Source organism: Rheinheimera mangrovi, from assembly GCF_003990335.1.
Taxonomy (GTDB): domain Bacteria; phylum Pseudomonadota; class Gammaproteobacteria; order Enterobacterales; family Alteromonadaceae; genus Pararheinheimera; species Pararheinheimera mangrovi.
Genome location: NZ_CP034683.1, coordinates 1,473,325 through 1,530,995, shown reverse-complemented (window position 1 = coordinate 1,530,995; position 57,671 = coordinate 1,473,325). Strand labels below are relative to the sequence as shown.

Sequence of the window (57,671 nt, the reverse complement as noted above, 5' to 3'; positions counted from 1 at the left end):
AATATTGTGTGATGCTTCCGATCAGCGCAACGCAGTATTAGACTACGCCTCGCATTTAAAATCTATAAGCAGTCAAATAGAAGCTCTATTTCGTGAGTACTCTTCTGAGGGAAATATTTATCTGTTCGGCTTAACGCCTTTTGCTGCACAAGCGATCATTAGTTACGTCAACCAAGACCGTAGCATAAAAGGCATCTTTGATACCAAATATTCACTTGAATCATTTTCTGGAATTCCGGTATTTAAAGATCCGTTGTTCTATCAATTTCCAGACAATGAAGTTCCAATATTTATTTGCGGTTCGACTTTTTTCGCCGTTCAGCAAGTGATGAGAGAAAGATTAAAAAATATATCTCCCCATTATGACCTGAAAACCGTAACTATCAGTGAAAAATGATAAGACGATGTCGATGAAGTAGAAAATGGCTTTACTCACGCCTCGCCCTGTTAACATAAATCACAGATTAACAGGGCAAAACATAAAAACTTAAGTGCCAAATATAGAAAACTCTGTGAAGACAGGTTGTACCCTATAACTTGGTAGATAAACTATCGCACCAGCTCCGCATTCTTAGATGTTGTTTGCATAAACAGCATGGTAATCATCCCTTAAATTAACTGACGCTAAAAGTAGAATTTTCTCGTAATATAAACGCAGGAGATTCTGCATGAAAACATCAAAATTTAGTGACAGCCAAATCCTGGCAATTTTAAAACAAGCGGAAGCTGGAGCTCCGGTTCCCGAACTCTGCCGTGAGCACGGTATGAGTTCGGCCACCTTTTACAAATGGCGCGCCAAATTTGGCGGCATGGATGCATCCATGATGGCCCGGCTTAAAGAGCTGGAGGCGGAAAATGCCCGGCTGAAAAAGATGTACGCCGAAGAACGGCTCAAAGCCGAAATCCTCAAAGAGGCCATCGAAAAAAAGTGGTAAAGCCGTCGCGCCGACGGGAATTGGCGCAAAAGGCGGTGCGCGAGAAATCCATTTCTGTCACATTGGCCTGTGCGGTGTTTAGCATCAGTGAAACCTGCTACCGCTATCAGGCCCGTCTGAGGGATGAGAACGCGGAAATTGCGGACTGGCTGCTGCGCTTAACCTCCACTTACCGGAGTTGGGGCTTTGGCATGTGTTTCTATTACCTGCGTAATGTGAAACGCTTTGGCTGGAACCATAAACGTGTGCTGCGGATTTACCGCGAGCTGGAGCTGAACTTAAGGATAAAACCCAAGAAACGGCTCACCCGTGAAAAGCCTGAACCGCTGGCGGTGCCAGAGATGAAGAACCAATGCTGGTCGATGGATTTTATGCATGACCAGCTCGAGGATGGCCGCAGTTTCCGGCTGCTGAATATCATTGATGATTTTAACCGGGAAGGCTTAGCCATTGAGGTCGACTTCTCGCTACCGGCAGAACGGGTAGTCAGAGTGCTCAATCAAGTCATTGAGTGGCGAGGCAAACCCAAGGAAATCCGTAGCGACAACGGCCCTGAATACATTGGTTCTGTCCTCAAAAACTGGGCAGAATCAAACGGAGTGGCCCTGAAGTATATTCAGCCAGGCAATCCGCAGCAAAATGCCTATGTGGAGCGATATAACCGTACAGTTCGCTACGACTGGCTAAACCAATATTTATTCAGCAGTATTGCCGAAGTTCAGGACTATGCGACAGAATGGCTGTGGTTTTATAACAATGAACGGCCAAACAAAGCTTTGGGTGGCATACCACCGAAGTACAAGGACAACTTAGTAACACAGGCTTCTACTTCAAGCGTCCATTAAAAATGGGATGATTACCGCATAACCGGTATACACGTCACCGCTCACAAGCTCTCTTTAACACTCTATTTTCAATGATTTGCTGGACTGGTCTTTGCGATACGATAGAAAAGGCTGGTATGTTTTCCCTGATGATACAGCCGGCATCGATAAGGCTGTATTTTTCAATTGTTATTTTTGGAAACAGGGCAACCCTGGTACCTAAATACACAGTTTCACCCAAAATACAGTTGCCATTGACCACTGAGTAAGGCGACATAACAGAGTGTGCTCCCACCTTCGATCCATGACCTACAGCGCTGTATACGTTGAGTAGGACATTGGCTTCAAGTACAGCGTTGGCGCTGATTACACAGTGTGGGGCAATATAACAACCGTCTGCAATTACTGCAGTGGATGAAATGATTGCGCTGGGGTGAATATAACTAAAAAGTGGCAATTGTAGGCGCGAAAGCACGCCCGCAATGCGCGCACGGTCACTTGCTCCACCAAGCATAATGATTGCTTTATCATTTGGACCTGAAACGTAGTCTTCAATAAGTCCCAAATAAGGCAATTCAGGATACTGTGCCAACAGCTCGCAATTTGCGTACGCATTCAGTACACCTTTGACTGTCAGTCCATTTACATTGAAAAAGTCCTGGTCCAGCATAAAGGTGTAAACTTCAAGAGCTAAACCACCACCACCAACAAATACCAAATTAGTCTTTGTTTCATTCATTATCGGCAACCTTTTGCAGTAGCGAGACAAATCTTGCTTTTAACGAGGCTGCGTCAAGCTGATTTGTGCGTAGCAAATAAGAATAATCCCCGGGTACTGTAAAGACATTGGGTACCCCTATACAATGTAAAAAAGGCCGGTTCGGGCTAAATTGAGTCGCCAGAAACTCGGCAACTGCTGAGCCTAATCCCCCTTGGATAAAATGCTCTTCGACAGTGATCCAAAGTCTGGATGTCATAGCATCCTGCAGGCAATGTTGGTCCAAAGGCGATATGGTGTGCATATCGACTACTTGCACACTGTAACCACACTCTTCCAGCTCAGTTGCCACTTCAACAACTTGCTTTGTTATAGCTCCGCAACAGAATACAGTGGCATCCTTGCCTTCTTTCAATTGGATCGCTTTTCCTATCTCAAATGCATATTCTTGCGTGTACAAAGGAGCTAAACCAGGTACGCCTGTACATCTTATATAGACCGGACAATCCATAGTCAGAGCCTGCTGCAATGCTTTCATCGCCTGACCGGGGTCTGAGGGAGAAATAACCACCATGCCAGGAACGGAGCGTAACAAGGTCATATCTTCGAGCGCGTAGTGGGTATTGCCAAAAAATGTCAAAGCAAAGCCAGCTGAGACTCCAACGTACACTATCGGAAATTTCATATAACCACTGTATTGCCGGATTTGCTCGTAGCTTCGCATAGATAAAAAACACGCCTGAGCTGAAGCTATGACTTTAAAACCCTCATTGGCAAAACCAGCGGCCATACCTACCAGGTTTTGTTCAGCAATACCTACATTAAAAAACCTGTCAGGGTGCAAACCGGAAAACTTGAGCAATCCGGCAGGCTTTGCCATATCTGCTGACAGCACTACAATGTCATCCCTTTGTTTAGCTAATTCAACTAATGCAACTCCAAATGCAGCTCCTGCTTGTCCTAGCTTTGCATACACTCTGGAAGTAGAGGCTGTTAATAGTTCCACAGACTTATCCTTTCAGTTCGCTTAAAGCCAGTTCGTAGGACGACTGGTTCAGCGAGCCATGATGCCAATCAGCGTTGGCTTGCATAAAACTGATGCCGCAGCCTTTAATTGTGTCTGCAACAATAGCTTTAGGCCTGTCAGCTCTTTTCTGCAATCCGGTCATTAGTTCTGGGCAGCTATGGCCATTCACTTGCGTGACGTCAAAACCAAAGGATAAGAGTTTGCTGCAAATATCTTGATGTCCCATGATGAAACGCTTGTCACCGTCAGATTGCATCATATTCCTGTCCACTATTAAGGTGAAATTTGACAGTTTATAGTGAGCTGCCGACATCAGAGCCTCCCACACTATGCCCTCATCGCACTCGCCGTCACCAGCGAGTACAATAATATCCTGCTGATCCCCTTTAAGCCGGCTTGCCAATGCAACGCCAACAGCCAAAGACACACCTAATCCCAAACTGCCGCCTGAGTATTCAATACCAGAATTCAGATCTTTATGGGCGTGAGCAAAAAAATTGGAACCATTCACTTCAAACAGCGAGCTTTGTTCACTGGTCAATAAACCAAAAGACTCAAGGACGGCAAAATAACCTAAGGCGCCATGCCCTTTACTTAAAAAAAATCGCCCCTTAGGGCCTGAGCCTGCAACAGGCTGGGTTTGATCATTCAATATGTAGTGATATACCGCGACCAGAATTTCCACCAGTGACAAACTACTACCAAAGTGAGCGCCATTTTTACCCGTCGCATATCCAAGCTCAATAATACGTCGACGTACAGTGTTACACTGCTGTTCAACCCAAGCTGAAGTCATGGTTTACATTCCTCCATCCACTCTGAGCACTTGACCGGTTATGTAAGCTGAATGATCGGAAATCAGATAGCCCGCAACTGATGCTATCTCTTGTGGAGTGCCACAACGTCGCAGAGCTGTTGATGCAGCGGCTTCGGCTATGACTTCGTCAGACATACTACTGAGCATATCGGTTTGAGTGATGCCTGGAGCTACTGTATTCGCTCGAATATTCATTTGCCCGACTTCACGTGACAATGCTTTAGTTGCGCACAACAAAGCTGCTTTGCTGCTGCCATAAGCCGAACGCCCCGGGTTTGCGTCTATTGCCGCAGTTGAAGCAATACTCACAATAGAGCCACCACCATGTCGACTCATCAATTTGATGATGTATTGTGTCATCAAATAATGCGACACAAAATTAACCTGCAGATTTTGCTCAATATTATGTTCGTTCGTCATTTGAAAAATTGCGTTGTAGGTAATACCGGCATTGTTAATCAGGCCATTGATGGGAAACGGTGAGGCCTTAATTAACTTCACAGCGACCAGCATCTGATCTTTGTCGCGTAAATCAAAATAAAGCGGCGTTATAGTAACCTGATGCTGCTCAGCCACATGCTGGCAAAACTGTGCAAAGTCGTCACTGGCAGAGCGAGCGTGCGCCCATATATTGGCGCCTTGTTTTGCACAAAACTCAACTGTTGCTTTGCCTATACCCCGATTAGAACCCGTGATCAGAATATTTTTACCTTCCAATAATTTAATCACGCCATTCCCCCATCAATCCTAATGATTTGTCCGCTCATGTAAGACGACAAATCAGAAAGTAAAAAACACATTAAATCGGCAACTTCTGTAGGTTTACCTATTCGGCCCAAGCTAGTGGAACTAATACGCTCGTTCAGTATATCCGCAGGTACATTTAGGTTCATGTCCGTATCAATGACCCCTGGTGCTATAGAGTTTACCCTGATTCCATAGCTGCCAAGTTCTCTTGCCAGGGTGCGTGTCGCGCCGTTTAATGCGGCTTTGCTGCTGGCATAAGCCAATTGACCAGCGATACCATCTGTCGCGGCGATCGAAGATACATTAACGATAGAGCCCGCTTTTTGTCGCATCATATTTTTTGAGATCAGCTGTGTCAGTACCAAAGTAGATACAACATTCACCTGATAAATCTGCAACAGATCCGTCGCTGTTGTCATGTGAAATACAGCGTCCTTGGTCATGCCCGCTATATTCACAAGACCATCAATGGGCACTTTTGCAGCAAGAATTTGTTTTGCCATTAATTTTACAGATTCAACATCAGTAAAATCAGAACAGAGCGGTTCAACACGGACCTGATGCTTTTTACTTAGCTCAGAACAAAACGACACAAATTCCGGAGTCAGGAAATTGGCACAAGCCCACAAATGTGCACCCTGTTCGGCAAAACGTTCGACTGCTACTTTACCTATACCTTTCAACGCACCTGTTACTACAATATTTTTACTGAAAATCATTTTAGATCCCTTAGAGACTAGTGCAGAACAGACTGCGACAACTTTGAACTAGGATAATTTTTGATAATCTTTTTTCCCATTGTCTGTATGGGGCAAGTCAGTTAATTGATGCAACGCAACAAAGCGCGCATTGATTTTAAACATGTCAAAAAGTAATGCATGAATGTCTGCAGGCTTAGTCGCAGAAACAAAAAACACATCGAGCTTTTCGTCAACACCAGTCACCATAAACTCATGATCGAATTCCGCTTCAAGACAGGACTCAATTTCATCCAGACCAAGACGCAAACCGGCCAATTTAATAAATCTTTTCTTCCGCCCGACAATATAGAAAAAACCATCAGCATCTACGCTAGCAATATCACCTGTGAATAATTTTGCCTGTTTCGGCAAAGATCTTTGTAAATCGGCAAGTGAGGCCGCATAACCTAACATTACATTGGGTCCTTGATAAACCAGCTCGCCGTCCTCAGCCAGACTTAATTCGCCATTTGGGATTGCTATGCCGATTGAGCCAACTTTATCCACTAACCTCAATGGTGGGACGTAACTAATGCGGGCCGTTGCTTCTGTTTGACCATACATCACAAAAAAACGGATCTGACGCTCCGAAGCATACTGATAAGTTTTACGGATCAGCTCTTCAGACATCCTGCCGCCAGCCTGGGTCAGAGTTTTTAAAGACGGAAATTCCTTGTTAAAAAAACCTGTTCGATGCAGCATCTGATAGAAAAAAGGCACACCTGATAACGATGTGATCTCATAGTCCAGAAGGTCTTGGTAAAACGCTTTATCTAAAGGGCCTTTATTAGCTAGCACTAGGGTAGCGCCAGAGCTCAGATAAGAGTTGAGGATAGATAGGCCATAGGAATAACTCAGCGGCAAATTACAATAGGTTTTATCTCTAGCTGTTATATGCAGGTATTGCACTATTGAACTGGCATTCTCTGCAATATTTGACGTAGATAATTTCACCAGTTTAGCGCTACCAGTTGATCCTGATGTACTAAGCAGCAAGGCCAATTCAGGATCAATACACTGACTGGCTAACTGCCTATCCACAACAACTTCTTTGTCGGAGATAAATTGGAGTGCTGGTCGGTAAGTCTCTAGAAGCGCATTGTATAGCGTCTGATCCATACCTACCGGAAGTAATAGCGGCACAACTCTGGTCCGTAAACAGGCTAAGTAACGAACAACTGATGTCAGGCTATGTTCCATCACTAAAAAAGCAATAGCGGGATTCAATTCAAGCGAATTAAGCCAGTCACAGCAACTGCTGATTTCTGCATTCAAGGCTTGATAGGAAAGCTCTCTGTCAGCGTCAATAAGCGCAATCCCCTGGTACCGCGCTAAAGCCTGTTCGGTCCAAAATTCAGCAGCCATCACTAACCAGCCAGATATTTGGCTACGATCTCTTTGGCTTTCTTAAAACTGCTCATATCAATCACATCATCTGTATCAATCATAATGTCGAACTCATCTTCCAGAGCAACAATAAGACTCATATGGGCAACTGAATCCCATTGTGGAATTTCACTGTATTTTAATTCGTCGTTAATAACGTCTTCATCAATATTAAATGTCGTCATAAAGACAGATTTTACTTTCGCTTCCAATGTATATCTCCTGCTTATCTAAAATTTATAAACTATCCCGATACAAACGAGCACCACTAATATTCTTATAGTCAATCACTCGCGCTGGGCTTGCCTGGATCTGCAAATGGTAGTCATAGGTTAAAGCAAACATTCTTGCAAACTGAGAAAAACAGTCATCTTGCTCACCAGCTTTGCGGATCAGGCTATTTTTGGCATCTATCGCTACAACTTGGTCATGGACATATTCATACTCAGCTTGGTTGTTGACAATCTGAACACATTTTTCTATATATGCTTGCACACTATCAACAACCGTACAATGCTCCAAACCTACAGTCCTTAATATTGCTTTATCTGTTAAACCTGCAATTTCCGCACTACTCATGGACACAACTGGCATATGTAACATCAATGCATCAATAGTGCTGTTGGTGTTTCCAAAAGGAAATGGCACTATCGACATGTCACATTTAGAGAGCGCTTCAAGAAAGCGGCTATACCCTGAACTTTGATGAACAACAGAACCTGGCAACTCATTTTCAATAAGTCTTGTGAAACTATCGTAAGCGTTACCTGTTAAAGCCGGGAAAAAATGATACTCAACTTTCTTCTTTGCAGATCCGGAAATTGACTTGCAAGCCTCTATAAAATCGCCATTTATTTTCATTGATGTCGCGTTGATGGCAATTTTAAACTTATTGCCTTGGGGGTACTCGCGGGATATCGTACTGAGTTTTAATTTTGGATGAGGCTCTTGCTTAAAAACTATATTATCCACTGTGACTATTTTCTCGCTAACCAGTTTACTGGTAAGTTCTTCTAAAAAGAAAAGAAATATATAATCAATGCAGGATGAAAAAGATGTAGCAGGATGTCCTCCGGCCATAATTTGAACAGGCGCCAACCTTAAATTTGCAAGACATATAGTGTAATGCGACATGCCCAGACTAGGATAAAAAATAATATCAGCGTTCTCTGCTTTTATTATCTTTGTAATGTCTGTGAGGCTCTGTTCATTAGTATCCAGCACTATAGTTTTCTGGGCCATAGAATATGAAGCATCAATGTGCTCCTTTTCACCTATAAATACAAGGTCAAAATATTCTGCAAGTTGCTCTATATAGGGAGCGTAACATCTATGCATCGCGTGACCGGGCTTAAACCGCTCATGGACCACCACCATTTTGGGGCGAGCATTTAATTGATATTGTGTACCATTGTCACTCATCCCTTCAGCGATAAGAAAGTTTCTTACCATTTGATTCAAATATTTTTTCAGTGTGTGTTTCGCAGGAAAAACAGCGTAGCTACACAACATCCAGGCATTAATAAAACACTGGATCATTTGATAATCAGGTGTCACTTTCGTTAAAAAATCAGCGTGGCGAATCACTGTTTCTCGGTTTTTTTCCCCCTGAGCCGTAAAGGTACTGACCTGATTTAACCAGCCCATGAAGAGTGGAACTTTCACTTCATCAGATAGGCTTATTGCAACCTGCAGCATTTCTTCAGTGATTTGATCCAAATTTAACAATGCCAACGAAAGGATTAAACCGCCGTTTGCAAAAGATTTTTCACCATCAACAATATCTGATGCCAGCATTGCCATTAAATGTTCATTACCGGAAAAACCACTGAGCAAAAGTATTTCCTGAATATTATTTTTTTGCATCGCGAGGCATAGCAACAGCTCTATGGTTACTTTGTTTCGTTGCTCAGCCAGCCATGAGGATAAAAAAGACGCGACCCGGGTATATACTTGAACGATATTTCGGTGCAAATGCTTATTTTTTGCAATGCTTAAATCTTTAAAAGCCGCTGCACAATTTTGGCTTAATGTCTCAATTTCTTTAATTGTTACACTATGAAGCCCTCGGTTTTCCAAGAGTGAAATTTTGTCTGATAGCTTATTCAGCTCTGTTATTTTATCTGTCTTATTTAACTTCATTCTTTTATTACCTGCTCGCCAGCATTTGCAACAATTCGCCGTTGGTATTGGTGGAATAACACTGAATGCCTGCCTGCGCTATGTTTGTGCACAGTCTTTTCGCCTCAGCCTTGGTGCTGAAACCTGCCAGCTTCAGCCTGTGATACAACTTACCATTCACTGTAACTTTCTCTATTAAAGGTAAATAATTCGCCAATTGCTGCTGCTTTAAAATATAGCGAGACCAAGTGTTCACCGCTGCAGTATGACTAGTTAACGACGCTAGTTGCAAAGCAAAACCCAGGTCTTTTGCTGCCATAGTCTTTTCATTAATTGCGGTATCAGCCAACACTTCAGACCCAATCGCTGCACCATCGGTTGTTGCTGTAATAGCGGGGTCGGTCAGATCCGTGGTCGTGACCGGAGCAACTGCTTGCGCTACTTCAACAGGTTTGGACGGTACAGGAGTTATAGGAACATTTGAAGTAACCTCATCAACAACTTCTGAAGCATTAGTTGTATTCACTAGCTTTTCATCAAAGTCTTGTTTAGTGATGGTGTCAACTTCAACGTTTTCGGCTGGTAGCGTGGCTTGCTCTGTCTCCTTTAAAGCTGCGAGCTCACCTATTAACAATTTTAAGTCACCTTCCAATGCCACCAGCCTTTTTAATGACGGTTTAAGTTGCTGCCATTCCTGATCTTCAGGGGCTATACGTTTTTCTGGCTCAGGCACAGAACTACAACCACTGAGCACTAACAGGCAGATACCAACAAGTTTCGTTTTCATGCCAATCTCCATTTATAAATCCAAACCTAAAGGCTTCACAGAACAGCTGAGCTTTCTTGCGACAAATCGAGTACAGATACGCTCAGCCTTTTCCTGTTGCTGGACAAAATGACCATACAAGACATAACGGCCAGTCTCCTCATCAACCAGGTAAAATGGTGCCAATAATGAAACGTCCAGTTTTGGTCTGATAACACCCCAGTACGTTTTCAGTAATTCAATGCTGCTGAAGCTGCCGAGAACAACTGAAAAGCCCTCAGTGAACTCCATTTTCTCCAGAATAAAGGAACGACCATCTATTAACTCCCCACCGCCTCTTACTTTGGTAAGTAATGGTGTTGCATTCCGAAGCTTTTTACGATTGGTATATTTCTTGTTTAGCGCTATCTTATACCGACCTGGTAGAACATCAGCAAAGGCATAATAACCATCGAACTCTGTTACAGTTTCTGTAACTTTATTACCTTTATTATCCAATAAAATAACCAGAATATTTGATGCAGGTACTTCTTCTCCCAACGCATCCTTACTAAAAATGTTGCCTTCAATTTCACCTGTGGTCGATAGCGGTATTTCATGATGCATTACTAATCCACGACGAGGTAACACTGAGATTCCAGTAGTAGTTGGAACCATAGTAGGATCTTCCAAGGAACTTCGATCAACAATTATATCGGTCGCATACCCCGTCGACAGACCTTTCAACACAGCGACACCTCGCTCATCTGTGACTTCATCACGGTACTGCTGAACCGCTTTTACTTTCGCGTTTGGAACGACAGGTTCATATTTGTCGTGTATTTTATTGTTGTTTAGATCTTCATAGACCTTAACGGCCATAGCACCACCGAAGGCCAAAGGCTGGGCTCCACCAAAAACTGTTTTTGTTTCTGGTTCGTACCCAAAGCTAAACTGAGCAGATAAACCGATACTGTATGAGTCCTTATTATTGTAATTAAAGTAAGAACTAATAGTAGCCAACTTATGACGCCAGTTTAAACCCAGACTTCCGCCTAACTGATCATTAAAACGAGAGTAGTTTAAACCAAGAGTTGAACCAAAATCTGGCGTATGCTGGTAAGAAACGTTGGCAGAAACTGCTTCCAACTGTTTTTTTGGCTGCAAAGAATAGGTAGAACCTATGCCCAGAAAAACACCTTTGAGTGCAGTGTTAAAGTTGAATTGACCGGCCACTGTGCCTACAGAAATTTTGTTTGCGGTAGTTAGAGGGTCAGTATTTCCTATGCTCAGCAATTGTCGGTCTGCGTCTGTGAGCAAAGGCGAATCGCTATCCAGTATTCTCTCTCTGTCATTTTTCTGAATTACGTTGTTAAAAACGCCAATAGGTGTGCGCAACGCCAATCGATTTGACAGGCTCGAATTTTCATTCCCCAAGCCATCCTTGGTGACGGACCAGGACTGAGAAAAGGATAAAGGAATAGAAGAACCAAAGCCGCCGGATGCAGTGAAACCATAATTGGATGGTTTTCCATCTAAAGTACTTTGTTGCTCTCTCACTGCGACGATATCAGCTTCGGAGTAATTAGCCTCCATTGAAATACCTAATACCGAGGTACCTAATGCATAACCATCTGTGCGGTTTTTTAATTCATCTTGTAGCAAGTTATAACTAAATAGCGCTTTATTGAATAAATTAAAAGAATTACCAAGGCTGTAAGAATTAAGCTTTGTTTGATCAGATAACTTGGGCTTAAAAGACTCTACCCCTACAGAAGTAGTCCAGAAGTCTGTCAGACCATAGCGGAAGATGGCATTGGTTAGATAACCTTGCTCTTCTTCGGCCAAACCTTGTTTATCGAATAAACTGCGTGAGTTGTCTACGAAAGATAGCAAATAGCTGGTATCGTTTTTCTTTAGACTGTTTTCAGTAAAATTATACTGCTCAGTTTTTGTCTCAATTTGCCCCTGTGGTCCATAGAACACCAAATCAAAATTATTTTGTCCATAAAATAACTGCACGTCATTAAAGTCGTAACGTCCATCCTGTGCGTTCAGTTTTCTATCTATTAAGATATTGTTACGGTATAACTCGACATCCCAACCATTTTGAATCACGCCGCTAAAATTGACTTTACTGTCATTACCCGTTTGGGTAGCGGACAAACTCGACAGACGAAAACCTAGTCCCTGTGCGCTACTGCCTCCAGGGAGAGAATTGACTGAGGTAACATCACCAAGGTCGATAGTTGTTAAACCAAGCGGTCCTAACAAGTCACTTTTATTGGAATATTTAGAGAGCGTTAGACGCGGATTATTCAGTAACTGCTCTTTAGCACCGCTGAAGTAAAACAAACTGCTAAAATAGGGAACATCCAGCGCACCGACTGCCGAGTAGTTAAATGGAATGTAATTATTGCTGCCACTGACGCTCACACCTGAAGTTAAGTTTAAATCCAGCATTGGGGTCATGAAGGTTTTATAACCAGATTCTTTTAATGGCAACACTGCCGACTGGCTGACAGTATTCTGCAGTTTATTCCTCTGTCGTTGCTGTTGTAACTGCAGTGGAAGTGGTTTTTGAGTGGTTAAAAACAATTTTAAGTCGTTTTCGCGAACATTAAATTTAAAGCCTAACCATTGTTCAAGCAGCAACAAATCAATATATGAAATATCATCGACCAACACGTACTGAGTTGATGTTAATTCGTATCGCCTATTGCTAATAAATACTTCGGTTATATCATCAGTCTTTTTTGGCAATTGAATTGAAAAGTTGTTTTGTTCGTCATAAATCCAGCCTTTGACAATAGAGCTTTGCTGCTGATAATCAAAATAGATATTCAACACTTCAAGTAGCATAACCAGGTCAATCGCATAACCAGTTTCGGTTTTTAGTAGTGTCAAATCATTGACGGGTATATCAGCTAACTGCAGACTAAAGATCAACTCCTCACCTACCTCATAACGACTAAAAGACTCGTCGTTTTCCGAGCCTTCAGCAACCATAAGAGTAGGAGCAGCAATTGATAGATCAGGTGCGGAACCCGTTGTAACCAAACGGGCTGCCACCTCTTGATTCAAAGCTTGGGGTGTCTGTTCAAACTTTTGATACTTGTTCTGAATTTTATTGATTAACGCAAAAACTTTTTGCTTTTGCGTTAAAGGCTCCGAAGCCTGAACCGAAAATATTGGGACCGCAACAGATGCGCCAAGGATCACTGAAACACAAAAAGCGCAATATTGAACTCTGTACTTCGTTTCAGCCATTTGTGCCCCATTTTAGTTGAGAGGGCGAACATTCCCTCCTGCTACTTGATATTCCTTAGTAGCAAAAGTTGTGCCACTCCATTCCTGAGTGCCGCTGTATACCAATTTCAAGATGCCATTCAATGAAGTTGGCATTTCTCCAGTATTAATGAGCGTGAGTTGTGACTGTTTTACTTCTGGGTAGATGCTGAAATCATTGTATTTAGCAATCTCAAGCTGATTGTTGCTACCTGAGGCTTTATAAAAAACCTGCACATTTCCTATCACCGAACTTGTTCCTGAGCGATTAAGGTTAAGCTTTAATTGAGGTTTGCCGTTTAAAGTAGCCATGGACACTTGCTCAAGACTAACTTGCGCCTGTTTTGGCCCCTGCTTCACAATAACCGGAATAGCGTAACTCATGATGGCGTATACATTAATGCCAGCTTCTGGAGACAGTGTTTTTGGAATAGCTCGAAAACGCAGATGACTGCGGTATTCACCAGCAGGAAGGTTGTTTGGTTTACGCAAAACCAGTTTAATCGTCTGGCTTTCGCCAGGTTTTAAAGTGACTTGACGTGGGCTGTAGCGCAGAAACTTACTTGCTGAAGGAAAAGCCGCTGCCTCAGCTGCCGTTAATGGGCGGTAGCCGCCTTGGGGTAAAGCCATCTGTTCAACCCACTCCAGTCGATAGCTATTCACCTCTTCACCATTGTTGACCAGTATTATTTCGTCACTACGTTTGTTATCAAAAAATGACGCCCGCAAAGGTGTAATCATCAAACTAGCCGAACAGGTCATGCTCGTCAACATAAGCAGTACGACTGCACTTTGAATAAGCTTTATCATTTTCTATCCTTTTGATTAATAATTTACCACTATATCTATACTACCCGTATAACTGGCATCGGGATATGGCCGTCCATCACCAGTAGTTTTGATTGTAGCGCCAATAATAAGCTGCGATTCTCCATTACCATCGGTAAAAATGGACAAAGGTATATCCAGACTTTCCACTATAAATGGTGGTAACAAAGGATCGGCGCTGGCTCGCAATTCTGTTGGTACGACCGGCGTTAAATGCAGTTCTGTATATGCAGGAAAAAACTGTAGAGTTAATTCGGACGGGTAAGCATCCTCAACAATTTGCAACTGATGAGTACTGTAAGGCTTGCCTGACCGTGGCACCACTATCCTGCTTACGATAGTGTTACCTGTAGTAATAATAGTTCCAAAATAAAGTGGCCGCTGTATTATTTGGCTCTGTGCTGAACATACAACAAGCAGTGCAAATAACACCAACGGCCATCTTGGTTTCAGTTTCATTACTATTGACCTCAAAGATTTGACAAAGAGGTACAATACCATCTTCAGCTATTAGTAAGAAACAGTGATGGCAAACTGACCTGTGTATTCAACTTCATTATTCTGATCGTAGTTCTGAGCTTTGGTATTATCAAGATCTGTACTTAACTGTGCGCCTACAGAGAAGCTAGCAGCACCTGTACCATCTGTTGTGATCTGGCCTAAACCATTGGCATCACCAATATCAAATGTAGAGTTCAATACCAGGTCACGTGCAGTCCACGAGCTGCCAATGATTACAAAACCTGGAGCAGCGGTGTTAGCCGTAGTTAAAGCTACATTGGCGCCAGCTGTAGTTGTAGCTGCATCAGTGATCAAGATATTTACTGCAGTGAAAGGCGCTGCGCCTGTAACAGTATACTTAGCTGAGCTGCCACGAACTAAGCTGTTCATTGAAAAGCCGTTCGTACCAGGTGTTGCCGTCATCGTTGCTGCGTCATCAGCAGGCAGAGTAACTCGAGCAGCAGAAACAGAGGCGTTGGCAGCCTGAGCTGTGTTGTAGTTTGCACGCACAGTTCCGAAATTCAGAGGAGCAGTTTCAGCAAAAGTGATAGCATTTTTGACTTTCACTGATGCTTGGGTGTTGATAGCCATAGATTGCAGTGGAGTCAAAGCCGTCATACCAGCTAAGGCTAAACCGATACCAGAGACCAGTTTTTGTTGATTACTCTTTTTCATATATCATTTCCTATATTGATCAAATAGTTACAATGAACCCGCTCAGGTAACTTGTTTGAAATTCACCACAAGCGTATCTATGTATCGACCATGGATTGAAAAACTTAATACAAATTTTAATTTTTTTTGTATTTTTTTCATTTGATGGTTTTGTTTGAATACAAGAGGTATATCACCAAAATGACCATCGCCTAATTAACAGAATATACGGATAAACACCTGATCAATCAATAGAAACGAGTACAGCGATGAGGATGAATCTAACGACACCTGTAAAATCAGACATTTGAACAAAACACAAAAATTGATAAATTTAATTCATCACACTATCTATGGCGACACAAAACCTCAGATTGTTTATTTAAGCAATATATTCATAATATATGTACTTACAGATGAATCCATATATAACAAAGTGTACAAAACTCAATTTATGCAGTGTAGACACTGCTTTAAAGTTGCCCTAACAAAATCGCAGGTATCAAAGTAGTTGCAGATGCAATCACTAAATTATTTCTAGTAGAAACAACCCGGCTATTTATTTGCAAGCCTCGATTGGTTGGAACCATAGTGCCCGTCAGCACATAATCCATTCCTTGTAAATCACGCAGTTTCTCGACATTGCGCGAAAGGGATAAATCACCTGCAGGACTCACGGTAATCTCGCGTGTAAGTTTGTATTCTACAACTAAAGCGCCATATTCAGGCAATACTGTGCTGAGCTGCTCGGCCAATTGATTACCAACAGAACTTGTTTGCTCAAGCTGTTCATCGAAAAATACAAAACTCGCAACCCCAACTTTATTTCCAACTAATTGCTGATTACCTGCTAATTTAAAGGCAAGCTGAGACACATAATCACTTAGAGATTTCCGACTCTGTTTAAACTGCGGCGCAGAAATGTATGGCTTCATATCAATACCTGCGGCAGCCATCTCTGAAGGCAGATTTTTGCGCTTGAATCGCTTCACATTTAATCCGGGAATAGGGGCTCCTGCTAAGACCTCTGCAGAATCCAGTTGCGAAACCATTGTTTTCGATCCGGCAGGCTCTGCTTCAGCTAATGGCTCTGTTATACCAAACCATTCTGTACTTTTTCTTTTTGTGTCAGCGCTTTGACTAGTAGACACATTTGTTTCTGTCGAGTCACAAGCACAATTTGATTGAGCTTGTACCGCACCACTAGGTACAGTCTGATTGAAAGAAGATTTGTTAGCACTACCGGGGTCCACTGACATTCCATCAGTGGCAGGGCTCGCAAATGTTGCATTGTCTGAGTTAATTTCAGTAGCTGCAGACAAATTATTAAATTGCGGCGTTGATCGAGAAGCCTTCGTCTGCTCAATTATTTCAGAAAGACCTTTGATAACAGCAAGTAGTTGATCCTGATTATCAACAACACTTTGCAATGTCTGCAATGCGTCCGCTTGCTCTGGCGTTTTTTCAACTTTTCCAAGATACGCCGCCCTGGAAGGCGAATCATCAAGTTCCGACATCTCACTTAATGTTTTTATCAAAAACTGTAAATCTTCTTCACTACTCATTAAACGACCAAGTGCTGGCTTCTGTTTTTCCCAGTCCGCCTGCATAATTTTCATTTGTTCCTGCAACATCGCCAACTGTTCTTCAGGAGATTGAGTTGGTATTTGGGCCTCTTCTGTTTCATCGCCTATTTCAACTGAACTGCTTTCTAGCATTGCACAGGATGACAGAAGGCTTAGCATCAAGGCAGCACAAATTGCAGAGTAAATGTTGCTGCTTACACCTAACCTATTGTTTGATAATTGACCAAAAGCACTGATTCTAAACATCATTAGTCCATCCTGTAAATACTGTAATAGCTATGGCTGACTCGCTTTTAACTGCAACAACGGCGCACTGTGAGTTCCTTTAAGTGCATGCACAACGTTCTGTGGAATAAAAGCCTGAGCTGAAGCCAGTACTTTTTTATCCATCACGTTCACCATTCGCGCATTGACTATCACACCACCTTGATGACGAACCAAAGTTCCGCCCAACACCACACTAATTGGATATTGCTGTGTTAATTCCAGAAAATCGCGGCTGAAGGTGAAATCACCTGTTGGCGTCACACGGATGTAATCTGTAGTTTTGAAATCTGTTACTGCCATGCCAAATTGAGTGGCTTCATGCATAAAAGCTTCGGACAGTTGGTTGCCTAGCAAATCACCTTGCTGATAATCACCATCCAGATATACGAAGCTGGTGACGCCTACACTGAAGGTTGTACTTAAAATTTCCAGATTAGCGGCTAAGTCATGCATCAGACTTTGCACATAGTGATTGACTGTTACTACAGGTTCAGGTTTATAGCCTGGTAATTTCATTCCTGACATGCGGGCATTTTGGACTGCGGCACTATCGTAATCACTGATATATAAGTGCGCCAAAGGCTGCTCATTTTTCATACGGCCACTACCCTGACCTAGCTCCACTTGATTGACCGTTGAAGGTTGAGCGTCAGAGTCGAGCTGGATCAACGGAGCACAGCCAGATATTACGGCAATGGCCATGACGCTTACCAAGTTGAAATAATAGCGATTTAATCTGCTCATCCGTTAAGACTCCGAATTGCGATACAACCTATTATGGCGCAATTGCAACTGCTCGTTGGGCCATAATACAGCTACAGGAATAACACTGGATGCGGCAGCAAGTACTTGCTGACTCTTCAGGTCAATTAATTTAGCATTGACTGTGATATGCACTTCTCCTTCGGTCAGGGTCCCTGTAATCACATAGCGCGCCAGCTGATTCTGCGCCAGTTGGCTTAAATCACGGCCTAGAGCATTTTCAAAACCGGGATGCAGCATCACCGCATCGTTTAAACGGATCTCACTGACCTGATATCCAAGTTGGGTAGCAACGGTCTGCATGCTTTCCTGTAACTGCAAAGAGGCATTGTAGCTAGAGTGACGACTGACATCAGGGGCCATCAGCTGCACATCTGCAAAAGTAGTGACGGCGATAGCTCCTGATTCCAAAGGCTGTAATTTATGAAAAAGCTGATCGGCCAGACGCTCAGTGTAAAACAACAAAGGAGGATGCTGTTCTGCTTTTGATTTGGTTACAGGATCGGCAACATCTTGCCCTTGTGGCAAAAAGCTGCAGCTGCACAACAGCAGAACTGTCATCACTAAACCTAGTATTCGCACTGTAGCCCCCGGCAATGATCGCACTTTTTTATCTATGTCAGATATACAGCAAAATTGATGCCAGAAAATTTTGACGGTTTTTACAATCCCGAAATTCGTCAGACTCAATTCTGCGGTGTAGATGGACGGGAGGGGACAAATACCGCGGTGCAGATGGACGGGAGGGGACAAGCCCCTCCCCTACGGTATTTATATCGCGATGGGGGCTTTGATGGCAGGATGTGCCAAATAATTGACTAGTTCAAAATCGTCGATACTAAAGCCAAAAATATCTTTGATGGCAGGGTTTAGTTTCATTTGTGGCAATGGATGTGGTGTGCGGCTTAACTGCTCGTTTACTTGGTCCATATGGTTGCTGTACAAATGTGCATCACCAAAAGTATGCACAAAATCACCAGGCGTTAAATCACAGACCTGCGCCACCATCATGGTTAGCAGCGCATAACTGGCGATATTAAAAGGCACGCCAAGAAAAATGTCGGCGCTGCGTTGATACAACTGGCAGGATAATTTTCCGTCGTGCACATAAAACTGGAACAAGGTATGGCAAGGTGGTAAGGCCTGTTTGCCCATAGCCGCATTGTCTTTTGGACTGAACTTAGTATCAGGCAATACCGCTGGATTCCAGCCACTGACGATTAAACGGCGTGAATCCGGATTGGTTTTAATGTCATGAATGAGCTGGCTGATTTGGTCTATCCCCCGACCATCCGGCGTTTGCCAGCTGCGCCACTGCGCACCATAGACAGGACCTAAATCGCCCTGCTCTGTCGCCCATTCATCCCAAATACTAACTTTGTTATCCTTCAGATACTGGATATTGGTGTCGCCTTTGAGGAACCACAACAGCTCATGAATAATAGAGCGCAGATGACATTTTTTCGTGGTTACCAGCGGAAAGCCCTGGCTTAAGTCAAACCTCATCTGATAGCCAAACACGCTGATGGTGCCAGTGCCTGTGCGATCAGATTTTTTGTGGCCATGCTCAAGCACATGGCGCATTAAGTCTAAATACTGCTTCATGCTTTGCTCTCTTTGCCTGATGTTTTGCTCTGACGGCCTGATTTACTCTCACGGCTATAACCCCAGACAATCAGTCCAAGGCCAGCAACAATCATTGGAATACAGAGCCACTGCCCCATAGACATGCCCAGAGATAACAAGCCTAAATGCGCATCCGGCTCACGGAAGAATTCAATAATAAAACGTGCAGTACCATAGCCCAGCAGGAATAAACCAGCGACGTTACCTGCAGGTGGTTTTTTGCCTTTGTACCATTGCAGCAAAATAAACAGAATGATACCTTCAGCGACCAGTTCATAAAGTTGTGACGGATGGCGCGGCAACATACCGGCATTCGGGAATAACACAGCCCATGGTACATCTGTAGTGCGGCCCCATAATTCGCCGTTGATAAAGTTACCCAAACGACCAAAAGCTAAACCCAGAGGCAGCAGCGGTACAACAAAGTCACCTAGTTCCAGATAACGTTTTTTATTGCGCCAGGCAAACCAGGCCATAGCGGCCATCACACCTAACACACCACCGTGGAAGGACATACCACCTTCCCAGGTGCGGAATAAATACAGCGGATCAGCAATGAAGTTACTGAAACTGTAAAACAATACATAACCAACGCGGCCACCGACAATGACGCCTAAAAAGCCGAAAAACAGTAAGTCACTGACCTGATCGCGGGTCCAACCCGAGCCCCGTTTATCAGCTTGCCGGTTCGCCAACCAGTTCGCCAGTAAAAAGGCAATCACATACATCAAGCCATACCAACGCACGGCGACAGGCCCGATGCTAAAGATCACCGGGTCAATTTGCGGGAATAAAAAGTAAGAGTCCACTATGAAAAGTCCTGTTCTAAGCAATACATCTGCATGGTGCATTCACACCAACGCAGATCCAGATAAGGTCAAACATTGTAACAGCCCTTGGTGCTGTTAAGCACGTAATTGGTTCAGTAGCTGCTTTTGGTCGAGGAAACGCTGTACGTGCAGACGAACTTGTTTTGGCGACTGGCAGGCCAGAATTTCCGGTAGCAGCAATTGCAGTTCAGACATATTCACCCTGCGTAACAACCATTTGATTTTTGCCAGGTTACTGCTGTTCATACTGAATTTGTCATAGCCCATGGCAGCTAAAATCAGTACACCAGCAGGTTCACCTGCCAATTCACCACAAATACTCATAGGCAATTGTAAGCCCTGAGCCTGTAATGACATTTGATGCAAGGCGCGCAAAACCGCAGGATGCATCGCATCATACAAACCCGCTACTCTTGGGTTGTTGCGATCAACAGCCAATAAATACTGAGTTAAATCGTTGGTGCCGACAGAGCAAAAATCAATCTTCCGCGCCAGTTCAGGCAACTGATACATAATGGACGGCACTTCAATCATCACCCCGACTTTAGCTTTAGGTAGCTGCACTTCAGTGCCTGCTAACTCATCCGTCAGTTCAAAAGTAGCCTGTTTGATGAGACGCAGCGATTCATCCACTTCAGCTAAGTCCGAAATCATCGGCAGCAAAATATGTAAATTGCCCTGGCCTATATTGGCTTTGAGCATAGCGCGGATTTGAACCAGAAAAATTTCCGGATGATCCAAAGTTAACCGAATACCACGCCAGCCTAAAAAGGGGTTTTCTTCAATAATGCTGAAATAAGGCAGCGCTTTATCACCGCCCACATCCAAAGTACGCATGACCACGGCTTTGGTCGGATGCGACGCCAGCACTTTTTTATAGAGTTCGATTTGCTCCGCTTCTGTTGGGAAACGGTTTCGCATAATAAAAGGGAATTCAGTACGGTATAAACCAATGCCATCTGTATATGACGGCTGAGCGCTTTCCAACTCTATCGCCAGACCAGCATTGACCATTAAACTAAAAGGCGTACCACAAGCGCTCTGGGCGTTTAAATGCATCTCAGACTGATAACGGGCGCTAAGCTGCGCATCCTCACTGATCAAGGCCTGGTATTCAGCCACTATAGCTTCAGCTGGCCCAACTAAAATCTGACCACGATAGCCATCCACTATCAAACGCTGACTTTGCCAGTGAAACAGCGGCAGCTCGTCAAGGCCCATCACAGCCGGAATGCCCAAAGCACGGGCCATAATAGCGGCATGTGAGTTGACTGAGCCTTTGAGCGACACTATAGCCACCAGCTGAGCACGCGGAATTTCGGCCAGCATAGTGGCGGTGACGTTGTCAGCCACTAACACGACTTTTTCCGGCAATTTATGATGACGCTGCTCAGTGTCGAGCAAATGATTCAGCACTCTTTGACCTAAATCACGGATATCAGTACCGCGTTCGCGCAGGTAGGGATCGTCCATATCGTCAAACTGGCGGGCAAACTTTTCAACCACACGTTTTAGTGCGCTTTTAGCACACCAGCCTTCGTGGATTTGTTTTTCAATTTCATTACCAAGGCTGGCCGCGTCTAATAACTGATGGTAAACATCAAAAATGGCCAAAGCGTCAGGCGGCAAATGCCCCGCCATACGTTCAGCTAAACGATTAAATTCAGCTTTGGTAATTTTGACGGCTTTGTAAAAACGTGACAGCTCTTTTTCCGGATCATCGACTTTTTTCAGCGATATCGCATCAAAGTCACTGGACGGTTCCAGTACAAAACCTTCACCTATAGCTATACCAGGCGCACCGGGTAAACCCAGCAACTGGCCTGTACTTTTTTGCTGTTTTGAATTCTGACTGGCTGCCTGGCGCATTTCTGCGTTCACTAACACAGAGGCCAGCTGCACACCTAAAGTGACCAGAAAAGACTCTTCATCTTCGCTGAAAACCCTCGACTCCCCTTGCTGAATAGTGAGTACACCCAGCACTTTGCGGTGATGAATAATAGGGCAGCCTAAAAAGGCCGAAAATCGGTCTTCACTGACTTCTGGGGTGACTTTAAAACGGGGATGTAAATGGGCTTGGGCTAAGTTGATCGGCTCTTCGCGCTGACCTACCCAGCCAATCAAACCTTCGGAGAAACCAATGGAGATTTGGCCTACCGCTTCAGGATTTAAGCCGTCTGTCGCCATCAACATAAAATGCTGCTGATTATAGTCGGCTAAATAAACAGAACAACACTCTGTCTTCAGAGCATTTTTTACATTCGAGACTAAGCCAGCCAATGCGTTATTCAGTACCGGCTCTTGCGCCACATCCTGCACTATGCGCCTTAACTGGCTCAGCATTTCTAACCCCTTCTGATTAACTTCTCATTTTTTCCATCTCTACGAAGATACGGCAAAGCAATAGGGGCAAACTCTTTCATCACCTTGCGGTACACTTCCCGCTTAAAGGCGACGACCTGACGCACCGGATACCAATAACTGACCCAGCGCCAGTCATCAAACTCCGGATGCGAAGTTTTTAACAGATTTACGTCTTCATCCTTACAGGTCAGGCGCAACAAAAACCATTTTTGTTTTTGCCCTATACACACCGGATTACTGTCCCGCCGAATTAAACGCTTAGGTAATTTGTACCTTAGCCAGTGTTTGGTTACAGCAATAATTTCTACATCTTCAGGCTGTAAACCAACTTCTTCGTTTAACTCCCGGTACATGGCCTGCTCAGGGGTTTCCCCGTCATCAATGCCACCCTGTGGGTACTGCCAGGAATGTTGACCGTATCTCCTTGCCCAAAACACCTGTCCCTGGTGGTTATATATCACAATGCCGACGTTGGCTCTAAAGCCTTCAGCGTCGATCACAAAAACCTCTAGCTTATTTACAGCTGTTGTTTCATCGATTCTTTCATAAAGTCACGACTTCGGCAAATTGTATTTTCTACAGAGTTATCCACAATTTAACTGATTAATTAGCACGCACTGTGAACTTCTACACAGGCTCTGTACATAAAGCTGTGCATAAGGGTGTTTTTATTCTTGAATAACTCATGAAAGCTGGAATAACACACAACCAAAACAACAAAAAAAGCCATAAAAAACATAACGTTACACTGAAAAGATTGCTATTTAAGCAGCGATACAACTGTGCATAACTTGCTTTGCTTGCTTTTTGAACAGCAAAATAAATCAAAAAATGGTAATGTTTTGAAAGACCTGAATCACCGCTGTATTTATGATGCTTTTATGAGCCTGCCACCGCTAAACATAGACGATCTACTCGAACGTTGCACCCTGATTGCGGGCCTGACGTTAGGCCAGTTGGCTGAGCAATGTCAGCTTCAACTACCTGCCAATCTGCAACGGGAAAAAGGTACTGTAGGTCAATTGTTGGAACTGGTGCTCGGAGCCAGCAGTGGCAGCAAAGCTGAACCTGATTTTCCTCATTTAGGCGTAGAACTAAAAACCTTACCTGTGGATCGATGTGGTAAACCTCTGGAAAGCACTTATGTGTGTGTAGCGCCTTTAACCGATGTCGCAGGCTTGCGCTGGCATGAGTCATGGGTCTGTCGCAAACTCAGCAAGGTATTGTTTGTGCCCGTACTGGCCGAACGCACTATTCCACTGGCGGAGCGTCAAATTGGCAGTGCATTTTTATGGAGCCCGGATGCAGAGCAACAAGCATTGTTGCAACAGGACTGGGAAGAATTGATGGAACTGATTGTATTAGGTGGTATTGATCAAATTAAAGGCGCGCATGGCAAAGTACTGCAATTAAGGCCTAAAGCGGCCAACAGCAAAGCGCTAACTTCTGCTATTGGCGCAGATGGCCAACCTATTCAAACCCTGCCCAGAGGCTTTTATTTAAAGGCCAGCTTTACTGCTTCATTGCTGGCCCGCCAGTTTGGTGATTAACTTTGATACTTACCTATAAGCAACTGATAATCGCCACTATCTTTTAGCTGCTGCAAGGCCTGATTAAAAGAGCTCACCTGCTCTGGCTGTACTGTTGATTTACTGAACATCACATAAATAGGTGATTCATCCAGCTTGATGCTATGAGGCTGCACCTCTTGCTCCAGTCCTTTACGCCGGATAATAGCGGCGCCTACAAAACTATCCTCCAGCACAGCATCTACCTGATCATCCAGCAACACAGCGATATTTTGCTCGCTCATCGAAGACTCAACAAACTGTGGCCGCATATACTCGTCGCTATACAAGGCACTAATTTGTTCACCATAATAATAATCGCTGATCAAACCCACCTTGTGTTTTGCCGCCACCATTTCTGCCACAGACTCAAATTTGTATTTGTCTGCATCATCCTTACGAACAAATAATTGGAACTGTTCAGCACGGTAAGGATCGGAGAATAAAGCAAATTCTTCGCGGGCTGGCGTTTTGGATGCACCCAACAGCACATCCAGCTGTCCTTGCCTGAACTGCCCCAATAATTCCTGCCAGGTGCCATGCTGCAGCACCAGTGTACAATTCATACGTCCGGCAACGGCTTGTACTATTTCAATATCCAGTCCACTGGCTTGTTGTTCCAATCCGACATATTGGTAGGGTTCCCAGGATTCAAAACCCAGTTTCAGCTGGCATGGTGCGGCTTTGGGTTCAGCGGGAGTTTCTGCCACTTTAGTGACAGCATCAGGAGTACTAACAGCAGAGGTTTGAGTTTCAGCAGGTTTACAGCCAAACAACAGCAGACAAACTACAGCGCTGCATAGAAAGTGTTGAACGTTCATAAGCGGCCTCTTTATTTTTTAGTGTCTATCCGCTTTGAGCTTAGTGCATCCGGGCAATTTTTCCTCTTACATCAGATACTTTTTGTGTAGGGGCCGTGGCTTGCCCCGGCCCGTCCATCTGCACCACAATGTTTTTGTGTATATTACACCGCGGTGTCATTAGACAGGTGGGTACAAGACTGAAGGGCATCGGATTTGAATTCGAGACGGGCGGGTACAAAACCCGCCCCTACCATTTTTGGTCTGTCAGACAAAACGGCAGCGGAATTGACGGCCTTTGATTTTGCCTTCGCTTAAGCGTTTTAGTGCAGCATTTGCTACATCATTGCGAACAGCAACAAAACTGACCATTGGCAGCACGTTTATTTTGCCCAGTTGATCAAAAGACAAACCCAATTCACCTGTTAAGGCGCCAACTATGTCACCTGGTCTTACTTTATCTTTTTTACCACCATCGATCATCACAGTGCGCATTGGCGCGCGCGCCGGTACAGCATCTTTCGCAGGAAAAGCAGTTAACTCTGCCCACTGTGCTGTTAAGTTCAGCTGATCTTCCAGTGCCGCCAAACGGCCCATTTGTGAAGGAGTCACCAGCGTTAAAGCCAGACCTTCGCTACCTGCACGGCCAGTGCGCCCCACCCTGTGGACATGCACTTCAGGGTCGTTGGATAAATCGTAGTTTATGACCAAAGGCAAAGCACTGATATCCAAACCCCGGGCTGCAACATCTGTTGCAACCATAATCAGGCAACTTTGGTTAGTGAACTGCATCAGCACACGTTCACGGTCACGCTGCTCTAAGTCACCATGCAACGACATCACACTGTAACCGGCATCTGCGAGTTCATCGCAAATATCCTGAGTGTCTTTGCGCATATTGGAGAAAATCAGTGTGGGCTTGGCGCCATGCCAGGACAGGATTTGCTTTAACGCAGCAATTTTATCGTTGGCTTCTACTTCAATAAATTTTTGCTCTATTTCAGTTTGTTCAGCATCTTCAACAAATACCTGCACAGCATCGGTTTTTAAGTGACGTTTTAAATCGTTCACTTTGTCCGGATAAGTGGCTGAAAACAACAAGGTTTGGCGATCCGCAGGCAGAGCGTTCAGAATCACGCCAATATCATCAGCGAAACCCATGTCCAACATACGGTCAGCTTCATCTAATACCAGGGTTTCGACATCCGACAAGTTCAGCAGGTTACGGTCGATCATTTCAAGAATACGACCCGGAGTCCCGACAATAATATGAGCACCATGTTCTAACGAGCCAATTTGTGGACCAACAGAAACACCACCGACCAGAGTTAACACTTTAATATTGTGCTGACTGCGTGCTAAACGACGGATTTCCTGCGCAACCTGCTCAGCTAATTCACGGGTAGGACAAAGCACCAGCGACTGAATGCGGAAACGTTTGACCGCCAGTTTGTGCAACAAGGTCAGGGCAAAAGCCACTGTTTTGCCACTGCCGGTGCGGGCTTTGGCCAGAATATCTTTGCCTTCCAACAGCGCAGGCAAAGCCTGTTGCTGAATAGGCGTCATCTGACTGTAGCCAAGACTCTCAAGGCTTTGTAATAAATGTTCTGCTAAAGGCAGACTGGTAAAAGTGGCGTTGCTCAAAAAATGGGTACTCTCTATTGACACAGAAACTGGCACTGGAAAAAGGGCGCGCACTATAACAGAAGCGCCCACGCCGGGCGAGTATAAATTTTAAGCACTTTTCGCTAGGGTAAGCATCAGGCAAATACAGTGACCGTCTGACGGCTAATGGCCGCTAATTGACCATCGGGTTGCCATAACTTGGCTTCAATATGATGATAGCCATCAGCGCCATGCTCAATACTAGCCAGATAAGACCACCAGTCAGTCGTCAGCGCTTTAGTTTCAGCGCCTTGATGCGGCTGGATAAACTCGATAGTCCAGGTTAACGAACTGGCGGGCGCCGGCTGGTTCAGTAAAGTTAAACTGACCGGAGGCCAGGCGTCGACCAAGGCCAATAACTCCAGCACACCTACAGCTGTACTTTCGCCTTCAGCAAAACGGATAAGCCCACCTAACTCTGTGCCTGTGCCCCCTGAAAATGGCATAACACCGCGCGTGATATGGTAATCAAAATGTCGGGTAAATTCCGGTGCTGGCCCTTGTTTTGGCAATACCATAGCCTTTGTATTAAATTCTGGAACTGTTTCCGCTTTAATCTGATAAGCCGATGGACGTTCAGCACCAAAACTCGCCAGTAGCACTAAAGCCACCTGATCTTGCTGAGTGATCTCGACCATCGCCTGAATAACTGACTTGCCCTGACGCAAAATACGCCGCGATACAGTAGCTGGCCCTGCATTTAACGGAGCGACAAAAGACACGGACACAGAGCGCAGCGGTATTTGTGCAGGCAGCTCTGTGATTAAATGCGCCAAAGCTAAAGCCGACGCCATACCACCAAACACCGCCCTGCCCTGGCCCCATTGCGCAGGGACTTCAATTTGTAGCTCATCTGCCTGTCCGGCTTTAAACTGCTGTAGTACATCGGCAAATAACATAGTTCTGTCCTTTTTTATGCTGCGCTAGCGCAGCCACATCTTATGCTGTAGTGGCTTTTCCGCCAGGAAATGAATATCGGATAATCCGGGCCACTACCGTAGCGTACTGGCGCAAAAAACTGCCGCTGTTATAAGCAATACCATATTTTTTCGCAATAGCCTGCACTTGAGGTGCGACCGTCAAATAATGCAAAGCTGGCATATCCGGAAATAAATGATGTTCAATCTGGCAACTTAAATGGCCGGTTAAAATATGAAACCAACGCGGTCCGGTGAAGTTGGATGACCCCAGAATTTGCCGATAATACCAGTGTCCAGGGCTTTCGCCTTCGCATTGCTGCTGGGTAAAGGTGTGAACATCAGCAGTGAAATGACCACAGAAAATCACAGTGGAGGTCCATAAGTTACGGATAATATTCGCCACTAAATTACCGGCTAACACCCATAACCACATAGGCCCGGCAATCAAAGGGAAAAACACATAATCTTTAAACAACTGACGTGCACCTTTGCCAAAGAAGGCTTTTTTCAAATCCTTGTGGCTGACACTGTTAACCCGATCGGGTTTCTTTTTACCAAAAAATACCCGCTCACCCGCCAGCTCGTGGTAAGACACGCCCCATTGAAACAAGGTGCTTAACACCAGATAAGTGGCAAACTGCCATAAGTTACGCAGGCGCCAGCGGAAGTCGTTACTCAAGCGCAATAAGCCATAACCAAAGTCACGGTCTTTACCAATGATATTGGTGTAGGTGTGATGCTCAAAGTTGTGGGTGCGTTTCCAGGAACCAGCGTCACAGGCAATATCCCACTCATAACGCTTCGAATGCAGCACTGGGTCATTCATCCAGTCGTATTGCCCATGTAAAACGTTATGCCCTATTTCCATATTGTCGAGAATTTTTGCCAACGCCAAAAGCGCAACACCTAAAACCCACAACCATGGCGTAATAAACCCCAGCACCATCAATATGCGGCCTGAAATGGCGCTTAAGCGCTGCGTCAGTAACATACGGCGGATATAACGCGCTTCTTTATTCCCCAACTGACTCATCACACCGGCCTTCACTTGATCCAGCTCAGCAGCCAGCTCCGACAATTGTTGTTCTGTAAGTTTCATTCTGATCCTATAACTCTATCTGCAGGTTGCTATGCGCAGCGCTAATACACAACTGAATTTGTTCAGGACCGTCGCCTGAGATTTGACCTGTGCGTAAATTCAGCACCTGGCCTGATTTTTTTTGACACACACACTGATAGCACACACCTATCCGGCAACCAAAACGTGGGGTTAATCCTTGATGCTCTGCGGCTTGTAACAATGGCACTCCTGCAGCGGCTTCTACTGTTGTTACCTGCCCCAGCTGCATAAACAGGGCTTGTTTGACTGGCCCTTCTGCTGCAGTCACGGCCAATCCAAAAAGTTCGGCATGAATGGCCGTCGATGGCACGCCTTGTTGCATCAAATCGTCCTTGTACTGACGGCTCATAGCCGCTGGCCCACATAGATAGTAATGAGCCTTGATCAGCGAAAAACCGTCTTTCGCTTTTAATTGCCGCACTAAATTCAACCGGCCTGCACTTTCAGTTTCAATCAGTTGCAGTTCAAATAAAGGCTGTTTTGCCGCCAGTAGTTTTAATTCTGTCAAAAAGGCGGCCTGAGCTGCATTTTTAACGCAATAAAACAGCACAACAGGCGAAGTCCAGCAGCGTAAACTGCTTAGCATGGACCAAAGTGGTGTAATACCTGAACCTGCCGCCACCATCACTATGCTCTGTTCAAGCGCAGTATCAGCTTTAGGTTCCAGCACAAAATCGCCCATCGCATCACTGACACTCAAATGAGTCAACTTAGGCATCTCTGCGGCTAAAGCTTTAGTAAACTCGCCTTGAGGTTGAATACGGCAACTGATGCGGATTTGTTTTTGCCGCGCAAATACTGCAGAGGACGAGCTGATACTAAAACTGCGGCTGATATAACGACCTTGATGCAGCATAGTGACCAGAAGATGCTGGCCTGGGGTGAAACCTACCCAGGACGATGCTGGTTCTAACCAGACACTTAACATCTGATCAGTCTCCCAGCCAAAATCAACAATGCGGGCACTGTGATAATCCGGATGCAGCGCAGGTTTATTCCAGTTCAACAAAGGATGCAGGTAATAACCCAGCTTCGGCTGATTCGCCAGCATTAAACTAAATTGGCGATAGAGGCTCTGGCCCCATAAAGAGATCGTTTTGCTCACACTGGTCCTTCCACTTAATTTCAGCGCACAGTTGTACACTAAAAATAAATAAAACACCACTTCATGGATTTAAAAGCCAGGACGAAAAACAGCAATCAATTGAATTAAAACAAATTATTTAAATTAAAAATTTAACAACAAAAACATGGAACAGTGAACAACTGTAACTTTTTAAATTAAAAATCACAGTAAGGCAGGAACACTGAACACAAGCCCTTTGTCTTTGGACAAAGAGGTTGTGGCAGAAACATTAAAGCAGAGTGAGGTTAAGGCCAGAGCTTTACATCAGGGCTTTGACCAAAATCGGCACGTTGTGGCACCACCACACAAAATCTGTGGCCGAAGAGCACCTATTAGTTTAATAAGTGAACAAACAGCTGAGCTGCCTGAAAAGAACTCAGTCAAGGCGTGATAGCGAAGGAATAGTGGCGCTCTTTCAAGCTGTTACAACGCTGAATGAGAGCTTTTCAGGCGATACCGGAGGGCGGGTCCAGAATTGCCGTATATGGCTTGGATGTTCGACTTTTTGTAGCAATAGCCTGGGTTCAGAGCATGGGTTGTCCAGATAAGCATAACGCTCAGCCCAATCAGGATCGGAAGGTAGCAACTGATCACCCAGCGCCTGACTCCAAAATTCACTGGCCTGCTGAATTTCATCCACTTTGCTATCCAGAACAAAATCAGCTAAGCAACTTTTATGCTTACTCTGTTTCCCCTATTGCAGCCGGTTGCTGGCTGCATCACTGTATTCCACTCAAAGCACAACTATTTCGCGCACAGGTGAAAAGCCATAGGTTAGAGGCGTTTTTCCATAAACACACTTAAAGGGTCAAGCAAATAAGAGCCAAAAGGAGCTCTGTACTGATAGCCCAGTTTTTCATACAAACCCAAAGCTTCGGGTTGAGAAATACCGGTTTCAAGCCGAGCCAGCGAGATCTTCTGTTCTACAAGATGAGCTTCCAGCGCTTGCATCAGTTGTTTTGACAGGCCGCGGCCTCTGAATGCATCCAGCACATAAACCCGCTTAATTTCGCCATAACTGCCATCATCATGCATTAGTTTAACAGCGCCACAGCCTGCTAATTCACCATCCAGATAAGCACCTAAAAACAAGACATTAGGTAAAGCCAAAGCGGCAGGGCTTTCCATATGGTTACTTTCAGCCGGGTATAAAGACGCCATATAAGCATCGGATAAAGCCAGTAAATGAGCTGCCGGAGCAGATAAAGGGTCTAAAGCTTCGATGGACATAGAAAGATTCTGCGAAGAATAAAAAGAAGCAGCTATTCAAGCAAAAACTATAGTAAAAAAGCAATGCTTTTAAATTTTAGGCAAGTTACAAGCAGCAAGGTCAGCAGATCTGCTTAACCACAGCCTTTCAGATAACTGCAACTATGAGCTTTGGCATGCTGCTGCAAAACTTCAATAATGCGCAGGTGATCGGCTGAAGCAGCGGACACGACGAAATAGGCATCTATCTCTGCCAGCTTCTTTTGTTTTAAATCGACGACATCAGTTGACTGCCCAGCGGTATAAGCCACAAAAGGTCCCTGATAACTGATCAAATGCTGAGTACGTTGGTGCAAAAATAACTGCACAGCGCTGATACTGTCTGGCATATCGACCAGTTGGTAACCTTGCTGCAGCAATTGCTGACGCTGACCTAAATAATCAAAAGAACGGATAGCGGCCACGGTTTTATCTTGTGGTGCAGTAGAGCTCAGCGAATGACTGTACAGCATCAGTTGCATCGGCATATAAGCGGGTTCGATAAACCTATGTTTTTTGCTGATCGCAGCTGTGGTTTTTATATTAATACTAAAATCCACTTCACCTTGATCTAACAACAGATACATCCGGGCTGGTGTGGTGCAGACAGCCTTTAATTTATAACCTGCCTGAGCAAACAGCCGTCGAGCCAACAGATATCCTTCGCCGCTACAACTTTTACCATCAGCGCTGACCACAAAATCAGGCGGAAAATTATGAATACCCATGCGCAGGACTTTATCTGGCGAGGCCGTTGTTTCAGCCGACAATGAAGGCAGTAAAAATAACGCAAAAACGCAAAGTAGTCTGTGCCGCATAACAGGACTCTCTGGCTTGAGGTCAGAGTCCCTGGACTCTGACCTCTGCAGTATTAAGCTAATACAGCCAAAGCGCCTTCATAAGAAGGTTCATCAGCAGTCTCAGCCACTTGTTCTGTGTATAACACTGTACCGTCAGTGCCAACAACGACGACAGCGCGGGACAATAAACCAGTCAGAGGACCAGTAGAAAATGCCACACCATAGTCGTTGCCGAATGAACTGCGGAAACTTGAACCGTTTTTCACTTGCTCTAAGCCTTCAGCGCCACAAAAACGCGCCTGAGCAAAAGGTAAATCAGCTGAAACACACAACACCGTTGTGTTGCTTAAGCTCGATAAAGCCTGGTTAAAAGTGCGGACTGACGTAGCGCAGGTTGGCGTGTCTACGCTTGGAAAAATATTCAGCACCAGACGTTGACCAGCAAAATCTGCCAGTTTTACATCAGCTAAACCTGCACCTGTCAGAGTGAAATCAGGGGCTTTGCTGCCCACTGCTGGCAGTTCGCCTATCGTCTGAAATGGATTACCTTTTAATGTTACTGTGGCCATGAGTCGGCTCCTTTAGGTTAAAAAATCGGGTCGGTTAAAAAATCAGGGAGTATAGGAAGCACCAAAGCCTTTTTTTGGTTTCTTTGGTTTTTCCTGAGCGGTAATAGCCAACTGATAACTCATCAACTGGCCTTGTTTAATTTGTACGTTTTGAGTCACCCAGTCGGCATTTTGCCACGGATGCCAGAGTTTGAGCTGATAAGTGCCATCAGGAATATCGTTAAAAGTCACCTGACCTTTGCCATCAGTGACCTGCAAAAACGGACTTTCGCCAATATAAATATAGGCCTGCATATAGTCGTGAATATTACAGCCCAAAGCGATAATACCTGCCAGATCAAACACTACTGGCGCTTCAGGTTTGTTGGCATACAACTTCAGCTCAAATACTTTGGCTGGTGAAAACGAATACACATGATGCCGGGTTTTATCCATATTTGGAAAATCAACAGCGGTACCAATTTGATAGGCCGATACAAAAGGAATAAAGGTCAGGTCTTGTTGTTTCACTTCTGCTTTTTTTTGGGCAAAGATTTTATTTGCCGGGTCAAGCAGTTCAACTGCAGCATCTTCCAAGGGTTGGCCTTGCTGATCGGTCACTGTAATTTGCACTGCGGCTATAGCCCCGGTACTAAAACAGAACAATAGACAACCAGATAAAACAGCAGCGAACAAAGTCATTGAATAATCTCCGGGGCAAAGGATATAAAGCTGGTTAAACCAGGATGTGGTTAAACTAAAGCAGTTTAGGCTTATTGTCATTATCTGCCAGAGAAAGCTGCTAAAACTTTGTGAATCACCTATGTTTATCAGCCGCAGCAAACTGCTAGTATCAAAGCAGTAAATCAAATAAGGAACACAGGATGTCCAGGACCCATTGTGCACGTTTTCGTATCAGTCTGCTGACAATGCTGGCTTTCAGTATGCCTGCCCTGGCTTTTGAGCAACTGAGCCTTCATGGTCGCGGAGAATTTTACCTGAATAAACAAAATGATACAGCTCATTATTTAGCGCCATGGTGGCAAAAAGGCACAGGCCAGTTTGGCCATCACACCGATGCAGGCGCTGGTCCACAGTATCTGGTTGCTCAGCTTGAACCCGATTCTGAGTTTTCGGCCACTGTACATGCCCAGTGGCACAGAGCCCCCGAATCTGGTGTTGGCGTCACTGAAGCCTGGATCAACTGGAATCCTTTACCTGTTTCAGGCTACAGAGTACGTGGCAGAGCTGGGGTATTTTATCCGGCCATGTCACTGGAAAACACCGAGCTGGCCTGGACTTCGCCTTATACCAGTTCATTCTCCGCCATTAATAGCTGGATAGCCGAAGAAATCAAAACCAGAGCCGTTGAATTATCTGTTAGCCGCCCCGGCCGTTTTTTTAAATCAGAGCATAGTATTCAGTGGGTAGGCGCATTGTTTCAGGGCAATGACCCGGCCGGATCCATCTTAACCTGGCGTGGTTTTGCTTTGCATAATTTGCAAACAGCTATTGGTGAGCGGGTTGATTTTGCCAACTATCCCAGCATAGCTGTAGGCGGTGTAGTTGAAAAACAACCAGCCTGGGTAGAGCCTAATCGCGAACTGGATCATAAAACCGGCTATTACACGGGGCTGCATTGGCAATATAAAGATCACACTGAAGTCAGGTTGTATTGGTACGACAACAGAGGCGAACCTACGACCTTAAAAGATGGCCAATATGCCTGGGATACCCGTTTTGTCAGTCTGGCTTTGCAACATCAACTGACAGACCATTGGCGGCTGCTGGCACAGTATCTGAATGGCGATACGGCTATGGGACAAAACACAGTAGTCGCCGATTATCGCAGCAATTACCTGATGCTGAACTATCAGCAGGAACAACACAGCTTAAGTGCCCGTTACGACCATTTTGAAGTGACAGATAAAGACAATACACCTACAGATGATAACAACGGCAAAGGCCATAGCTGGACCTTAAACTGGACTTATCTGCTGACAGAACACCTGAGTCTTGCGTTGGAACACAGCAGTTTACGCAGTGTGCAACCGAACAGAACTCAGTGGAATGGCTGGCAGACCGGGGCAAAGCAACACTCCAGCAGCCTGATTTTTGGCTATCGCTGGTAACAGCCCCTAGCGCCTATGATGAGATTACTAAGCAAAGAGTAGGTCAGGATTCGTAATTCTGAGGAGTTTAGATTTAAAAGTCGTGCTTGGCTTCATCAAGTCTGATGAAAAGTAAGAAGCTGGCTATGATGCAGTTTATGCTCATGTATGGTGACCGTGTATCGTTATGATAAACAGCTAAATCACCACAAAAACCTTACAATCCCACACCAATCATTGCAAACAAAAATTAACATATGTTATTTTTTTCTAAAGAAGCACCATTTGTTAATTAAACTTCAATTATGGATAATAGATAAAACTTAAAGGACTAGAAAATGTTAAAAATCTCTACGCGATCTATTCTTTCTTTAGTCATGTTTCTTACTATTGGATGGGGGCCAACTTATTCTTCTCAAGCGACGGAGATTATTGAAGTGGTAGGGCAAGGTATGAGCAACCCACATAACATCTATTGTACAAGTGCCGCATGTTCCAATGTTGCGAATCAGATCTCCGAGGAAGTAAGGCTATTGCAAGCTATGCACGATACTATGCCTATTGACTCTGAATCAATACAGAATGTATTTTTGCAGCGCTCTTGCAGCAAATCAACCTTCACACTGTAAGCAATTCAATTCCCAGCAGTATTGGCCTGATGGGCCATCGTACTTTAACATTAAATTTATGAATATACCTCCTCTGACAAATGGGTGTGGTACAGGTTCACTCTTAGAAGTGGCCGTAGGAGTAATAGCGTCATATTCGGGTCTACCGGGTTTTAGCGGTGACATAAATTCTCCTACCGCAGGTAAAGATTTTAGACCTGCGTGTAATGCGCATGATATTTGTTATGCGTCAAACAGTCATAGAGATGCATGCGATACCTCATTCAATCAGGCAATGAAAGCAGTATGTTCTGGACACGGAAGATGCTTGGAATTTAGTGACTTATATTTTGGCGCTGTAAGGGGTGTAGGAGAAGCAGCTAAAGAGGCAGCTGTCAAAGAGGCTGTTTGTAGAAGTTACAAAGCTGACTTTGTCAAAAACTGTTAATAAAACCGGCTAGAACCAATACAGGGATTCTCTATAATAGAAACAAACTTTAAGCAACTTTCAGTTTTTGCAGTGATTTTTCTAGTGACTGCCATTCTGGTAAGTATTCTGTGGCCAAGAGATGGTGTATCAGAAGGCGATTGGTCTATAACACAAATTAGCGAACTTAGTGAGGTAAGTGAAAGCAAAGAAAGAAATCAGCTTCCTTCGGATGCAGCTAAACGACAGCAAATTGAAGCTGTAAATTTTGCTACCTTTATTAGTCAAATGAATAACGAGCAGCAGAACGCGTATTTGAAATTAAATAATGAGCTTTTTGGCTTGTTAAAATTCTCGAATGAGACTGAGTTCGGTGTGTTGATTCAGAATGGTTTTCCGTTGGTTGCTGATATTGAATTCGCATCAGGCTATAAGATTCAAGAATTGTCTAATATGGTGATGGACGAAAACAGTGATTTGCATACAAAGATTGCAGAACAAAAAATAAACATCAAGGCGGTGAGAGTCGTCAATTTTGTCAATGCGATGCAGCAGGCTGAAAAAATAATAGGATATTACATCCCTGACTATACATTTAATCCTGAAGATCCAGTTAGCATAAACTGGCCAAATGGTGAAACTCCCGAGCAGGTCAAAGAAGCTATGACTGACTTAGTCTTCGCTCATGCAAGTGTAAAATCAGATACAGCGCTTGGGTCTTTAGCAAGAGCACAGTTCAATATGGCGATGCGAGCGTGGAATCAGGAACGACCGGAAGTAAGTGAGTTGGAGCTTAATTATTTCGCCCAAGCCGGCAGGCTTATGCCGCAGCTCGAGATCGATGCCTATATAAGCAAGCGTTACCCAGAGCATTACCAACACTATATCGAACTGAAAATGAACGAGGTGTACTAGGGGCTGTTGAGCTTTGTAGTACAAAAATGAGACGGCATAACAACAGGGTATAATGGTTTCGCCAGAAATCAGTCATACCCAGGGTTGTTATGCCAAGAACCATGTTAACAGATAAAGTCTGGCAGTTGCTCAAGCAACAGATGAAAGCCAGTGGCCGGGTTTACGATAAAAAAGAGCATCGAATGACCTTCGAAGGCATTCTTTTCCGCATGCGTACAGGTTGCCCATGGCGTGATTTACCCGGTGCATTCGGTCAATGGAATACGATATTCAGACGATTCCATTTGTGGTCGAAGAAAGGGGTTTTGAATTTATTATTCAGCAAGTTAGCTTATATGACTGACTCAGAGTGGTTGTTCATCGACGGCAGTGCTGTACGGTCACATCAACACAGTAGCGGCGCAGCGACACAACACGATGAAGCAATAGGCAGAAGCCGTGGCGGACGCTCAACCAAAATTCATTTGGCCGTCGATAGTTATGAATTGCCCGTTTATTTTGAACTTAGCGGTGGCCAACGCAACGACATTGTGATGGCCGAAACGCTGGTCCGTCATGATTGCGGATAAAGGGGATGACAGCGAGACGTTCCGGTCATACCTGAGCAAAGAGAAAGGCTACGTTCCAATCATCCCCCGTCGAAAAGGCAATACGAAGGGCAACAGTGAAATGGATTGGGGCATGTACAAACATCGTCATCTTGTTGAAAATGCGTTTGCCAGAATGAAGCATTTCAGAGCTATTTCAACAAGATACGATAAGTCAGAGCGCAACTACGCATCGATGATTTCATTGGCTTGTCTCATCATGTGGCTGCCAATGCACCGCTGAGTGAAAAATAAACACCAAAGTTCAACAGCCCCTAACCCAGCAGCATCCAAAGCGCCACCGCAAACATTAAACTGGCCGCGATGCGGTTTAACCACTGCACTTTGTTTTGCTGCTGGAAAAATGTGCCTAAAGCTTTACCACCACTGGCATAAAGCAGCATCGAGAGAAACTCTAACAAAATAATAATACAGACCAGCACCAGTAACTGTGGCCAGAACGCCAGTTGGCTGTCTATAAAAGGCGGCAACAAGGCCATATGAAAAGCCCAGCCTTTGGGGTTAGACACTGCGGTGACAAAACCCTGACTAAATAAGGCTCGTCGTGGCATCAACTCGGCTCTGACACCAAGCTGAGGAATAGCTAACTTGCCTTTGGCCCACCACATTTGCCAACCGATATAAGCCAGAAACAAGGCTCCTGCAATTTTAAACCACTGAAACACAGCAGGAAATTGCAGCATCATAGCGGCAACACCACACACAGCCAAAATGGCCACCAAAGCCACACCTAACATTTCTCCCCACATCATCCATAAAGTGCGGCGCACGCCCTGCGTCATGCCCAAAGTCATAGCAAGCGTCATACACATACCAGGCGTGACAGAGACAAATAAAAAAGTCGGAATAAAAGCGCCCATCAAGGCCAGATTGATCATAGCTACCTCATCAATGAAGGTCGCTATTCTGTCTGGTTGTTCAGGCCGCTACAAGAGGCGCAGACTGGCTTTTTATGGCTCTGGTCGCTCCCGCACAAAAACGGCAAAACGAGGTGTGCCTTTATGGGTCAGCCCCTGGTATTGAAAAGTGACTAAACGCCCTATTTCCGGCGGATTTTGACGTTCTGCCACCGTAAAGCCTGAGCCTAATTTAAAACGTCGGCCATCTGGTAACTCCACCAATAAAGCACCCATCATGTCGGTAAACTGGCCTTTACCCGGTAAATGCGCCACCACTCTGGCTTCTGCGTCTTCAAAGAGTTTCAGCTTTTGTAAATGACTGACCCGCCCACTTTGGTAAAGAGCCTCTGCATGATGCAACATCAGGCCTTCCCCACCTTGTGCCACAACCTGCTGCAATAACTCATCAAGCTGAGCTTTTGTCTGCAACTGCTGTTGGGGTAACAACTGCACAAATGCGGTCTGCGGTAATTGCTGTTGTAAAAACTGCAACCGTTCGGTAAAAGTGCCGGGCTGTTGTGGTGCATCAAACACCATTAGCCGAATACCCTGCCAGAGCCCGGCTCCAGAGCTTTGTAAAGCCTGCATCACCTGCTGAAACTGACCTCTGCCGGCCCATAATTCAGCGTCAAGCGCAAAAGCAGGCAGTTGCTTCAGTAACTCGTCTGGCAGCTTAATCCATTGCCCGCTGCGACTGCGCACTTGCTTGCCATCCCAAAAGATACGAACCCCATCAAGTTTTTCACTGATCCAAAAAGCAGACAGCATTCCTTGCTGCTGATAGCTCTGAGCCAGTTGTAACTGGGGTAATGTTTCAAGACCAAAAGCCGGTGCTGTGGCCAGCATAGTCGTACAACACAGCGACAAATACAAAGTTCGCATTGGTTTGCCCTCCTTGTTGTGTTCCTGTTTTAAGTGTAGTTCGTTTCATTTGAAAATAAAGTGTTAACAGAAGTGCACTTCTTTAGTGCTTTGTTGTGCAGGAAAAGCACATCAAGGTATTGATCCTCAAAGAAATCTCACAGAGAGAAGATTAAATTTATCAATATAATCAAACAATTGACATCAGACTGTCATGGCTGGGTACGGATACTGCTTTAGTTCAGGGGCTTGTTTGTTTTTTAGTTTTGGAGTCTGTTATGGTTCAACTTTATTTACGCCAACACCCGCAACGCGATTTGCTGGAACAAGAATTACAGCAACGCTTTTTTCCGGCTCTGGACTCTCCTTGTCAGCTCTGTCAGTTTGTACTGACCTTATCCACCACTTCACGCACTGCTGAATATCAGGCCATGCAGCAACTGGCGCTGCAACAGGGTAAAAACCTCGAGCCACATGAACAAGATTGTAATTTGCAACTGGGCGCCAGTTGGCTGCGCTGGGAGCGACATAATGAATTCTCTACCTATACCTTTATCCGCACTGGTACAGCACCCAGCCTGTTTTGTGATCCGCAGGAATTAGTGCCGGATCATGAATGGTTTGCCAGCCTGCCAGGGCAATTGTTTCGGGTGGTACAGCTGAGCATAGTTCAGCCGGCTCAACTGGCGACACAAGATCCAACACAGCTTTTTGTCAGTGAACATTTAATCAGCAGCATGGTATTTAACGGCAAAGCCAGAATTTGGACCGACTTTCGTAAACACAACGAAGGTGCTGGCCGCATGCTGGTGCTGGATAACGGCTTAAGCCGCAGTGCTTTAGGCGCCTTAGTGCAGCAGTTGTTTGATTTGGGCAACTACCGCAAACTGGCTCTGTTAGCCTGGCCTTACTGCAAGCAAGCACTGCATCAGTTACCACAACAAGAGCAGCAACTGGCGGTCATCACCTCGCGCATCGAACAAAAACAGGGCAATGACGAGCAGTTGCTGGATGAACTGATCCAATTGGCAGCGCAAACAGAACATCAGATTTCAGAAAACAGCAGCAGATTGCAGGCCAGTCATGCCTACTATCAACTGACATTGGACAGGCTAAAAAGTCTGGATGAACAGCCTGTTGAAGGCTTAATGTCGTTGCAACATTTTACCGAACGACGCTTAACACCAGCCTGGCGCACAGCACAGTCGATTTTAAAGCGTCAGCAACAACTGGCCGAACGTTTGGGCCGTTCAACTGAATTGCTGCGTACTCAAATTAACTTAAAGCTGGCCTGGCAAAATCAGACGCTGTTATCGTCTATGGATAAAAGAGCCCACTTGCAGCTTAAATTACAAAGTGCAGTCGAGCGCTTGTCGGTGGTCGCTATCAGCTACTACTCGCTGCAACTTTTAACCAAAGCTCAGCAAGCCATAGTGCACTGGATCCCGCAGTGGCCCGCTAAAACCATAGAGTCCATCAGCATTCCACTGGTGGTGGCTATGGTGCTGTGGTATTTCTGGCATTTACGCAAAAAACTGGCTCAACACTAAAAGACTATTCGCCAAGTGCTGAAATCTCCTCTAGTTTTATACAGATATAAAAAGGGGATTTCATGTTCAAAGCGTTGTTGATAATAGGTTTTAGCTTTAGCTTCTCATTAGGGGCAGAGCAAAACTGGTATCCGGTTGACGTAACGGCAGATGGAAAGCCGCAGCAGTACCAGCCGCTGCAAGAAGTCACTAAAGTATGGCGGCTCTGTGCTCTGTTACCTCATGGCAAAGATCATTATTGGTGGGGCGTGTCCTGGGGGTTAGCGGAAGAAGCCAAACGTCAGGGCGTACAATTAGGCATTTATGAAGCCGGAGGTTATGAGAACTTACCGCGCCAACGTCAGCAACTACAGGATTGTGTCAGTAATAAAGCTGACGCACTGATTATTGGCGCTATCTCTAGCGAAGGTTTAAATGATCTGATTTTACAGCTGAAAAATGCCGGTATTCCGGTCATCGATTTGATTAACGGTATTAAGAGCCCGGCTATTACGGCCCGATCTTCAGTGTCTTTTGCAGATATGGCGGCCAAAAGCATCCAGTATTTGTTAAAACACAATCAGCAACAGAACGCCACTCTGGCCTGGTTTCCCGGCCCTGCTGTGGCTGCATGGGTGCAAGATGCAGAACAGGGTTTAAAGCAGGAATTACAAGGTAGTCCGCTCCAGCTTGTGCATGCTGGTTATGGTGCTACAGACAATTTTTCGCAGGCGACTTTAGTGCGGCAGCTGTTTAGCCATCACCAGCCCAACTATGTGCTGGCCAATGCAGTGGCTGCTGGTGTTGCTCAGAATTTTATTTCAGCCGAAAACCTGACAAAAACTGAAGTGATGGCGTATTACGCCAATCCAGAGGTAGTCAGGCTGATCCAAAGCGCTCAGTTGCTGGCGGCAGCAACTGATTCGCCAGTGATCCAGGCTCGCATCAGTATTGATTTAGCTCTACGGATCCTGGAACAACAACCTTACGCCAAACAAGTCAGCCCGCAAATACGGATTTTGGATAGACAAAGTATTGAACATTTGCCTTTGCAGCAGATCATTGCCCCCAAACAACAATGGATGATCCGACAACCATTAGCGGCTCAAACGCCCTGAGATCCCAAACCTCAGAGCTTAGGACCAAAACATAAATCTCCGGCATCACCAAGACCCGGCACTATGTAAGCTTGCTCGTTCAGATGCTGATCCAAAGCGCCTAACCACAGATAACTGTCTTCAGGCAAATGCTGGCGCAACGCCTCAACGCCTTCAGGTGCGGCAATAGCTGCTGCTACATGCACAGAACGTGGTGTTGCCTGAGCTGCAATCAATTGCCAAACCTTAAGTAAGGACCCTCCCGTGGCCAGCATAGGATCGATTAAAATCAAATCCCGGCCTGTTAAATCAGGCAAAGCCGCGTAATTCATCCGGATCTCCAACTGCTCAGCTGACTCGCCTTCAACACGATATGCGCCGATAAAACCGCTATCTGCATCATCAAAGGCATTAGCGAAGCCCTGGTAAAACGCCAGGCCAGCCCTTAACACCGTCACTAATACCGGAGGCTGTGTGGGCACCGGTATTTCTGTAGTTCCCAATACGGTTTGTACTTCAACCTTATGCACAGGTAGAGTTTTTGCTAATTCCGCCGAGAGTAAAAACCCCAAGCGTTCTAAGTTAAATTTAAAGCGCAGTCGATCTTTTTGGATATGTGGATCGCGCAGTTGTAATAAAATTGGGTGTACTAACCCAGGGTATAAATTCAGTTGAAACAGATTCATCAGGAAGCTCGTTCGCTTAGGGTTAATCCAAGGTTATAGTTTTTTTCCTGCAGGACGCAACCTGTTCCACCACACTGAGCTTGAATTTATAACAGCAGACGCCATAACTGCATTATCAAAGACCAAATGGAGCACTGTCTGTGCCTTTATTGTTTTTAGCCTTGTTGACATTCGTGGTGTTGGCCGCAGTATTTTTTTCGCCGGTCTGGAGGGCGTATCGCCGGGAAAAAATTCAGCAGCAGCCTTTTCCTGCCGCATGGCGCCAAATTTTAAAGCAGCGCATGCCCTACTTTCGCGCCTTACCTGCCGACTTACAGCTACAACTGAAAAAGCTAATCCAGGTCTTTGTCGCAGAAAAGCAATTTATTGGTTGTGCTGACTTGGTGGTCACTGACGAAATGAGAGTGACCATAGCGGCTCAGGCCTGTTTGTTGTTATTAAATAAGCCCCCTCATTATTATCCGAAACTAAAACAAATTCTGATTTATCCGGCTGCTTTTGTCGTGCCCACAGCGCAATCCGATGCAGCGGGAGTTGTTAGCGAAATGGCGCAGGTACGTTTGGGGGAGTCCTGGCAAACCGGCCAGATTATCTTGTCCTGGGTTGATACCTTAAAGTCAGCAGCAATCTGCAACGATGGCCATAATCTGGTGATCCATGAATTTGCACATCAACTGGATCAATTAAAAGGTCAGGCAACTGGTGCGCCTTTGCTTCGAAGTACCGAAGCTTATCAACAATGGGCAGAGGTTTTATCTTATGAATTCGAACAACTGCAAAAGCAATTGGCGCTTGGCTTACCGACCTTGTTTGACGCCTATGCAGCCACCAATCCGGCAGAGTTTTTTGCAGTGATTTCAGAGGTGTTTTTTGAACAACCTGACCTATTTGCAGCTCAACACGGCGCTTTGTATCAGCAGTTACGTTCTTTCTACGCGCTGGACCCGTTAAGCTGGGCTCAAACCCACCCTGCTTTACTGCATCAATCATAGAAAAAAGTCGACCCGACTGATGGGTTGCGTAATAATAGCGGCCATTTTTTAGCAAGCAGCGGATACACAAACAATGCAAATCACTAAAGACACTGTGGTTCAGTTCCACTACACCTTATCAGATGAAACTGGCGTATTAGAAAACTCCAGAAGTCAGGACCCGGTTTTATACCTGCAAGGTCATGGCAACCTGATTGAAGGTTTAGAAAAATCAATGGAAGGCCATCAGGCTGGTGATAAATTTAACGTCACTTTGGCTCCGGCCGATGCCTACGGTGAGCGCACTGAAGATTCCATTCAAAGCGTTCAGGTCAAACACCTGATGGGCGCAAAAAAATGGAAGCCAGGTATGGTGGCCGTGGTGAATACCGAACAAGGTCAACGTCAGGTCACTGTGGTTAAAGTAGGTATGTTTAAAGCTGAGGTGGACACCAACCACCCGTTAGCTGGCAAAACCTTAAGTTTTGATATTGACGTGATTGATGTGCGTGCAGCGTCAAACGAAGAAATTGAACACGGCCATGCGCATGGCGTTGGTGGTCATCACCACCATTAAAACTGTGTTTGGGTGAAGTATTCAGTTCAGCAACTTTGTTACTGAACTGAATTAAACCTTGTCCTCTGGCTATGCTTTCGTTAGATTAACAATATGTTAAGGAAAAATCTAAGGCGCAGCTCAGATGCGATTTGTCCTGGTTGTTGTGGCACTGCTGCTCAGTAGCACCGGCGTAACCAGTCCCTCGAAACCTCTACTGAACTGGGCAATCAACACTGCACCTCCTTTTCATATTGTCGGAGGCCTTTTTGATCAACAAGGTTTGTGTGATCAACTGTTAAGTAGTCTCCAACAGCAATTACCCGAAACAAAGCATCAAGTGTTACTGATGCCTCAAACCCGCATTCATCAGGCACTGAATAAAAGGGAAAAGTTGTGTTTTCCTTGCATGATCCACAGAAGCCAACCTACTAAAACTGCGGTTTTTAGCACCCCCACTCATTGGTACAGACCACAAGGCGTTATTACCCGTCAGGCGCTGGCGAATCATCTGACACAACAGTTCAGCTCCCCACTTGAACTGACGCGGTTGTTGGAAGCAAAGACCTTTAAACTTGGGCTGGCAGCGGGTCGCAGATACGGCGATCTGGAACCGCTACTGGAACCTTATCGAAAAAGTGAGTTAATCCGCTCAGGTGATGATGGACCTGTGGCTTTACTGAAAATGATTCAGAGTGGCCGCATTGATTTCACTCTGGACTACGACATAGTCCTGACCTATCTGAATAAAACGGCACCGGAACAAGCCAAAGGGCTGGTTTATGTGCCTATCGCCGAATTACCTCTGCCCATTGCCGGGGCTGTTGGCTGCAGTAACAGTGATTGGGGCAAACAACAAATTGAACTCATTAACAGTGTGATACCCAAAGTTCAGGCCGATCCTGCCTTCCGGCACAGTCTTGAATTATGGTTTGACGGCAGGGTTTTAGAGCCGACCTTGAAGTCAAAAGCAAAGCCAAAGCAGTAAATGGAGATAAATCAGTATGTTTGAACCACAAACTTCACTAAAATTCAGCTGCAAAACAAGCCTATACCAGTTAAAATCGAATGACATGGCAGATGCCTGAACTCATGGATAAGAACTTGTCATCCCCACCAGATTTTAATCAAATGCAATTTGATAACTACCGTGACGAAAGACCGTCAGAGCAACCTGCGCCGGTGATCAAACACAAGCGTCGTAGCCTGATCCCCTGGCTACTTATTTTGTTGCTGCTCTCTGGTGCAGCACTGGTCGCTTATGAGCTGCACACAGCACATTATCAATCAAAAGAAATCAGCCTTTACGCCAAAAAACTAACCTATCAGCTGCAATCTGGTGCCACTGATCAGGTGTCTTATCCGATAGCCGGGCCTTTTGATCAACGGTTAGGCTATTCCAAGCTCTCTAAATTTATTCCGCGTTTAACGCAAAGTAATTTTGTTGTAGAACAACAAGCCGCATTTTCATCTGAACTGCTGTTTTATACCCAGTTAGGTTTTTTCCCGCCCTACCGTGAAAAAGCTCAGGGTGGTTTATTAATCGGGGATTGCCGCAACGAAGAACTGTTTTCATTTTCTCATCCGCAACGGGTCTATAAACATCCGGCTGATGTGCCTGCGGTAGTACGTAACAGCTTGTTATTTATCGAAAACCGTAAACTGCTCACCTCACCAGCCCGATCTAACCCGGCCGTAGACTGGCCACGTTTTATGATGGCGGCAGTGTCTCAGGTGACTAAAGTTCTCAATTTAGAGGGCCAATCTGCTGGTGGTAGTACGCTCGCCACTCAGATAGAAAAATACCGGCATTCGCCACAGGGCTTAACTCAGAGTTTTACTGATAAATTTTTACAGATGGTGTCAGGCTCAGTACGAGCTTATCGCTATGGTGCAGACACCTCTTTAACCCGTCATGAAATTGTGCTGGATTATCTGAACTCTGTGCCGCTATCGTCCGCTCCGGGTTTTGGTGAAGTGCATGGTGTAGGTGATGCACTATGGGCCTGGTTTGGCACAGACTTTGGCCGGTTTAATCAGGTTTTAAATGCTGAGCCTACAGAGCAGAATAAAAGTCTGAGAGGTTTGGCTTTGCGGCAGGTACTGGCACTGATGATAGCGCAGCGTCGGCCATCGTATTATTTGTTACAAGGTCACGATGATTTAGAAGAGCTGACCAACAGCCATTTACGTGTGCTGGCCAATGCCAATGTGATAGATAAAGAACTAGCAGATTCCGCCATGTCACAACGTTTATTGTTTAAAGGCGGTAAAGCGCCTGGGATTAAACAAGATGCCCAGACCCTGAAAGGTATCAATGTTGCGCGTGGCCGTCTGGGTAACTTACTGAACCAACAGCTGTATGATTTAGACCGGCTGGATTTAACCGCCAAAGTGTCTTTGCATCATGAACTGCAGCAAAAAGTCAGTCATTATCTGAACAGCCTGGCCTCCCCTGCTGTAGCAGAGAAAGTAGGGCTTTTGGGCGAGAGGTTATTAAGTGCGACCAATACCGACAAAGTCACTTACAGCTTTACACTGTTTGAAAAAACACCGGGTGGCAACAGAGTAAGGGTGCAAACCGACAATACCGATCAACCTTTTGATTTAAACGAAGGCAGTAAGTTGGAGCTGGGGTCTACCGCCAAGTTACGTGTATTGACGACCTACCTGGAGATAGTCGCTGAACTGCACGACTCCTTTATTGATGAGCTGCCGGAAAATCTGCTCAATCTGGAAATAGCTCCAAACGATAATTTAACCAGCTGGGCAGCCACTTATATGGCGCACACAGCGGACCGCAGTTTACCGAAAATGCTTGATGCAGCCTTGCAACGCACCTACTCTGCCTCTCCTTCTGAGCGCTTCTTTACCGGTGGAGGCTTACAGGTTTTTAATAACTTCCAGAAAAAAGAAGACAGCAGAGTTCCAACAGTGCTGGAGTCGTTAAAAGAATCGATCAACCTGCCTTTTGTACGCATCATGCGCGATATAGTGGCCTACAGCAGTAGCTACCAAACCGCAGGCAGTACCTCTTTATTACTGAAAAACGACAAAGACCCTCGTCGTGAGGATTATTTACGCCGTTTTGCTGATAAAGAAGGCAGCTCTTTCCTGCAACGGTTCTGGCGTAAGTATCAGAAGAAAACTGAGGAAGACCGCTTAAGTACTTTTTTCGAAGGCTTAAAACAAACACCAGACCGTCTGGCGGCAGTGCACCGTTATTTATTGCCAGATTCTGACTTTGCAAAATTCAGTGCCTTCTTACAGCAGCGCCTGCCAGAAGAAAACCTGACAGTGAAAGATATTGATGAACTGTACAACAAATACGGTCCGGGTAAATTCAGTCTGATGGATCAAGGCTATATAGCTCGCGTCCACCCGCTGGAGTTATGGTTACTGAGCTTTATGCAACAAAACCCGCAAGCCACCTTTAAGGAAGCTGTTGACGCATCAGCTGACCAGCGCCAGCAAGTGTATCGCTGGTTATTTAAAACTTCACATCGCAGCGCCCGTGATACCCGTATCCGCATAATGCTGGAAGTAGAAGCCTTCCTGGATATTCATCAACGCTGGAAGAAACTTGGTTACGCCTTTGACCACCTGGTGCCTTCACTTGGCACTGCCTTGGGTAGCTCAGGCGACAGACCTGCCTCTTTAGCCGAGCTGATTGGTATTATTCAGAATGACGGTATGTTGTTACCTACAGTACGAGTGGACCAACTGCATTTTGCCGCCAATACACCTTATGAAGTGAAATTAAAATATCAGCCACAGGAAGCCAAAAGAGTGATGAAACCTGAAGTCGCCAGAGCGTTGCGCTATGCCTTATCACAGGTTGCAGATGGTGGCACAGCACGTCGTTTACAGGGCTCATTTACCAAAGTGGATGGTTCGCCTTTACTGATAGGTGGTAAAACAGGTACTGGTGACAACAAAATGGCCACTCAGGTTATTCGGGGTCGCACAGTACAAGCCACCACCATTAACCGTACCGCCACTTTTGTGTTTTATCTGGGTGATAATCACTTCGGCACCCTAACCGCTTTTGTGCCGGGTAAAGGCGCTGAAGATTTTAGTTTTACCTCAGCCTTGCCACTGCAGGTGCTCAAAGGTATGGCTCCTATTCTGAACCCTTATATCCAACAAGGTCAGCTTTGCCGTTAATCAAGGGGCAGAGTCAAAGACTCTGACCCCGCCAAATACCTTTCGGGAAATGTTCTTCTAAAAAGCCAGCCAGTTCAGCTTGTGGAATGGGTCTGGCTATCAGATAACCCTGCGCTATATCACAACCCTGCTGCCGCAATAGCTCCAGTTGTTCCCGCGTCTCGACCCCTTCAGCCACAACCTGCAATTGCAGCTTTTGCACCATAGCAATAGTAGAGGCGATAATTTGAAAGTCAGCAGCGTTTTCTAACATGCCGGATAAAAAGCTTTTATCAATTTTAATGCAGTCCATCGGCATCTTTTTCAGATAGCTCAAGGACGAATAGCCGGTACCAAAGTCGTCAATGGCAAAATGAATGCCCATGGCTTTAATTTGCAACATAATGTTCAGCATAGTTTCAATACTTTGCACCAGAGTCCGTTCTGTCAGCTCCAATTCAAAATACGATCCCTGCAGCTCGTACTTGTCCAATAACTGTTTTAGTGTCGGGATCAACTCCGGGTCAACAAACTGCTCAGCCGACAAGTTAATCGCAATACGAAACTGATGCCAGCCACTGTGCAGCAAAGCCAGGCACTGTTGCATACATTGTTCAATAATCCAGTAGCCTAACGGAACTATCTGTCTGGATTGTTCCAGCACAGGAATAAACTCGTCAGGCGGAACCATACCCCGTACCGGATGACGCCAGCGGATCAAGGCTTCAAAACCATACAGGGCACCTGTTGCTATGGTCATTTGCGGCTGAAAACTGACACTAAACTGATGTAATAACAGGGCATCTTTTAAATCCTGCTCCAGTAAAACCCTTTGCTGTACCCGCTGATACATATCCAGATTATAGGCCTGAGCACCATTGCCGCCATTGAGTTTCACCTCATGCATAGCTAAATCGGCCTGGCGGATTAAATCATCAGCCTGCGCAGGGCCGGTTGCACTCATGGTCAGGCCAATACTGGCCGTCATCACAAAGTTTTGCTGATCTATGGTCAAAGGCTGCTGGATCCGCTGCAATATCTGACTGGCTAAGCGAAAAGGCGCATCCAGGTCTGTCAATTGAGGCAACACAAAGACAAACTCGTCGCCACCAAAACGGCATAATAAGTCGTTCGTACCACAGCAATCTTTTAAACGCAGAGCCACCAGTTTTAATAACTTATCTCCCTGAGCATGGCCTAAGCTATCGTTGATGCGTTTAAAGTCATCTAAATCGACAAATAGTACAGCGAGAAACTTATTCTCCGCACTTTGACTGGCCAGCATGCGTTCCAGTTGATACTGCAACATATTCCGGTTCGGCAGCGTAGTCAGCAGATCATACATCGCCACTTTTTCCAGCTCATTGGTATGCTGCTCAACTTTATGGTTCAGCAGTTCCAGCTCAACACTCAGCTCTTCGGCGGCATGACGCAACAAATCCACTTCATCCGGCCACAGGCTGGCCTGAAAATGACTTTGCTGACGAAAGCCTGCATATTGCTTTTGTGACAATAAAGGCAAGGCTTGGCTAAGTGTTTTAAGCCTTCGGCTGATCCGGCTGGTGATCAGATACACCAGCAACACCATACAGCCAAACAAAATAACTGAAGTGATAAGTAACTGCCGGCGATAACCATTATTGGTCGCAATAAAATCGCTGATATTGTCAACCACAGCCAGATACACGCCTTTGCTTTGCATTTCAAAGGCCGAGATCAGATATTGCTGACCGTTATACTGCAACTCGAGCCCTTTGTTTAACGCCAGATCAGCCTGCTGATCGGAAACCATCCGCAACAGCGCTTTGAGTAATTCAGGGTTGGAGCTGGATATCAGCTCACGGTTAATTTGTCCTGCGGCAGTTTTGCTGGCACGAATTAATGCCACATCGGAATTCAGGCTATGATGCAAGGCCGATAAAATATCCACCAAAGTGGTGGTCACAGTCATCACCGCGACTTCACCTGAGCGGTTTAATACCGGCAAACTGAGTTGTTTGACGCAATTCACCACACATAAATTGATAGTGGATGGACTTTGTTCTGTCAGCACCTTTTTGATTAAAGCGGGCGAGAAATAAGGAGTTTGTTGCCCGCTGCTGAATAGCAGTTGCATATTGCTGTCATGCAACCAGATTTGCTCTACATTCAGGTGCAATTGCATATTGGCGCTTTGCTCGGCCAAGCGCTGAATAAAATCAGAAAAATCATCGTGCTGGCTAAGCTGCACCAAATCAGAAAAACTTTCCAGCCAGACCCGCAGTTGCTGCTCAATAATGCTGTTTTGCTGCAGATATTGCTGACGCGCTGATTCACGTTTCACCTGCTGCTGCCGGTCAAATTCTTCGCTCATCCGCATCAAACCCAGACTGGTTTGCAGTACCGTCATGCAAAGTAAAGCGCTGATAGTCGCCAGCAATATTTTCCAGGGCAAACTAAATACAAAAGGCCGCATAAAAATTAAAACCAGTACATCAGTTGCATAGCCCACATTTGCCAGTATTCAGATTGATTGTGCTGCAGATCAGGCATTACAGGATAGGCCAGACGGGCCGTTCCCTTCACCCAATGATGTTCCATAGTTAAGCGCAGATTATCTTTAATATCGTAAGTCAGGCCAAAAGTTAACTCGTCCTGATAACCAAAATAAGCTGGTACTAACCCCCCTGTACTTTCAGAAAATTTACGACCACTACGATCGTCTTTATCTAAATCAAACAGATCCACACTCAGCAAAGCCCAGGTACGGGGCAACAGATTGTAACGGCCCTGCAGATACCAGCCCTGACTAAAGCTGTTACGCTTAAATCCCGGAGCATAAAAATCAGTGATATCCATCCGCTCCTGCACCCACTCACTGCTCAGCTCCCAGTACTCTGCAGCATAGCGACCATTAAACATCACCCTCTGCACTGTCATAGCACCATCGCTGTAATAATCCTGATCGGCTTTTTCGTAGCTAAAGTCAGAGTCCAGTAAAGACACGCCCAGCTGCCAGGCTGACTGTTCAGGCCGCCAGAACAGACTGGCCTGATGCACATAGTCTTGTTCAGCATCACCTTGCGCCAAAGTGCTCAACAGAATTTGGCTTTGCTCTTTACTTAAGTTCGTCGAGCCCCAGCTCCAGTTCAGTTCAATTTCACCTATGCTGGTATTACGGGTGACTTTAAAAGCCAAACCATCACTGCCGACGGCAATATCGCGAAATGAATCAAAATAGACAGATTGCGGCAGCACTATCGCGTTGCGGGTAAAAGGCACATCACGGGTCGCTGAATAGAGCCAGTGCTGATTTTTAAACCGGCCGATAAACATATCCAGCTGCCAGTCAAAATCATTGTGCAAGGTCCAGTCTAAAAACAGATAATCCAGCCGGGTGCCTTTGACATAACGACGCCCCCCATCCAGATACACCACTTGCCCTGCCAGACGCAGATTGTCCGACAAAGCCCAGGACATATTGACACCCAGATCGGTAAGTTCTGCAGAAATGCTGTCGTCCAGATTGACGAAATTAGTTTCAGGTGCCTGAATAAGGCCCTGCGAAACAAAACCATGCCATTGCACTTTATCTGCCTTTAGCCCGTCTGCCTGCGACTGCAATGAACAGCCCAGTAGCAGTAAAAGGCATAGTTTACTGCGTAACACGAATGACTTTAAGCTTGGATAGTTCATCTGGATTCTCAATATAGCCGATAGCACCTGCGGTATTTGCTACCATTTCACGCATTTGTTGCTCTGAAGTCAGCACTACCGGTGCTGAGCCTAAACCTGAATAAGTAATTTTTTGCCAGATCCTGTCCAACTGATAAGGAAACATTTGTAGTTTTTCTTTGGCAAAACTCTGGTGTAGCGGACTTTTTGCAGACAATACAAATACTCTGACCGCAGTACCGTCAGGCCAGTTTTGTTGCCGCATTGAATAGATACCGCGCAACTGAGTGACCGTCAGTTGGTCCATGGGCACGGCTGGGTGAGTTACTACTTCTGTTGCTAAGGCCGAACAAGCCCAAAGCACAGAACCAGCAACAACGAACTTGGTTTTCACGTCTTTCATATTCCTCAGGGCAGAAGCATGTGATGTCGGTATAAAAGATCACTGATAAACCGGCATCAAGCTCAGATCGTCCGGGCTCAGTATAGTAGCAGTGGTTAGGATTGTATTGTAAGGAAGAAAAAAAAAGCTGTGTTTTCAGTAGAATGAGAGCATTGAGGAGGAATTGTCCCCCTCAATGCGACAGGTATTAATAACGTGGACTAACTTCAAATACAGTTAAGCTGCCACTGACTTCATTCGCCATTAACAACAAAGCCTGACCTGTAGCGCTGTCTGCCGCAGGTACAAAAACCAGGCTTTCAGGACCTAAGTCACCGGCTTGCTGGTAATCACCACTGACTTCAGCAGGCACAGCATCGCCGTCAATTTCATAGACAGCGTCAAAATTACGGTTGTGAAAGTAATCAACAAACTTTGTATCGTACGGGTTGCTGATATCGTAAACAAAAATCCCACTCAAGCGCTCAGTGCCAATAAAAGCATAAGTTTTATCACCAACCTGACCAATGGTCACAGCTTCAGGTTCCGGACCTTTATCGTCCGAACGGCTATCCCCTTCAACTATAGTGTGATTGGTGTTAAATAACTCGCCATGAACACCTGAACTGATGCGTTCAAAATCAGAACCACTGTCAAATACCTGATTACCGTTTTGATCCCAGATACTAAAAGAACGGGCACCGTAAGCGTAAAGAGCATCGTATTCACCATCAGCATTCAGGCCCATTGCTTTGGATACATTCAAACGACCCAGGCCATTTGCTGAATAAAATCCTGCCTGTAATGCAGTTAAATCCGCTGAGCGCTTTAAGCTACTGACTCTGCCCTCTTCACTATATGCGTCCCAGTCACGCGCATCCCCTTCATTCGCACTAAGGATAAAAGTAGCGCCTTTCCAGTTGTAGCTGGCTAGCGTATCTGGTTGATACATACCATACACACCAGGATAAGTGGTCAGCGTTACCCCATCTCTGTTACTGACATCTACAGCATTTTTTTCCTGGCTGTAGTCTTTAAAGCCTAAAGCCACAACCTTAGTGATTTCTTTTCCGGCTAAATCCACTATGGCCAGTGCGTTATTTTCCTGCAATGACACAAAAGCTTTTTTACTGTCACTACTGACCGTAATGTATTCAGGTTCTAAGTCCTGCGCCACAGTTGTACCGGCAGGTGCGGCGAACTTCACGCCCTGCGCCGCCAGCTTAGCCTGATCTGCGTTAAAAGCAGTAAATGCTAATAAAGTAGCCTGGTCAGCCGCTACACCAGCAGTGATGTTAATAATGCCGATAGAACCTTCAGGATCAACACTGTAATCGGATTCAGGCTCAGCTTCGTTTGCGACCAACAGCATGCTGCCATCCGGAGTAAAGGTTACCATATCTGGTAAAGCCCCTACTTTCACTGCTTTAACAAATGCCGGAGTTGCGGCGCTGATATCGTAAAAAAGCACAGCACCAGCGGACGATTTCACTTTATTTTCTGCAGCTACAGCTAGAAGATTGCCTGAAATGGCGATGGAGTTGGCAAAACCTAAGGTCAAGGTTTCATCTGCGCCACCGGCATTTTTCACCATGACAGTTGCAGGCATAGTCAATGGCGTACTGGTTAAATTGTTAGCCGTAATTGCATCTGTCAGTGCTGTGCTTTTAATGCCTGAAGCATCCAGAATTTCCACTTTGTTCGCTGCACCGTTGACAACAAAAATACGCTTGGACGCTTTGTGATATTGAGTAATTTCAGCTGCGCCGGCGCCATAGGTACCAGTAACAAAACGAGCAACAGCTTTAGTGCTGATCCCTGTCTGAGCATTTTGGCCCGGAGTTCCAGGCGTGCCAGGCTGTCCTACTGCACCACCAGGTCCTGCTGGTCCTGCTGCACCATCATCACCATCCAGCGTACAACCAGATAAACCTAAAGCTATGGCCGAAGCCACTAAAGTAAGACGTAGCGCAGAAAATTTCATTTTTAGTAAAGTCCTGTTTTATATAAAAAATCAGGCCTTACCCTAAAGTTGGCTTATGACGCTTTAGTGACGAATGTATGAAAACTTGATGAATAAGGGGCAAACAGCCCCTTTGCCGTGCCCAGCTTAATATGCAACACAAAAGCGCGTGTTGGCATGCTGGTTTTGCTCAGCTTCATCCAGCATAGCCACCGCATAATCCGCCGTCGAAATACGGCTTTTACCTTGCTCGTCTGTCATTAACTGATCCAGGCCTAAACGGAACTTACCGGTTTTTTCACCTGGAAAAATCTCAGCGGCTGGTGATAAGTAACTCCAATTTTGCTGACTCTGTGCTTTAAGCAATTGCAGCGCCTGATACGCACCTTGTGCCGAGCCCAGATAAGCAGCAGGGAAATCAGGGCTATCGAGTAAAATCTGGCCCGGCGCATACTCAAGAGATGCAGCACCACCAACCAGCAGTAGACGAGGCACTTTTGAGTTGATACTGGCTTGTAAAATTGACCGAAAACCCTGCATATAATAAGCAGCCACATCAGCATCTTTGTGGCCACTAAAAGCACTGATCACCAGCTCCACCCCACTTACAGCTGCAGTCAGGGCAGCAGTATCCATTACATCCACTTTGTGAATTGTTAAGCCAGCTGAAACTTCTACAGCTTCAGGACGGCTGACCAGAGCTTTCACCTGATGTCCCCGGCTTAAGGCTTCTTTTGTCAGCGCTGAACCAATAAAACCAGAAGCACCAATAATAGCGATATTCATAACATCTTCTCCGTTTGAGTGAATAGCGCTTATTATCCGGACTTATTGATTTTAAAAAACACACCAATACATAATTCACTGTTATTAAATGAGCAACAATAAACGCTATGCAATTGTCCGATATTGATTTAAACGCCGTGCCTGTATTTCTGGTATTGGCTCAGGAGCGCAGCTTTACCGCAGCGGCTGAACGGCTGGGTTGCGCTAAAACCAAAGTTAGTTTGCAAATCAAGGCTCTTGAGTCCAGGCTTGGTGTTGCCTTGTTTCGCCGAACTACCCGACTGGTGAGCCTGACTCAGGCCGGAGAACAGCTGTACCAGCACTGCTTGCCTTTACTGCAGCAATTAAATCAGCAATTGATGGAAGCCCAAAGCTCAGAGCATAATCTGAGTGGGACTTTAGTGATCAGTGCACCTGAAGACTACGCCCATCAAGTGCTGGTGCCAGCCTTATTAGCATTTCGTCAACACCACCCAGCCTTAACTTTTGAATTAAAAAGCAGTGATCAAATCAAAGATTTGGTTAAAGAAGGCATAGATTTATCCATCAGAGCGGGCTGGCTGAAAGACTCCAGCCAAAAAGCTATTTCTTTAGGTAGTTTTGAACAATGGTTAGTCGCCTCTCCTGCTTATCTGCAACGCCATGGCATGCCGGCACATCCCGCTGAGTTACCGCAACATCATTTTATCTGTTTTAGTTTATTGCCATCGGCATTGCATTGGACCTTCAATACAAAATCTGAAGAAGTGCAGGTGCAGATGCGCAGCCAAATCAAAGCAGGATCTACAGGCTCGGTCACTGCTTTACTAAAAGCCGGAGCAGGACTTGGAGTCATCACAGACTACAGTGCAAAACGACTGATAAAACAGGGTGAACTGCGGCAGGTCTTACCCCAATGGCAACTGCCTAAAGGTGGCATCTATGCTGTCTATCCGCCAGGTCACTTCCGCCCTGCCAGAGTAAGGCTTTTTGTTGAATTTCTCAGAGAGTGGTTACTAAACAACAACTATTGAGCAATGAAGGCGAATAAAAAAGGGCCCGCTAAGGGGCCCTAAAATCACCAGGAACAGTGATGCATGCAACAAGTTTAAGCCGCTTTAGAATGCAGGCTTAACTTTGCAAAAGTGTGACAACATAGCGAAGCTTTAGTGAAAAACAACAAGAAAAACAAATCTTAAATCAAGGATTTACCTTAGCCTGCTGAATTTGATATTTATCTAATAACAACTGCCATTCCTGGTCCGCAGGCATCTGCCGGATCACCTGTTGTAAAAATTGATACAGCTGTGGTTCAGTCTTGCTGAGCATAAAACGTCGCTGGATCACATCATGTGGGGTCGTGGCGACATGAAAATGCCTGGCATGTTCACCGTGACTGAATTTATAAGACAAGGTCGAAGAGCTGATAATAGTAAAATCCCCCCTCCCCAGCCTGAGCATATCCAGTACATAATCCTCTTGTAAGGTATCCACACGTTGTATAGTTCCGGCCGCAACGGCTTCATCTATACCTTGGTATTTATAGCCTTGTGAACCAATAAAAATTTTGCCGGTTAAATCGGCCAGGTCTTTATCTCGCACTGGTTTTCGGGCATCTGAAACAAACATATCCTTGTCGTGTAAAAAAGGCGCTGTAAAAACCATTTTATCGGCCAAGGGTTTAAACCAGCCAGGCTGGACACCAATCACTACATCGGTAAAAGGCCCTGCCAATAGGACATCCAGACGCTTTCTTGGCATCAGTTCAGTTGTAAACTGATAGCTATCCGTTTTGTGGTTCAGATAGACCGCCAGATCAAAATACAAACCACGCTGCTCTCCCCAATCAATCACATAAGGAGCCTTTAAATGGTAAGTCAGCAACAATACCTGCTGCTTTGAAGCTGCGTGGCTATTCGTCAGAACAGAACTCAGTAACACCAGACAAAATCGAACCCACATAACCACATATCCAAAAAAAACATTGGTTTGAGACTAGATAAGTTTTTGCCACAGAGCCAGCCTACGAGCAGTATCCAGAGTAATTTTGCAGCTATGAATAAAGATTTAAGGAACAAATAACACTAAATAGCCACAGCTGCGGTTCAGACTGTGGCTATGCAGAAGTAAAGTGCGGGGTTATTTGCTTGTCAATAATTTCGCTACAGCCTCACCAACAGCGGCTGCAGATTGCGGATTCTGACCTGTCACTAAACGCTGATCCACCACCACTTTGCTCTGCCAGTTGGCAGCAGCGCTGTAGCTGGCGCCACGTTGCGTCAATTGATCCTGCAAGGAGAATGGCACCACTTTCGTGAGTTTCACCTCCGCTTCTTCAGTGTTGCTAAAGCCCGTCAGTTGTTTTCCGGTAATTAAGTAGCTGCCATCTGCCAGTTTAATATTCAATAATGCCGCAGGGCCGTGGCAAACTGCCGCCACTATGCCGCCGCTCTGATATAAATTTGCTGCAAACTGTTGTATTACCTTGTTTTGCGGAAAATCCCACATAGTGCCGTGGCCACCGGCAAACAATACAGCTTTATAGTCTGATGCCTTTAAATCAGCCAGCTTTAACGTCTGTTGCAGCTTCATGTTATGTTTGCTATCCGCCATAAACCACTGATTGACCGTATCGGCTTCTGCCAGACTGCGCTCATCCACTGGCGCTTTACCGCCAGCAATACTGGCAATATCCACTGCAATACCTGCGTCCTGTAGTTCTTTATAGGGATGTGTTACTTCACCTAACCAGTAACCGGTTTTTTCACTAGTGGTCCCCATTTGACTATGGCTGGTCACGACAATCAGTACTTTATCTGCCGCCATAGTCAAAGTGCTGCTTAACGTCAGAGCGACTGCCAGCCCCAGTTGTATCACGCCTGTTGATAATTTCATTGCTTCACCTTTTTACCTTAGATTCTGCTGTAGAGTT

The 57,671-nt window shown here is 45.3% G+C and carries 52 protein-coding genes and 1 pseudogene (1 of these 53 running past the window's edge); 13 read left to right on the top strand and 40 right to left on the bottom strand.

Annotated features, from left to right (window positions below; genetic code table 11):
• Together EK374_RS06955 and EK374_RS06950 are read left to right on the top strand one after the other, a co-directional pair.
• A protein-coding gene (locus EK374_RS06955; RefSeq protein WP_164731834.1) for a methyltransferase domain-containing protein crosses the window boundary here: on the top strand, positions 1–397 show its final stretch. The gene continues 734 nt to the left of window position 1, outside the view; only the last 397 of its 1,131 coding nucleotides appear in the window; its start codon lies off the left edge, out of view; its stop codon occupies positions 395–397.
• Positions 398–668: 271 nt separating this feature from the next.
• Positions 669–1,780, top strand: a protein-coding gene (locus EK374_RS06950) for an IS3 family transposase (protein WP_407691844.1) whose coding sequence is annotated in 2 segments (ribosomal slippage) — positions 669–930 and positions 930–1,780 — 1,113 coding nt in all. Because the reading frame shifts where the segments join, the coding sequence is not laid out codon by codon here.
• Between the two features lie 34 nt (positions 1,781–1,814).
• Here the strand turns inward: EK374_RS06950 and EK374_RS06945 are convergent.
• The 20 genes from EK374_RS06945 to rppH all read right to left on the bottom strand — a co-directional run bounded on the left by EK374_RS06945 (position 1,815) and on the right by rppH (position 23,266).
• Complete coding sequence (locus EK374_RS06945) at positions 1,815–2,498, bottom strand: LbetaH domain-containing protein (RefSeq protein ID WP_127021391.1); 684 nt, start codon at positions 2,496–2,498, stop codon at positions 1,815–1,817.
• Positions 2,491–3,483, bottom strand: coding sequence for a transketolase family protein (locus tag EK374_RS06940; RefSeq protein ID WP_127021388.1), 993 nt, complete (start codon positions 3,481–3,483; stop codon positions 2,491–2,493). The genes EK374_RS06945 and EK374_RS06940 overlap by 8 nt, the downstream gene beginning before the upstream one ends.
• Positions 3,484–3,487: 4 nt before the next feature.
• The gene (locus EK374_RS06935; RefSeq protein WP_127021386.1) at positions 3,488–4,300 is read right to left on the bottom strand and encodes a 1-deoxy-D-xylulose-5-phosphate synthase N-terminal domain-containing protein; all 813 of its coding nucleotides are present in this window, start codon (positions 4,298–4,300) and stop codon (positions 3,488–3,490) included.
• A gap of 3 nt (positions 4,301–4,303) precedes the next feature.
• Positions 4,304–5,050, bottom strand: a complete 747-nt coding sequence (locus tag EK374_RS06930) for an SDR family NAD(P)-dependent oxidoreductase (RefSeq protein ID WP_206099299.1) — start codon at positions 5,048–5,050, stop codon at positions 4,304–4,306.
• Positions 5,047–5,787: an SDR family NAD(P)-dependent oxidoreductase gene (locus EK374_RS06925; RefSeq protein ID WP_127021384.1), complete on the bottom strand. Its 741-nt coding sequence runs from the start codon at positions 5,785–5,787 to the stop codon at positions 5,047–5,049. The genes EK374_RS06930 and EK374_RS06925 overlap by 4 nt, the downstream gene beginning before the upstream one ends.
• Before the next feature lie 48 nt (positions 5,788–5,835).
• A complete protein-coding gene (locus EK374_RS06920) occupies positions 5,836–7,173 on the bottom strand; it encodes an AMP-binding protein (protein ID WP_127021382.1) in 1,338 nt (445 codons plus the stop codon).
• A gap of 2 nt (positions 7,174–7,175) precedes the next feature.
• On the bottom strand, positions 7,176–7,406 hold the full coding sequence (locus EK374_RS06915) for an acyl carrier protein (protein ID WP_206099298.1): 231 nt from the start codon (positions 7,404–7,406) through the stop codon (positions 7,176–7,178).
• Between the two features lie 25 nt (positions 7,407–7,431).
• Positions 7,432–9,336 carry a tetratricopeptide repeat protein gene (locus tag EK374_RS06910; protein WP_127021380.1) on the bottom strand — a complete coding sequence of 635 codons (1,905 nt, stop codon included), beginning with the start codon at positions 9,334–9,336 and terminating at the stop codon, positions 7,432–7,434.
• 7 nt (positions 9,337–9,343) lie between these two features.
• The gene (locus EK374_RS06905) at positions 9,344–10,102 is read right to left on the bottom strand and encodes an SPOR domain-containing protein (protein WP_164731833.1); all 759 of its coding nucleotides are present in this window, start codon (positions 10,100–10,102) and stop codon (positions 9,344–9,346) included.
• A 12-nt stretch (positions 10,103–10,114) separates the two neighbouring features.
• Entirely contained in the window at positions 10,115–13,330 is a 3,216-nt protein-coding gene (locus EK374_RS06900) for a hypothetical protein (RefSeq protein WP_127021376.1), read from the bottom strand.
• 12 nt (positions 13,331–13,342) lie between these two features.
• Positions 13,343–14,158 carry a fimbrial biogenesis chaperone gene (locus EK374_RS06895; RefSeq protein ID WP_127021374.1) on the bottom strand — a complete coding sequence of 272 codons (816 nt, stop codon included), beginning with the start codon at positions 14,156–14,158 and terminating at the stop codon, positions 13,343–13,345.
• A 15-nt stretch (positions 14,159–14,173) separates the two neighbouring features.
• Complete coding sequence (locus EK374_RS06890; protein WP_127021372.1) at positions 14,174–14,635, bottom strand: hypothetical protein; 462 nt, start codon at positions 14,633–14,635, stop codon at positions 14,174–14,176.
• 51 nt (positions 14,636–14,686) lie between these two features.
• Positions 14,687–15,352: a hypothetical protein gene (locus tag EK374_RS06885; protein WP_127021370.1), complete on the bottom strand. Its 666-nt coding sequence runs from the start codon at positions 15,350–15,352 to the stop codon at positions 14,687–14,689.
• A 452-nt stretch (positions 15,353–15,804) separates the two neighbouring features.
• Positions 15,805–17,166 carry a FlgO family outer membrane protein gene (locus EK374_RS06880; RefSeq protein ID WP_127021368.1) on the bottom strand — a complete coding sequence of 454 codons (1,362 nt, stop codon included), beginning with the start codon at positions 17,164–17,166 and terminating at the stop codon, positions 15,805–15,807.
• 27 nt (positions 17,167–17,193) lie between these two features.
• On the bottom strand, positions 17,194–17,886 hold the full coding sequence (locus EK374_RS06875; RefSeq protein ID WP_127021366.1) for a FlgO family outer membrane protein: 693 nt from the start codon (positions 17,884–17,886) through the stop codon (positions 17,194–17,196).
• Between the two features lie 45 nt (positions 17,887–17,931).
• The gene (locus EK374_RS06870) at positions 17,932–18,507 is read right to left on the bottom strand and encodes a FlgO family outer membrane protein (protein ID WP_127021364.1); all 576 of its coding nucleotides are present in this window, start codon (positions 18,505–18,507) and stop codon (positions 17,932–17,934) included.
• 210 nt (positions 18,508–18,717) lie between these two features.
• Complete coding sequence (locus EK374_RS06865; RefSeq protein WP_127021362.1) at positions 18,718–19,551, bottom strand: thymidylate synthase; 834 nt, start codon at positions 19,549–19,551, stop codon at positions 18,718–18,720.
• The gene (gene lgt, locus EK374_RS06860; RefSeq protein ID WP_233280363.1) at positions 19,548–20,381 is read right to left on the bottom strand and encodes a prolipoprotein diacylglyceryl transferase; all 834 of its coding nucleotides are present in this window, start codon (positions 20,379–20,381) and stop codon (positions 19,548–19,550) included. The genes EK374_RS06865 and lgt overlap by 4 nt, the downstream gene beginning before the upstream one ends.
• A gap of 96 nt (positions 20,382–20,477) precedes the next feature.
• Positions 20,478–22,745 carry a phosphoenolpyruvate--protein phosphotransferase gene (gene ptsP / locus EK374_RS06855; protein ID WP_127021358.1) on the bottom strand — a complete coding sequence of 756 codons (2,268 nt, stop codon included), beginning with the start codon at positions 22,743–22,745 and terminating at the stop codon, positions 20,478–20,480.
• A gap of 2 nt (positions 22,746–22,747) precedes the next feature.
• Positions 22,748–23,266 (bottom strand): RNA pyrophosphohydrolase, encoded by a 519-nt coding sequence (rppH, locus tag EK374_RS06850; protein ID WP_008898589.1) that lies wholly within the window; start codon positions 23,264–23,266, stop codon positions 22,748–22,750.
• 342 nt (positions 23,267–23,608) lie between these two features.
• Between rppH and mutH the strand changes: the two genes are divergently transcribed.
• Positions 23,609–24,316 carry a DNA mismatch repair endonuclease MutH gene (gene mutH, locus EK374_RS06845; protein WP_325049718.1) on the top strand — a complete coding sequence of 236 codons (708 nt, stop codon included), beginning with the start codon at positions 23,609–23,611 and terminating at the stop codon, positions 24,314–24,316.
• Here mutH and EK374_RS06840 read toward each other — a convergent pair.
• From EK374_RS06840 to EK374_RS06795, 10 genes are all read right to left on the bottom strand, one after another.
• Complete coding sequence (locus tag EK374_RS06840; RefSeq protein ID WP_127021356.1) at positions 24,313–25,155, bottom strand: substrate-binding periplasmic protein; 843 nt, start codon at positions 25,153–25,155, stop codon at positions 24,313–24,315. The genes mutH and EK374_RS06840 overlap by 4 nt on opposite strands.
• Positions 25,156–25,401: 246 nt before the next feature.
• Positions 25,402–26,778, bottom strand: coding sequence for an ATP-dependent RNA helicase DbpA (gene dbpA / locus EK374_RS06835; protein WP_127021354.1), 1,377 nt, complete (start codon positions 26,776–26,778; stop codon positions 25,402–25,404).
• Positions 26,779–26,894: 116 nt separating this feature from the next.
• A complete protein-coding gene (locus tag EK374_RS06830) occupies positions 26,895–27,698 on the bottom strand; it encodes an acyl-CoA thioesterase (RefSeq protein WP_127021352.1) in 804 nt (267 codons plus the stop codon).
• A 40-nt stretch (positions 27,699–27,738) separates the two neighbouring features.
• Positions 27,739–28,818: a fatty acid desaturase family protein gene (locus tag EK374_RS06825; protein ID WP_127021350.1), complete on the bottom strand. Its 1,080-nt coding sequence runs from the start codon at positions 28,816–28,818 to the stop codon at positions 27,739–27,741.
• 7 nt (positions 28,819–28,825) lie between these two features.
• Positions 28,826–29,944 (bottom strand): flavin reductase family protein, encoded by a 1,119-nt coding sequence (locus EK374_RS06820; protein WP_127021348.1) that lies wholly within the window; start codon positions 29,942–29,944, stop codon positions 28,826–28,828.
• Between the two features lie 436 nt (positions 29,945–30,380).
• Positions 30,381–30,605, bottom strand: coding sequence for a hypothetical protein (locus EK374_RS06815; RefSeq protein WP_127021346.1), 225 nt, complete (start codon positions 30,603–30,605; stop codon positions 30,381–30,383).
• A gap of 134 nt (positions 30,606–30,739) precedes the next feature.
• Complete coding sequence (locus EK374_RS06810) at positions 30,740–31,195, bottom strand: GNAT family N-acetyltransferase (RefSeq protein WP_127021344.1); 456 nt, start codon at positions 31,193–31,195, stop codon at positions 30,740–30,742.
• A gap of 113 nt (positions 31,196–31,308) precedes the next feature.
• Entirely contained in the window at positions 31,309–32,031 is a 723-nt protein-coding gene (locus EK374_RS06805; RefSeq protein ID WP_127021343.1) for a type 2 periplasmic-binding domain-containing protein, read from the bottom strand.
• 53 nt (positions 32,032–32,084) lie between these two features.
• Positions 32,085–32,582, bottom strand: coding sequence for a thiol peroxidase (gene tpx, locus EK374_RS06800; protein WP_127021341.1), 498 nt, complete (start codon positions 32,580–32,582; stop codon positions 32,085–32,087).
• A 42-nt stretch (positions 32,583–32,624) separates the two neighbouring features.
• On the bottom strand, positions 32,625–33,263 hold the full coding sequence (locus EK374_RS06795) for a methylamine utilization protein (RefSeq protein ID WP_127021339.1): 639 nt from the start codon (positions 33,261–33,263) through the stop codon (positions 32,625–32,627).
• 182 nt (positions 33,264–33,445) lie between these two features.
• On the opposite strand from EK374_RS06795, the gene EK374_RS06790 reads away from it, so the two are divergent.
• The 3 genes and pseudogenes from EK374_RS06790 to EK374_RS06780 all read left to right on the top strand — a co-directional run bounded on the left by EK374_RS06790 (position 33,446) and on the right by EK374_RS06780 (position 37,453).
• The gene (locus tag EK374_RS06790) at positions 33,446–34,693 is read left to right on the top strand and encodes a hypothetical protein (RefSeq protein WP_127021337.1); all 1,248 of its coding nucleotides are present in this window, start codon (positions 33,446–33,448) and stop codon (positions 34,691–34,693) included.
• 1,119 nt (positions 34,694–35,812) lie between these two features.
• Positions 35,813–36,622, top strand: coding sequence for a hypothetical protein (locus tag EK374_RS06785; protein WP_127021335.1), 810 nt, complete (start codon positions 35,813–35,815; stop codon positions 36,620–36,622).
• Positions 36,623–36,711: 89 nt separating this feature from the next.
• Positions 36,712–37,453 (top strand): annotated as a pseudogene (locus EK374_RS06780) (IS5 family transposase).
• 31 nt (positions 37,454–37,484) lie between these two features.
• Here EK374_RS06780 and EK374_RS06775 read toward each other — a convergent pair.
• Entirely contained in the window at positions 37,485–38,108 is a 624-nt protein-coding gene (locus EK374_RS06775) for a LysE family translocator (RefSeq protein WP_127021333.1), read from the bottom strand.
• Between the two features lie 72 nt (positions 38,109–38,180).
• Positions 38,181–39,011 (bottom strand): DNA ligase, encoded by an 831-nt coding sequence (locus tag EK374_RS06770; RefSeq protein WP_206099297.1) that lies wholly within the window; start codon positions 39,009–39,011, stop codon positions 38,181–38,183.
• Positions 39,012–39,268: 257 nt separating this feature from the next.
• Here EK374_RS06770 and EK374_RS06765 point away from each other — a divergent pair, with 257 nt between their 5' ends.
• Positions 39,269–40,540: a DUF3422 family protein gene (locus tag EK374_RS06765; protein WP_127021331.1), complete on the top strand. Its 1,272-nt coding sequence runs from the start codon at positions 39,269–39,271 to the stop codon at positions 40,538–40,540.
• A 62-nt stretch (positions 40,541–40,602) separates the two neighbouring features.
• Positions 40,603–41,637, top strand: a complete 1,035-nt coding sequence (gene torT, locus EK374_RS06760; protein WP_127021329.1) for a TMAO reductase system periplasmic protein TorT — start codon at positions 40,603–40,605, stop codon at positions 41,635–41,637.
• A gap of 11 nt (positions 41,638–41,648) precedes the next feature.
• Here torT and upp read toward each other — a convergent pair whose 3' ends face one another.
• A complete protein-coding gene (gene upp / locus EK374_RS06755; RefSeq protein WP_127021327.1) occupies positions 41,649–42,302 on the bottom strand; it encodes a uracil phosphoribosyltransferase in 654 nt (217 codons plus the stop codon).
• 140 nt (positions 42,303–42,442) lie between these two features.
• Here upp and EK374_RS06750 point away from each other — a divergent pair, with 140 nt between their 5' ends.
• The 4 genes from EK374_RS06750 to EK374_RS06735 all read left to right on the top strand — a co-directional run bounded on the left by EK374_RS06750 (position 42,443) and on the right by EK374_RS06735 (position 47,996).
• Positions 42,443–43,294 (top strand): M90 family metallopeptidase, encoded by an 852-nt coding sequence (locus tag EK374_RS06750; protein WP_127021326.1) that lies wholly within the window; start codon positions 42,443–42,445, stop codon positions 43,292–43,294.
• A 73-nt stretch (positions 43,295–43,367) separates the two neighbouring features.
• Positions 43,368–43,850, top strand: coding sequence for an FKBP-type peptidyl-prolyl cis-trans isomerase (locus EK374_RS06745; protein ID WP_127021324.1), 483 nt, complete (start codon positions 43,368–43,370; stop codon positions 43,848–43,850).
• A gap of 124 nt (positions 43,851–43,974) precedes the next feature.
• Positions 43,975–44,817, top strand: a complete 843-nt coding sequence (locus EK374_RS06740) for an ABC transporter substrate-binding protein (protein ID WP_127021322.1) — start codon at positions 43,975–43,977, stop codon at positions 44,815–44,817.
• Positions 44,818–44,909: 92 nt separating this feature from the next.
• Positions 44,910–47,996, top strand: coding sequence for a transglycosylase domain-containing protein (locus EK374_RS06735; RefSeq protein WP_233280362.1), 3,087 nt, complete (start codon positions 44,910–44,912; stop codon positions 47,994–47,996).
• A gap of 13 nt (positions 47,997–48,009) precedes the next feature.
• On the opposite strand, the gene EK374_RS06730 is transcribed toward EK374_RS06735, so the two are convergent.
• From EK374_RS06730 to EK374_RS06710, 5 genes are all read right to left on the bottom strand, one after another.
• Complete coding sequence (locus tag EK374_RS06730) at positions 48,010–50,430, bottom strand: bifunctional diguanylate cyclase/phosphodiesterase (RefSeq protein WP_127021320.1); 2,421 nt, start codon at positions 50,428–50,430, stop codon at positions 48,010–48,012.
• A gap of 5 nt (positions 50,431–50,435) precedes the next feature.
• Positions 50,436–51,650 (bottom strand): hypothetical protein, encoded by a 1,215-nt coding sequence (locus EK374_RS06725; RefSeq protein ID WP_127021318.1) that lies wholly within the window; start codon positions 51,648–51,650, stop codon positions 50,436–50,438.
• On the bottom strand, positions 51,610–52,023 hold the full coding sequence (locus EK374_RS06720) for a type 2 periplasmic-binding domain-containing protein (RefSeq protein ID WP_127021316.1): 414 nt from the start codon (positions 52,021–52,023) through the stop codon (positions 51,610–51,612). Before EK374_RS06720 ends, EK374_RS06725 begins: the two co-directional genes overlap by 41 nt.
• 196 nt (positions 52,024–52,219) lie before the next feature.
• Positions 52,220–53,995 (bottom strand): choice-of-anchor I family protein, encoded by a 1,776-nt coding sequence (locus tag EK374_RS06715; RefSeq protein WP_127021314.1) that lies wholly within the window; start codon positions 53,993–53,995, stop codon positions 52,220–52,222.
• A 126-nt stretch (positions 53,996–54,121) separates the two neighbouring features.
• Complete coding sequence (locus EK374_RS06710) at positions 54,122–54,760, bottom strand: NAD(P)-dependent oxidoreductase (protein ID WP_127021312.1); 639 nt, start codon at positions 54,758–54,760, stop codon at positions 54,122–54,124.
• A 107-nt stretch (positions 54,761–54,867) separates the two neighbouring features.
• Here EK374_RS06710 and EK374_RS06705 point away from each other — a divergent pair, with 107 nt between their 5' ends.
• Complete coding sequence (locus EK374_RS06705; protein ID WP_127021310.1) at positions 54,868–55,773, top strand: LysR family transcriptional regulator; 906 nt, start codon at positions 54,868–54,870, stop codon at positions 55,771–55,773.
• A 166-nt stretch (positions 55,774–55,939) separates the two neighbouring features.
• On the opposite strand, the gene EK374_RS06700 is transcribed toward EK374_RS06705, so the two are convergent.
• Positions 55,940–56,701 (bottom strand): substrate-binding periplasmic protein, encoded by a 762-nt coding sequence (locus EK374_RS06700; protein WP_127021308.1) that lies wholly within the window; start codon positions 56,699–56,701, stop codon positions 55,940–55,942.
• A 177-nt stretch (positions 56,702–56,878) separates the two neighbouring features.
• Positions 56,879–57,634 carry a type 1 glutamine amidotransferase domain-containing protein gene (locus EK374_RS06695; protein ID WP_206099296.1) on the bottom strand — a complete coding sequence of 252 codons (756 nt, stop codon included), beginning with the start codon at positions 57,632–57,634 and terminating at the stop codon, positions 56,879–56,881.
• Positions 57,635–57,671 lie beyond the last annotated feature (37 nt).

Bases quoted from the DNA above. Each gene is read 5' to 3' on its own strand.
- tpx (WP_127021341.1), bottom strand. From the start codon at position 32,582: ATGGCCACAGTAACATTAAAAGGTAATCCATTTCAGACGATAGGCGAA.
- EK374_RS06740 (WP_127021322.1), top strand. From the start codon at position 43,975: ATGCGATTTGTCCTGGTTGTTGTGGCACTGCTGCTCAGTAGCACCGGC.
- EK374_RS06885 (WP_127021370.1), bottom strand. From the start codon at position 15,352: ATGAAAAAGAGTAATCAACAAAAACTGGTCTCTGGTATCGGTTTAGCC.
- EK374_RS06890 (WP_127021372.1), bottom strand. From the start codon at position 14,635: ATGAAACTGAAACCAAGATGGCCGTTGGTGTTATTTGCACTGCTTGTT.
- EK374_RS06730 (WP_127021320.1), bottom strand. From the start codon at position 50,430: ATGCGGCCTTTTGTATTTAGTTTGCCCTGGAAAATATTGCTGGCGACT.
- EK374_RS06795 (WP_127021339.1), bottom strand. From the start codon at position 33,263: ATGACTTTGTTCGCTGCTGTTTTATCTGGTTGTCTATTGTTCTGTTTT.
- EK374_RS06805 (WP_127021343.1), bottom strand. From the start codon at position 32,031: ATGCGGCACAGACTACTTTGCGTTTTTGCGTTATTTTTACTGCCTTCA.
- EK374_RS06840 (WP_127021356.1), bottom strand. From the start codon at position 25,155: ATGAACGTTCAACACTTTCTATGCAGCGCTGTAGTTTGTCTGCTGTTG.
- EK374_RS06880 (WP_127021368.1), bottom strand. From the start codon at position 17,166: ATGATGTTTAGAATCAGTGCTTTTGGTCAATTATCAAACAATAGGTTA.
- EK374_RS06710 (WP_127021312.1), bottom strand. From the start codon at position 54,760: ATGAATATCGCTATTATTGGTGCTTCTGGTTTTATTGGTTCAGCGCTG.
- torT (WP_127021329.1), top strand. From the start codon at position 40,603: ATGTTCAAAGCGTTGTTGATAATAGGTTTTAGCTTTAGCTTCTCATTA.
- EK374_RS06875 (WP_127021366.1), bottom strand. From the start codon at position 17,886: ATGGCCATTGCCGTAATATCTGGCTGTGCTCCGTTGATCCAGCTCGAC.
- EK374_RS06770 (WP_206099297.1), bottom strand. From the start codon at position 39,011: ATGCGAACTTTGTATTTGTCGCTGTGTTGTACGACTATGCTGGCCACA.
- EK374_RS06905 (WP_164731833.1), bottom strand. From the start codon at position 10,102: ATGAAAACGAAACTTGTTGGTATCTGCCTGTTAGTGCTCAGTGGTTGT.
- EK374_RS06765 (WP_127021331.1), top strand. From the start codon at position 39,269: ATGGTTCAACTTTATTTACGCCAACACCCGCAACGCGATTTGCTGGAA.
- EK374_RS06715 (WP_127021314.1), bottom strand. From the start codon at position 53,995: ATGAAATTTTCTGCGCTACGTCTTACTTTAGTGGCTTCGGCCATAGCT.
- EK374_RS06695 (WP_206099296.1), bottom strand. From the start codon at position 57,634: ATGAAATTATCAACAGGCGTGATACAACTGGGGCTGGCAGTCGCTCTG.
- EK374_RS06920 (WP_127021382.1), bottom strand. From the start codon at position 7,173: ATGGCTGCTGAATTTTGGACCGAACAGGCTTTAGCGCGGTACCAGGGG.
- EK374_RS06910 (WP_127021380.1), bottom strand. From the start codon at position 9,336: ATGAAGTTAAATAAGACAGATAAAATAACAGAGCTGAATAAGCTATCA.
- EK374_RS06790 (WP_127021337.1), top strand. From the start codon at position 33,446: ATGTCCAGGACCCATTGTGCACGTTTTCGTATCAGTCTGCTGACAATG.
- EK374_RS06825 (WP_127021350.1), bottom strand. From the start codon at position 28,818: ATGAAACTTACAGAACAACAATTGTCGGAGCTGGCTGCTGAGCTGGAT.
- EK374_RS06895 (WP_127021374.1), bottom strand. From the start codon at position 14,158: ATGATAAAGCTTATTCAAAGTGCAGTCGTACTGCTTATGTTGACGAGC.
- EK374_RS06705 (WP_127021310.1), top strand. From the start codon at position 54,868: ATGCAATTGTCCGATATTGATTTAAACGCCGTGCCTGTATTTCTGGTA.
- EK374_RS06945 (WP_127021391.1), bottom strand. From the start codon at position 2,498: ATGAATGAAACAAAGACTAATTTGGTATTTGTTGGTGGTGGTGGTTTA.
- EK374_RS06735 (WP_233280362.1), top strand. From the start codon at position 44,910: ATGCCTGAACTCATGGATAAGAACTTGTCATCCCCACCAGATTTTAAT.
- EK374_RS06830 (WP_127021352.1), bottom strand. From the start codon at position 27,698: ATGTTATTTGCCGATGTACTACAGCAGTTTAAAGCCGGACAGGCAGAT.
- EK374_RS06725 (WP_127021318.1), bottom strand. From the start codon at position 51,650: ATGAACTATCCAAGCTTAAAGTCATTCGTGTTACGCAGTAAACTATGC.
- EK374_RS06775 (WP_127021333.1), bottom strand. From the start codon at position 38,108: ATGATCAATCTGGCCTTGATGGGCGCTTTTATTCCGACTTTTTTATTT.
- ptsP (WP_127021358.1), bottom strand. From the start codon at position 22,745: ATGCTGAGCCAGTTAAGGCGCATAGTGCAGGATGTGGCGCAAGAGCCG.
- EK374_RS06900 (WP_127021376.1), bottom strand. From the start codon at position 13,330: ATGGCTGAAACGAAGTACAGAGTTCAATATTGCGCTTTTTGTGTTTCA.
- EK374_RS06870 (WP_127021364.1), bottom strand. From the start codon at position 18,507: ATGACAGTTCTGCTGTTGTGCAGCTGCAGCTTTTTGCCACAAGGGCAA.
- EK374_RS06745 (WP_127021324.1), top strand. From the start codon at position 43,368: ATGCAAATCACTAAAGACACTGTGGTTCAGTTCCACTACACCTTATCA.
- EK374_RS06700 (WP_127021308.1), bottom strand. From the start codon at position 56,701: ATGTGGGTTCGATTTTGTCTGGTGTTACTGAGTTCTGTTCTGACGAAT.
- EK374_RS06810 (WP_127021344.1), bottom strand. From the start codon at position 31,195: ATGTCCATCGAAGCTTTAGACCCTTTATCTGCTCCGGCAGCTCATTTA.
- EK374_RS06865 (WP_127021362.1), bottom strand. From the start codon at position 19,551: ATGAAGCAGTATTTAGACTTAATGCGCCATGTGCTTGAGCATGGCCAC.
- EK374_RS06935 (WP_127021386.1), bottom strand. From the start codon at position 4,300: ATGACTTCAGCTTGGGTTGAACAGCAGTGTAACACTGTACGTCGACGT.
- upp (WP_127021327.1), bottom strand. From the start codon at position 42,302: ATGAATCTGTTTCAACTGAATTTATACCCTGGGTTAGTACACCCAATT.
- EK374_RS06925 (WP_127021384.1), bottom strand. From the start codon at position 5,787: ATGATTTTCAGTAAAAATATTGTAGTAACAGGTGCGTTGAAAGGTATA.